41 protein-coding genes (1 of these 41 running past the window's edge) are annotated in these 57,671 nt (G+C 69.8%); 20 read left to right on the forward strand and 21 right to left on the reverse strand.

The window, feature by feature from the left end:
* Positions 1-111 precede the first annotated feature (111 nt).
* The 12 genes from ACFDS6_RS05920 to ACFDS6_RS05975 form a co-directional block, all read right to left on the reverse strand.
* Positions 112-1,254 (reverse strand): c-type cytochrome, encoded by a 1,143-nt coding sequence (locus ACFDS6_RS05920; RefSeq protein WP_375271194.1) that lies wholly within the window; start codon positions 1,252-1,254, stop codon positions 112-114.
* A complete protein-coding gene (locus ACFDS6_RS05925; protein WP_375271195.1) occupies positions 1,251-1,835 on the reverse strand; it encodes a cytochrome c oxidase assembly protein in 585 nt (194 codons plus the stop codon). Before ACFDS6_RS05925 ends, ACFDS6_RS05920 begins: the two co-directional genes overlap by 4 nt.
* On the reverse strand, positions 1,832-2,224 hold the full coding sequence (locus ACFDS6_RS05930; protein WP_375271196.1) for a hypothetical protein: 393 nt from the start codon (positions 2,222-2,224) through the stop codon (positions 1,832-1,834). Before ACFDS6_RS05930 ends, ACFDS6_RS05925 begins: the two co-directional genes overlap by 4 nt.
* The gene (ctaD, locus tag ACFDS6_RS05935; RefSeq protein WP_375271197.1) at positions 2,221-4,743 is read right to left on the reverse strand and encodes a cytochrome c oxidase subunit I; all 2,523 of its coding nucleotides are present in this window, start codon (positions 4,741-4,743) and stop codon (positions 2,221-2,223) included. Before ctaD ends, ACFDS6_RS05930 begins: the two co-directional genes overlap by 4 nt.
* A 22-nt stretch (positions 4,744-4,765) precedes the next feature.
* Entirely contained in the window at positions 4,766-5,641 is an 876-nt protein-coding gene (gene coxB / locus ACFDS6_RS05940; RefSeq protein ID WP_375271198.1) for a cytochrome c oxidase subunit II, read from the reverse strand.
* 285 nt (positions 5,642-5,926) lie between these two features.
* Positions 5,927-7,321, reverse strand: coding sequence for a sugar porter family MFS transporter (locus ACFDS6_RS05945; RefSeq protein ID WP_375271199.1), 1,395 nt, complete (start codon positions 7,319-7,321; stop codon positions 5,927-5,929).
* On the reverse strand, positions 7,318-10,743 hold the full coding sequence (locus ACFDS6_RS05950; RefSeq protein WP_375271200.1) for a LamG-like jellyroll fold domain-containing protein: 3,426 nt from the start codon (positions 10,741-10,743) through the stop codon (positions 7,318-7,320). The genes ACFDS6_RS05945 and ACFDS6_RS05950 overlap by 4 nt, the downstream gene beginning before the upstream one ends.
* A 60-nt stretch (positions 10,744-10,803) precedes the next feature.
* The gene (locus ACFDS6_RS05955) at positions 10,804-11,748 is read right to left on the reverse strand and encodes an ROK family protein (protein ID WP_375271201.1); all 945 of its coding nucleotides are present in this window, start codon (positions 11,746-11,748) and stop codon (positions 10,804-10,806) included.
* Positions 11,749-11,788: 40 nt separating this feature from the next.
* Positions 11,789-13,006, reverse strand: coding sequence for an ROK family protein (locus tag ACFDS6_RS05960; RefSeq protein ID WP_375271202.1), 1,218 nt, complete (start codon positions 13,004-13,006; stop codon positions 11,789-11,791).
* A 108-nt stretch (positions 13,007-13,114) separates the two neighbouring features.
* A complete protein-coding gene (locus ACFDS6_RS05965; RefSeq protein ID WP_375271203.1) occupies positions 13,115-14,620 on the reverse strand; it encodes a tryptophan halogenase family protein in 1,506 nt (501 codons plus the stop codon).
* A 109-nt stretch (positions 14,621-14,729) separates the two neighbouring features.
* Positions 14,730-17,813 (reverse strand): TonB-dependent receptor, encoded by a 3,084-nt coding sequence (locus tag ACFDS6_RS05970; protein WP_375271204.1) that lies wholly within the window; start codon positions 17,811-17,813, stop codon positions 14,730-14,732.
* Positions 17,814-18,110: 297 nt separating this feature from the next.
* The gene (locus ACFDS6_RS05975) at positions 18,111-20,570 is read right to left on the reverse strand and encodes a glycoside hydrolase family 3 N-terminal domain-containing protein (RefSeq protein WP_375271205.1); all 2,460 of its coding nucleotides are present in this window, start codon (positions 20,568-20,570) and stop codon (positions 18,111-18,113) included.
* A gap of 113 nt (positions 20,571-20,683) precedes the next feature.
* On the opposite strand from ACFDS6_RS05975, the gene ACFDS6_RS05980 reads away from it, so the two are divergent.
* The 6 genes from ACFDS6_RS05980 to ACFDS6_RS06005 all read left to right on the forward strand — a co-directional run bounded on the left by ACFDS6_RS05980 (position 20,684) and on the right by ACFDS6_RS06005 (position 28,296).
* Entirely contained in the window at positions 20,684-21,457 is a 774-nt protein-coding gene (locus ACFDS6_RS05980) for an SGNH/GDSL hydrolase family protein (RefSeq protein WP_375271206.1), read from the forward strand.
* A complete protein-coding gene (locus tag ACFDS6_RS05985; RefSeq protein ID WP_375271207.1) occupies positions 21,454-22,914 on the forward strand; it encodes a carboxylesterase/lipase family protein in 1,461 nt (486 codons plus the stop codon). The genes ACFDS6_RS05980 and ACFDS6_RS05985 overlap by 4 nt, the downstream gene beginning before the upstream one ends.
* Positions 22,915-22,970: 56 nt before the next feature.
* Positions 22,971-24,200, forward strand: coding sequence for a glycoside hydrolase family 27 protein (locus ACFDS6_RS05990; RefSeq protein WP_375271208.1), 1,230 nt, complete (start codon positions 22,971-22,973; stop codon positions 24,198-24,200).
* 111 nt (positions 24,201-24,311) lie between these two features.
* On the forward strand, positions 24,312-25,601 hold the full coding sequence (locus tag ACFDS6_RS05995; RefSeq protein ID WP_375271209.1) for a c-type cytochrome: 1,290 nt from the start codon (positions 24,312-24,314) through the stop codon (positions 25,599-25,601).
* The gene (locus ACFDS6_RS06000; protein ID WP_375271210.1) at positions 25,598-26,089 is read left to right on the forward strand and encodes a (2Fe-2S)-binding protein; all 492 of its coding nucleotides are present in this window, start codon (positions 25,598-25,600) and stop codon (positions 26,087-26,089) included. The genes ACFDS6_RS05995 and ACFDS6_RS06000 overlap by 4 nt, the downstream gene beginning before the upstream one ends.
* Positions 26,086-28,296, forward strand: a complete 2,211-nt coding sequence (locus ACFDS6_RS06005) for a molybdopterin cofactor-binding domain-containing protein (protein WP_375271211.1) — start codon at positions 26,086-26,088, stop codon at positions 28,294-28,296. Before ACFDS6_RS06000 ends, ACFDS6_RS06005 begins: the two co-directional genes overlap by 4 nt.
* Positions 28,297-28,320: 24 nt before the next feature.
* Here ACFDS6_RS06005 and ACFDS6_RS06010 read toward each other — a convergent pair whose 3' ends face one another.
* From ACFDS6_RS06010 to ACFDS6_RS06025, 4 genes are all read right to left on the reverse strand, one after another.
* Complete coding sequence (locus ACFDS6_RS06010) at positions 28,321-28,575, reverse strand: hypothetical protein (protein ID WP_375271262.1); 255 nt, start codon at positions 28,573-28,575, stop codon at positions 28,321-28,323.
* Positions 28,576-28,631: 56 nt separating this feature from the next.
* Entirely contained in the window at positions 28,632-31,658 is a 3,027-nt protein-coding gene (locus ACFDS6_RS06015; protein ID WP_375271212.1) for a glycosyl hydrolase family 28-related protein, read from the reverse strand.
* Positions 31,659-31,758: 100 nt separating this feature from the next.
* Positions 31,759-34,806 carry a TonB-dependent receptor plug domain-containing protein gene (locus ACFDS6_RS06020; RefSeq protein WP_375271213.1) on the reverse strand — a complete coding sequence of 1,016 codons (3,048 nt, stop codon included), beginning with the start codon at positions 34,804-34,806 and terminating at the stop codon, positions 31,759-31,761.
* A 40-nt stretch (positions 34,807-34,846) separates the two neighbouring features.
* Complete coding sequence (locus ACFDS6_RS06025; protein WP_375271214.1) at positions 34,847-37,903, reverse strand: glycosyl hydrolase family 28-related protein; 3,057 nt, start codon at positions 37,901-37,903, stop codon at positions 34,847-34,849.
* A 223-nt stretch (positions 37,904-38,126) separates the two neighbouring features.
* On the opposite strand from ACFDS6_RS06025, the gene ACFDS6_RS06030 reads away from it, so the two are divergent.
* Positions 38,127-38,612: a gluconokinase gene (locus ACFDS6_RS06030; protein ID WP_375271263.1), complete on the forward strand. Its 486-nt coding sequence runs from the start codon at positions 38,127-38,129 to the stop codon at positions 38,610-38,612.
* A gap of 41 nt (positions 38,613-38,653) precedes the next feature.
* Here the strand turns inward: ACFDS6_RS06030 and ACFDS6_RS06035 are convergent, their stop codons facing one another.
* Both ACFDS6_RS06035 and ACFDS6_RS06040 read right to left on the reverse strand, forming a co-directional pair.
* Complete coding sequence (locus tag ACFDS6_RS06035) at positions 38,654-39,331, reverse strand: FadR/GntR family transcriptional regulator (RefSeq protein ID WP_375271215.1); 678 nt, start codon at positions 39,329-39,331, stop codon at positions 38,654-38,656.
* A 21-nt stretch (positions 39,332-39,352) separates the two neighbouring features.
* Positions 39,353-40,693 (reverse strand): GntP family permease, encoded by a 1,341-nt coding sequence (locus ACFDS6_RS06040; RefSeq protein WP_375271216.1) that lies wholly within the window; start codon positions 40,691-40,693, stop codon positions 39,353-39,355.
* Positions 40,694-40,961: 268 nt separating this feature from the next.
* Between ACFDS6_RS06040 and ACFDS6_RS06045 the strand changes: the two genes are divergently transcribed.
* Entirely contained in the window at positions 40,962-41,228 is a 267-nt protein-coding gene (locus tag ACFDS6_RS06045) for a response regulator transcription factor (protein WP_375271217.1), read from the forward strand.
* A 15-nt stretch (positions 41,229-41,243) separates the two neighbouring features.
* Here ACFDS6_RS06045 and ACFDS6_RS06050 read toward each other — a convergent pair whose 3' ends face one another.
* Together ACFDS6_RS06050 and ACFDS6_RS06055 are read right to left on the reverse strand one after the other, a co-directional pair.
* Entirely contained in the window at positions 41,244-42,788 is a 1,545-nt protein-coding gene (locus ACFDS6_RS06050; RefSeq protein ID WP_375271218.1) for an alginate export family protein, read from the reverse strand.
* A 63-nt stretch (positions 42,789-42,851) separates the two neighbouring features.
* Complete coding sequence (locus ACFDS6_RS06055) at positions 42,852-44,192, reverse strand: dicarboxylate/amino acid:cation symporter (RefSeq protein ID WP_375271219.1); 1,341 nt, start codon at positions 44,190-44,192, stop codon at positions 42,852-42,854.
* 277 nt (positions 44,193-44,469) lie between these two features.
* On the opposite strand from ACFDS6_RS06055, the gene ACFDS6_RS06060 reads away from it, so the two are divergent.
* The 9 genes from ACFDS6_RS06060 to ACFDS6_RS06100 all read left to right on the forward strand — a co-directional run bounded on the left by ACFDS6_RS06060 (position 44,470) and on the right by ACFDS6_RS06100 (position 54,429).
* The gene (locus ACFDS6_RS06060; protein WP_375271220.1) at positions 44,470-46,107 is read left to right on the forward strand and encodes an ATP-binding protein; all 1,638 of its coding nucleotides are present in this window, start codon (positions 44,470-44,472) and stop codon (positions 46,105-46,107) included.
* Complete coding sequence (locus ACFDS6_RS06065) at positions 46,104-47,363, forward strand: sigma-54-dependent transcriptional regulator (RefSeq protein ID WP_375271221.1); 1,260 nt, start codon at positions 46,104-46,106, stop codon at positions 47,361-47,363. Before ACFDS6_RS06060 ends, ACFDS6_RS06065 begins: the two co-directional genes overlap by 4 nt.
* A gap of 285 nt (positions 47,364-47,648) precedes the next feature.
* Positions 47,649-50,447 carry a monovalent cation/H+ antiporter subunit A gene (locus tag ACFDS6_RS06070; protein WP_375271222.1) on the forward strand — a complete coding sequence of 933 codons (2,799 nt, stop codon included), beginning with the start codon at positions 47,649-47,651 and terminating at the stop codon, positions 50,445-50,447.
* Positions 50,448-50,449: 2 nt separating this feature from the next.
* Complete coding sequence (locus ACFDS6_RS06075) at positions 50,450-50,803, forward strand: Na+/H+ antiporter subunit C (RefSeq protein WP_375271264.1); 354 nt, start codon at positions 50,450-50,452, stop codon at positions 50,801-50,803.
* A gap of 2 nt (positions 50,804-50,805) precedes the next feature.
* Positions 50,806-52,317: a monovalent cation/H+ antiporter subunit D gene (locus tag ACFDS6_RS06080; protein ID WP_375271265.1), complete on the forward strand. Its 1,512-nt coding sequence runs from the start codon at positions 50,806-50,808 to the stop codon at positions 52,315-52,317.
* Positions 52,314-52,802, forward strand: coding sequence for a Na+/H+ antiporter subunit E (locus ACFDS6_RS06085; RefSeq protein ID WP_375271223.1), 489 nt, complete (start codon positions 52,314-52,316; stop codon positions 52,800-52,802). Before ACFDS6_RS06080 ends, ACFDS6_RS06085 begins: the two co-directional genes overlap by 4 nt.
* Entirely contained in the window at positions 52,799-53,068 is a 270-nt protein-coding gene (locus ACFDS6_RS06090; protein WP_375271224.1) for a K+/H+ antiporter subunit F, read from the forward strand. Before ACFDS6_RS06085 ends, ACFDS6_RS06090 begins: the two co-directional genes overlap by 4 nt.
* Positions 53,065-53,478, forward strand: coding sequence for a Na+/H+ antiporter subunit G (locus tag ACFDS6_RS06095; protein ID WP_375271225.1), 414 nt, complete (start codon positions 53,065-53,067; stop codon positions 53,476-53,478). The genes ACFDS6_RS06090 and ACFDS6_RS06095 overlap by 4 nt, the downstream gene beginning before the upstream one ends.
* 174 nt (positions 53,479-53,652) lie before the next feature.
* Positions 53,653-54,429: an SDR family oxidoreductase gene (locus tag ACFDS6_RS06100; RefSeq protein ID WP_375271226.1), complete on the forward strand. Its 777-nt coding sequence runs from the start codon at positions 53,653-53,655 to the stop codon at positions 54,427-54,429.
* 105 nt (positions 54,430-54,534) lie between these two features.
* Here the strand turns inward: ACFDS6_RS06100 and ACFDS6_RS06105 are convergent, their stop codons facing one another.
* Positions 54,535-55,797 (reverse strand): NAD(P)/FAD-dependent oxidoreductase, encoded by a 1,263-nt coding sequence (locus ACFDS6_RS06105; protein WP_375271227.1) that lies wholly within the window; start codon positions 55,795-55,797, stop codon positions 54,535-54,537.
* A gap of 965 nt (positions 55,798-56,762) precedes the next feature.
* Between ACFDS6_RS06105 and ACFDS6_RS06110 the strand changes: the two genes are divergently transcribed.
* The 3 genes in view from ACFDS6_RS06110 to ACFDS6_RS06120 are tightly spaced (at most 43 nt apart) and all read left to right on the forward strand, a layout consistent with a single transcriptional unit that may run on beyond the window.
* Complete coding sequence (locus tag ACFDS6_RS06110; protein WP_375271228.1) at positions 56,763-56,936, forward strand: hypothetical protein; 174 nt, start codon at positions 56,763-56,765, stop codon at positions 56,934-56,936.
* Between the two features lie 43 nt (positions 56,937-56,979).
* Positions 56,980-57,285: a helix-turn-helix domain-containing protein gene (locus tag ACFDS6_RS06115; RefSeq protein ID WP_375271229.1), complete on the forward strand. Its 306-nt coding sequence runs from the start codon at positions 56,980-56,982 to the stop codon at positions 57,283-57,285.
* A protein-coding gene (locus ACFDS6_RS06120; protein ID WP_375271230.1) for a reverse transcriptase family protein crosses the window boundary here: on the forward strand, positions 57,275-57,671 show its beginning. The gene runs 473 nt beyond the window's last position; the window shows 397 of its 870 coding nt (coding positions 1-397); it begins with the start codon at positions 57,275-57,277; its stop codon lies off the right edge, out of view. Before ACFDS6_RS06115 ends, ACFDS6_RS06120 begins: the two co-directional genes overlap by 11 nt.

A 57,671-nucleotide genomic window follows, 5' to 3' on the forward strand; every position in this document is an offset into this window, starting at 1 on the left:
TGTTCGCGCGCAATCATCGCAACGACCGCGTCGTCTGCGCCTTCAACCTGTCGGCAGAGCCGCAGGTCTGGGCGGACGCGGCCGACCTCACTCCCCTGCTCTCGATCGGCGTCAGCGGCGCCGACTTCGCTCCATACGGCGCGCTGATTGCGCGAAAGGACTAACCCAATGAAGACCATGCTGCTGGCGCTCGCCGGCCAGATAGGAAGCGAGCGGGTCGATCATTTCCTCCGGAATGCGCCGCGCGATCACCGGCATGATCGCCTGCGACTGGCGCGCGTCGATCTCCTTGCCGTCGCCCTTCCAGTGGCGCAGCCGCGACGCGATGTAGCTGGCGCGCTGTCCGGTCAGGATCGGTTGCGGCTTGCCGGGGCCGTGGCAAGCCGCGCACGCGGGCAGTTGCAGGCGGGGCACGCCGTGCTCGACGATCTGCCGCGCGCGCGCGCGCGTTGCGCCCGTCACTGAAGTAGCCGCCGGACGATCGCCCAGCCCCGGCATGGCGGCGAAGTGCCGCGCGAGCATCCGGATTTGCGCGTTGTCGAGCGTGGCGGCGGCCTGCTGCATCACCGCGCTGTGCCGCACGCCCGCGCGGTAGTGGCGCAGCGCCGCCTCCAGCACCGCGACGCGCTGCCCGGCGAGGATCGGGATGTCGGGCTGGCCGCGCCCCCGCCCGTTCGCGCCGTGGCACCCGGTGCAGCGCGCGGCGATCACCGCGTCCGCGGCCGGCAGCGTCGCCGGCGGTACCGGCGTCGCGACGAGCGCGCGATATTGCGCCGGCGTCATCGTCGGCAGTGCGCGGACGAACGCGACCATGCGCCTGATCTCGTCGTCGCGCCCGTCGGTGCCCCAGGCGGGCATGCCGGAAAACTTCACGCCGTGGCGCAGTATCCAGAACAGCTGGCGGTCGGTCCACTCGCGCGCGTTGACCGACAAGTCGGGCGCGTGCGGGGTCGCGCGCTGCATGACGGGCAGCGGGCGCGCGCCGGGCGCGCCGTGGCACGAGGCGCAGGACTGCGCGAAATGCCCCGCCGCGCTGACCATGCCGCCGCGATCGATGATCGTCTCCGGCGTCGACACCGCCGCGTGGGTCTGGACCGAGTTGCGCATCACCCAGTGGAGGAACCAGTTGGTGATCGCCCAATGGCCGCTCGACGCCGCGACGTTGAAAATGCCCGACCAGGCGAAAGCCATGCCGAACGCGAACACGCCTAGCAGCGAGACGATCACCCGCTTCCACGTCAATCGGACCGTCACGCGCGTACCTCCCTCTCTCGCGACGTTCCCTGCCGCAGCAAACCGGCGAGCATCCACAGCCCGCCCAGGCAGTAGCTCGCGCCGCCGACGACCAGCATGACGACGCCGCCGAGTTGCTGATCGGCGAGCGCGTCGAGCCCGGCCGCCGGGTGCATCGCCATGGTGGCGTAGAGCGGGCGCGGCGCGAGGCCGATCAGCACGCCCAGCAGCGTCATATGCATCGAGGTGAGCAGCAGCGCGGCGACGCCGCTCGCCGGCCGAGCGAGCGCCGCGCGCCACAGGGCGTAGCCGACGCCCAGGAACATCGCCTGCTCGACCAGCGCGACCGACACCGATCCATCTGCCAGGTCGCGCGCGCCGGGCAGGTGCCAGCCCCACACCACCACCAGTTCGACCGCGGCGATCAGCATCGGCAGGCCGTGTCCGCGCTGCCGCGCTGCCGCAGCGCCGCGCCAGGCGAGCAGCGGCGCGGCGAGCGCGACCGCGAGCATGTGGCCGAGCATGTGCCCGGTCATGCCGAGGTGGATGAGCGACAGCGTGACGGACAGCCCCGCGACGACCAGGCCAGCCGCGCGCGTCACCGGCAATCGGTCAGCATCAGCGCGGGCGCGGCGGTGAACAGCACGCCGACGACGCTCAACCCCGCGAGCAGCAGCGTCGCGGTGGCGAGGAAGCGCGTGCGGTCGACGCCCGTGCTCTCGTCGTGCGGCGGCGGATCGCCGGGCGTGCGGCTCTGCAGGAAGGCGACCACCCCCGAGGCGACGATGATTGCGAGCGCGACCAGCGTACCCGCAGCGAAGGCGACCGGGAAACGCGCGAACGACGCCAGCTTCGCGCACGACACCGCCACCCACAGGTAGCAGAACATGAAATGCACCGCCCAGACCGTCGGCGGCACGATCAGCGTCCACAAGGTGACGCGCCGCTCGCGCACCCGGCCGGCGAGGCCCTTCTCGCGCTCGTCGCTCATGACGCCAGCGGAAACAACCCGATCGTCGCGTAGGTGACGATCGCGGTCAGCGCGAGGAAGTGGAAGAAGACGGTGATGTTGCGAAGGTCCGCGTCATGGTCGGGCGTCATGCGGCCGGCGAAGCTCCTGGCGAGCGTGTAGGATTGGCAGATCACGCCCACCCCGGCGTGGGTCGCGGTCCAGATCGCAAGCGTCCACACGATCGCGCCGTAGACGTGCAGCTTGGGCGCGAGCCCGGTCAGCCACGGTCCCGCGATCCCTGCGAGCAGGCTGGCGAGCGTCACAACGATGCCGAGCGCCAGCAACCCGCGCGCGACCGTCACTTGGCCCTGCCCGTGCAGCTCGCGCGCGGCGACCGTCATCGCCCAGGACGCGAGCGTCAGCGCCAGCGCGACCATCGGCCAGAACGTGCCCGGCCCGTCCATGCCGGGGCCGGTCGGCGGGAAGTCGGGATGAACCGTCCAGTAGAAGTAGTAACCGAACACCAGCCCGGAGAAGGCGGTCGCGTCCGCCATCATGGTGATGAACATCGCCCACCAGCCGGGCGCCGCGGGGCCGGAGCGGTAGAGCGGCAGCACGATGCCGTGCCCGATCGACTTCTCCGGCTTCTCCGGGATCTCGGCGGTCGACCACAGCCACCACAGCACCGCAGCCAGCGTCGCCATCCCGCCCGCGAGCGCTGCCCAGTAGAGGTGATAGGTGGTCAGGATGAACACGCTGCCCAGCGCCACCGCGGTGATCATCGGCACGACGCTGGGCGTGCCGAGCCGGATCACCTGCGCGGGACGCGCGTCGACCGCGGTGGTGATGATCGTCTCGCGCCGGCCTTCTTCCGCGTCGGGCAGGAAGAACCGGCCCTCGTCGACGTTGGCGACGAAGTTCGGCTGGTCCCAGATCGGATAGCGGCTCTCGATCAGCGGAACCGAGCGGATGCCCCAATCCTCGTCGTCGGGGTGCGCCAGCCATTCGAGCGTGCCCGCGTTCCACGGGTTGCGCGGCGCCTTCGCGCGCCTGGGGCTTAGCGCCAGATCGACCACGATCACCAGAACGCCGCCGGCGAACAGGTAGCTGCCGATCGTCGACAGGAGGTTCAGCCCGTCGACGCCCAACTCGGCCGGGTAGGTGAACACGCGCCGCGGCATGCCGAGCAGCCCGGTGATGTGCATCGGGAAGAAAGTGAGGTTCGCGCCGACGAACAGGATCCAGAAGGCGGTGCGCCCCAGCCGGTCGGACAGCTTCTTCCCCGTGATCAGCGGCCAATAGTAATAGAGCCCGCCGAACAGCGGCAGTAGTGTGCCCCCGATCAGCACGTAATGGAGGTGCGCGACGATGAAATAGGTGTCGTGCGCCTGCCAGTCGAACGGCGCCACCGCGACCATCACGCCGGTCAGCCCACCGACCACGAAGATCGCGATCGCGCCCAGCGCGTAGAGCAGCGGGGTCGAGAACACGACGCGCCCGGCCCACAACGTCGCGATAAAGACGAAGATCTGCACGCCCGTCGGGATCGCCACCGCCTCCGACGCCGCGGAGAAGAAGGCGAGGCTGATCTTGGGCAGACCGGTCGCGAACATGTGGTGGACCCACAGGCCGAAACTCAGGAACGCGGTGCCGACCGCCGCCAGCACGATCCACGGATAGCCCAGGATATGCCGCTGCGCGAAGGTCGGAATGATCATCGCGAACAAGGCGATCGACGGCAGGAAGACGATGTAGACCTCGGGGTGGCCGAAGATCCAGAACAGGTGCTGCCACAGCAAGGGGTCGCCGCCCTTGGCCGGATCGAAGAACGGCCAGCCGAGCAGCCGTTCCATCTCGAACAGCACGTCCCCCGCGATCAATGGCGGAAAGGCGAACAGGATCATCACCGCGACGACCAGGATGTACCAGGCATAGAGCGGCATGAGGTTGAGCCGCATGCCGGGCGGCCGGCATTTCAGCACGCCAACGATCAGCTCGACCGCGGCGGCGACCGACGACACCTCGATGAAACTCAGCCCCAGCATCCAGATGTCGGCGCCCAGCCCCGACAGATCGGTGCGCGTCGTGAACGGCGGGTACATGAACCAGCCGCCGTCGGGCGCGACGTTGAAGAAGATCGAACCCGACACGAACACGCCGCCGATCAGGAAGCTCCAGTAACCGAACGCCGACAAGCGCGGGAACGGCAGGTCGCGCGCGCCGAGCAGCTGCGGCAGCAGGATGATCGACACCGCCTCGAACATCGGCACCGCAAATAGGAACATCATCATCGACCCGTGCAGCGTGAACAGCTGATTGAAGGTCGAGGCGGTGACGAGGTCGTTCGACGGCACGGCGAGCTGCGCGCGCATGATGAGGGCGAGGACGCCCGCGAACAGCATGAACGCGAACGCCGTCAGCGTGTACCACACACCGACGCGATCGTTGTTGACGTCGGTCCAGCGGAAGAACCAGCCGGTCGGCGACTTCCACACCGCGCGCAACCGCTCCTCCTGCGCGGCGCGTAAGGCGGGGTCGTCCTGCGCGTGGAGGCTCATGCGGTCGCTCCGCCGGGGCGTGTCATTGCAACGTTTCCAGATAGCGCGCGATCGCCAGCGTGTCGGCGGGCGCGAGGTGCGTGTAGGCGGGCATCCGGGCGCCGGGCTTCACCGCGGGCGCGTTGCGGATGAAGCGGATCAGATTGGCCTCGTTCATCGGCATGATCCCGGCGCCGAGCGAGGTACGCGCGGCGATGTGCGAGAAATCGGGACCGATCCTGCCGGCCGCCGCGGTTCCCGCGACCGCGTGACAGCCGCCGCAGCCGTTGTCGGTGAATAGCGCCCTGCCGCGCCGCGCGACCGCGTCGGTCGGCGCGGCCGCGGGGCGAGCCTGATCGGCGAGCCAGCGGTCGAATGCGACGGGCTCCATCGCGACGACGTCGAACGCCATCAGCGCGTGGCTCAACCCGCAGAACTCGGCGCACTGCCCGCGGTAGCGCCCTGCCCTGGTGGCGCGCGCGACCAGGCGGTTGGTGCGCCCGGGGATCATGTCGACCTTGCCCGCGAGCCCGGGAATCCAGAAGCTGTGGATCACGTCGGCCGCGCTCAACCGGAAGTCAACGGTGCGCCCTACGGGCACGCGTACCTCGTTCGCCGCCGCGATCGGCTGACCATTTGGCGTGCGATAACCGACCCGCCACCAGAATTGCTCGCCGGCCACGTCGACCAGCAGCGCGTCTTGCCCCGCGACGATCGGGCGCATCGCGGGCAGCGTGCCGATCAGCAGCGCGGCGAGCACGATCGTCGGTATGACCGCCCCCGCCCACAGCACGAGCCGCATGCCACCACGGTGACCGATCGCGTCGCGCTTCGATCGGATCGCGACCACGAACAATGCGGCCACCACCGCGAAGATCAGCGCGCCGCTCGCCACCATAAGGATCGTGAGGTCGCGCATGTTCGCGGCTTCGACGCCGAAGGTGGATAGGGCGGACTGTCGCGACATGAATCCGTTCGGACCCGCAAATTTCCCGAGACGCAAGCCGCCTTCCCGGCAGAAATGCAATGTTACATTCCTGTCGGCAGGAGTAAGAATTTCGTACCGGCGGCTCTAGTATTTTCCTCGGGTAGATCACCGGGGCGGCGCGGCAGGACGGCTTCAGGTCACCAGCGACACAGGTCAGCGACACAGGTCAGCGACACGACAGCATCGCTACACGTCCCCGTCCTTCTACGGGGTCGATTACTTGCCGCGGCTCTTGCCTACAGCTTCACCGGCCGGATCGAAGCGCATCTCCTCCAGAACCACGCCGTTCGTCTCGGGCATGAAGCGCGCGACCCAGACGAATTGCAGCAGCATCATCGCGCCGAAAAACAGGAACACGTACCCGCCGAGCGCGCCCGCGACGATTGGGAACGTCCAAGTGATCGCCGCCGCCATGACCCAGTGCGTGGTCGAACCGAGTGCCTGTCCCTTGCCGCGTACCTCGCTGGGGAACACTTCGGAGATGAACACCCAGATCACCGCGCCCTGGCTGACCGCGAATGCCGCGATGAAGCCGAGCAGTCCGACGAGGATCAGCGTCCCGTCGGGCGCGGCGCGCTCGAGCTGGACGCCGACGAGGATCAGCGCGGCGGCGCAGGCGACCGATCCAACGAACAGCAGCGGACGCCGCCCGAACCGATCGATGAGCGTCAGCGCCAGAAGCGTGAAGACGAGGTTGGTGCCGCCGACCGCGATCGACTGCAGCAAGGCGCTGTCCGCCCCTGCCCCGCCCAGCGCGAAGATGCGCGGCGCGTAGTAGAGCAGTGCGTTGATGCCCGATAGCTGGTTGAACAGCGCGATCGCGATCGCGCAGGTGACCGGCACCGCGTAGCGCCGCTGGAACAGCCGGGGCGAGCCGCTGTCGTCCTGCGCCGCCCGCATCCGCGCGAGCGCACCGGCCGCGTCGTCGAAGCCGAGGCGTCGCAGCACGGCCAGCGCCTCGCGCTCGCGTCCCTTGGTCGCGTACCAGCGCGGGCTGTCGGGCAGCAGCAGGGTGACGAGCAGGAACACCGCGGACGGGCCTGCGACGATCCCGAGCATCCAGCGCCACGCGGTCTCCGCCGGGGCGAGCTGCGCCATCAGGTAGTTGGACATAAAGGCGAGCAGGATGCCGAGCACGATGTTGAGCTGGTTGAGCGCGACTAGCCGGCCGCGGAAGCGCGCGGGCGACACTTCCGCGATATAGACCGGCGTCACGACCGAGGCGGCGCCGATCGCGAGGCCGCCGAGCAGCCGGAACAGCAGCAGCGCGGCCCAGCTATCCGCGAGGCCTGCGCCGAGCGACGACACGACATAGGCGACCGCGATCACGAGCAGCATCGGCTTGCGCCCGAACCGGTCGGCGGGCGCGCCGGCGACGAGCGAGCCGATCACCGTGCCGATCAGCGCCGCGGCGACGGTGAACCCCAGGCTCGCCTCGGAGAGCGCGAAATGCGCCTGCAGGGCGGTCGTCGTGCCCGAGATCACCGCGGTGTCGAACCCGAACAACAATCCGCCGAGCGCCGCGCCGAGCGCGCTGAGCACGATCGCTGCGGTGACCCGTCCTTCCGATCCCGCCGCGTCCCCGGTATCGGCGATGCTGGCGGCGCTCATCGCGCGGCGATCGTCGCAGCGGTGACGTTCCACCCGGCGAGCGTCACGCTCGGCTGCACGGCCACGTGTGCGGGGTAGCGGATCGCGATGTCGCGGCGCTCGCCCGGCAGCAGCAAGACGTAATTGTCGTCGTAGAAGGCGGGCAGGATGCGCTTGCCCGCGGCATCCACCAGCGTCAGCTTGGCGTTGAGCGCGGGCACGGCCGTGTCGTTGGAGAGCGTCACCCGCACCACGCGGTCGGCGCCCTCGACCTGAGCCGCCGTGGCGCGCGCAGTCAGCGCGACGGGCGCGAGCGTATTGAGCGCGCGGTACGCCGCCTCGTCGCGACCACGCCAGTAGAAGTTCTCCGATACCGAGCGGCCGTCACTGCCGAGCAGCGACAGTTTGACCAGCACCATCGGCGTCTGTGCGAAGAGCTCCGTGAGCGGGACCGCGGCGAGCGGGGTCGCGCGATTGGCGAGCGCGTCGAGCTTCGTGTCGCGCGCGAACAGCTCGCGATTGTCGAGCCCGACGACGCGGACCCGCGCGGTCAGCCCGCGCGCGTCGTCGCGCGTGGTGTTGAGCACCACCAGCTCGTTGCAGGGCAGGTTGAGCTGGACGTGGAGCGGCTCCACCGCCTTCTTCGCGCCGTAGTAGGCGGCGTGGGTGTCGTAATCCCACGAGTAGATCTGCCACGCATTCGACGGCCAGGCCGGGTGCGTCATCCACAGCAACCGGCCCGAGTTCTTGGTCCACAGATGTCCCTGATATCCCTCGTACATCGCCTTGTGCGTTTCTAGGTTCATCATCTGCGCCTTGCGCTCGAAATCGGCGAAGCTGGTGCCCGCGCCGTACATGCGCTCGAGCGTGGCCATGAACGTCTTGGTGTCGCCGTTCCCGGCGAAATGCCAATCGTGATAGGCGAGCACGTCGCCGAGCGGCCAGCGGTCGCCCGCGGGCACGTAGCTCGCGATCGACTCCGCGGTCGACAGCGACGGCGTGCCGGTCTCGACCGAGAAGCCGGTGGCGAGATCGGTAAAGTAACCGACCGGCGGGCGGTAATTGTACGGCCCCGACCCCTGCAGGTTGACGACGTTCGAGCTGCCGGTGAACCAGCGCGTGCCGTCGAGCTCGAACACCGCCTTCGCCAACCCCTCGTTGAGCGTGGGATAGGGCACGCCCTCGTTGCGCCCGAACCACAGGATAATGGACGGATGGTTGCGATAGCGCGCGATCGTGTCGCGCGCGTTGGCGAGGAACAGCGACGCGTCGTCGGGCTCGACCTGGAAGTTCTGCGTCGACTGCCAGAAATCGTTCAGAACCATCATGCCGTTCTCATCGGCGAGATCGAAGAACTCCTCCTCGTTGTTGTTGCCCATCCAGTTGCGGATGATGTTCATGTGCGCTTCGCGCTGGAGCCGGAAATAGGGCGCGAGCCGGTCGTAGCTGACCCGCTTCATCGCGTCGTCCATGCCCCAGTTACCGCCGCGCGCGGCGATGCGCACGCCATTGACGCGGATCGTCAGGTGCGGCTCGGGCAAGGTCTCGGTGATCGCGGTAACGGCGGGCGAGCGCTCACCCGCAGGGGTGAGCGACTCCGCCCAGCCGGTCGGCGACTGCTTGATCGCGGCATGGCGCACGTCGATCAGCGGCGTGCGCGCGAGCCCGCCGTCGGTGGTCTGCACGTTGACGCGGCGAAGGCGGCCGGCGGCGTCGAACAGCGACAGGTCGTAGCTGACCTCGCGGATGCCGAAGCGGTCGCGGCGCGTGTCGGAGACGCCGCTCGCCCCCGCCACCTGGTAGGTCACGTCGTACAGGTGCGGCTCGCCGTAGCCGTTCGGCCACCAGAGCTTAGGATTGGCGACCCTCAACTCCCGGAACTCGGCCGGGGTGAAGGCGACCTCGCTGTGCCCGGCGGGCGCGGTCACCTGCTTCTCGATCGTGACGCCCTCGAACGCGACGCGCACCGTGACCGGCGTCGCCGCACCGGCATTGTCGATCGGCACGGTGACGTGGACGTCGGCGCTGTCGGTGCGCGGCAGCGGCAGGTCGGTGACGACGTGCGGGTCGCCGATCTTGATGGGGCCGGTCGCGACCAGCTCCACCGGGCGCCACAATCCGGTGTTGCGGTCGCGGATGCCGGGTATCCAGTCCCACCCTTCTGTCGCGACGAAGGTGGGGCCGTCGATCGCCAGCTGCCCGCCGTTCTCGCCCACGCCTGCCTTGACCGATTGCTCGTGCGGGATGCCGGGATGCGGCGGCGGCGACACCTTGACCGCGACGACGTTCTCGCCCGCGACCGGCGTGTAGGCGAACTGCCCGCGCACGAACGCGCCGCGCGTCTCGCCCAGCTGCGCGCCATTGGCCCAGATCTCCGCGGCATAATTGATGCCGCCGAACACCAACGTCAGCCGCTTCCCCGCCGCCTCAGCCGGTACGGTGAAGCTGGTGCGGTACCAGTAATCCTGCCGCGCCAGGCTCTCGGGTATCTTGAGGTTGTTGAGCCCGTAATAAGGGTCGGGATAGACGCCGCGATCGACCAAGGTCTGGAGCACGGTGCCCGGCACGTTGGCGGCACGCCAGATGCCGCGGGTGGCACCTGGACGCGAGAGCGTCGCGCCGTCGCCCGCCACGTCGGGTGCGGCGGCGAGTGTCCAGCCGTTGACCTGCCAATGACCGGGCGCAGTCGGCTGCATCACCGGCGCGGTCGACACCGGCTTGGCGACCGGCGCGGTATAAGCGTTGTCGCGCGACTGCGGCAGCGTCCAGGCGTCCTGCTGCGCGGTCAGGCCGATGTTGGCCTGCTTCTGCAGCGGCCAGCCGACGCCGACATCGGTCATCTGCACCAGCGCGAACTCCGGCCGCGCGCGCGCGATCCCGGCGACGGCGGCGGCACCCAGCGCGTGAGCCTCGACGCGCGCATCCACCAGATCGCCGCCGAAATGCGGCGTGTCGGCGACGGCCGGCGCGACCCCGATCCGCGGCGCCACCGCGGCCGATCGCGCGCTGCCGCGTGCCACCGCGCGGCCGTCGACGTACAGCGTGACCCGCGATCCATCAGACGTTGCGGCGACGTGGTGCCAGCTACCCGCCGGCACCGCACCGCCGCGGATCAGCGTCGCACCATCGCGCAGTCCGATCCGACCATCCGCGAGCACCAGCGCGCGGCGCGCGGCAGCATCTCCCAACTGCACCAGCACCACCTCGCCGCGCAGCCCCGCGTCGGGGCGCACCCAGGTCGAAAGCGTATAGGGCGCGCCCACGGCGACCAGCGCGTCGGCCTGCTCGAGCGGCCGCTCGATGCCGATGCCGCCTTGCAGCACGTGCGCGTTGTACGGCCCGCCATTCACCGGCACCGGCGACGACACCTGGGCCGCGGCCGACAGGCTGGCGAAGACGGCACCCGACAGCAGGGTAATCGCAAACTTGCTCCGCGCGTGCATCTCTTCTCTCCCCGTTTCTCGTTCGTCGCCGTCCTTGTCGCCGGCGACGTTGGTGTGCGTTCAGTGACAGCTGGCGGTTGTCCGGACCGGAAGCGCGGCGGGCGGCGGCGCGACCGTCAGCGCGAGCGCGATCGGGCCGAGCGGGCCCGCCGCCGCGCCCAGACCGGGCAGCGACACGTAGGGTGCGGTCGCGTCGATCGGCGGCAGCGGCAGGTAATCGCCCACCAGCGCGCGCACCCGCGCGTCGACGCGCGCGACCAGCTCCGGCCGCTTGCCCAGCACGCCGCCGCCGACCAGGATACGGCGCGGCCCCGTCGCCGCGGCGAGCGCCTGGAGCATCTGCGCCACCGCCTCGACCACGGTGTCCCACACCGGATGATCGTGGGACAGCGTTTCGGCGGGCGCACCCGTCCGCGCCGCGATCGCCGGTCCCGCCGCCAACCCCTCGACGCAAGCACCGTGATAGGGGCAGGCGCCGGGCCAGTCGTCACCGGCGAGCCGGGCGACCCGCATGTGACCCGCCTCGCAATGCCCGATCCCGCGCGTCGGGGCGCCGTTGACGATCAATCCGACGCCGACGCCCGTTCCGACCGTGACATAGGCGAAGTCGCGCATACCCTTTGCCGCGCCCCAACGACCTTCCGCCAAGGCCGCACCGTTCACGTCGGTGTCGAACGCGACCGGCACGTCGAAGCGATCGGCCAGCGTCGCCAGCACGGGTGCGTCGCGCCACCCCGGCTTCGCCGTGGTCGTGACCGTGCCGTAGCCGGACGAGCGTCGATCGAGGTCGAGCGGCCCGAACGAGGCGACGCCCAGCGCGTCGAAGCCACCCTCACTCCACCATTCGTCCAGCCGCGCGGCGATCGCCGCCAGCGTCCGCGCCGGCGCCTCGGTGGGAAGCGCGTGCTGCGCGACGATGCGGCCGTGCTCGTCGGACAAGACGATGATGCACTTGGTGCCGCCGAGCTCCACACCCGCGATGCGCTGCGATCCTGCCTGCCGCATGGCTCACGCTTTCCCTGGGATCATGGCTGGTGTCGTGGCGTCACGCGGCCGCGTCCACGCGCGTGCCGCCCGCGACGCTGTCGGCGGGCAGCAGCAGGTGCCCGAAGCTCAGCAGCGCGGCACCGATCGCGGGTGAATCCTCCGCCATCGCCGCCGCCTTGATCGGCGCCAGCGTCGGCGCGTGCGCGCCCAGCCGTCGCACCAGGACGTTGGTGCGCTGCGCGAGTTGTTCGACCAAGGCGAACGGCAATCGCCCCCCGATCAGCACGGCGCCCGGATTGAGCAGGCAATTGACCGCGATCACCGGCTGCACCAGCGCCTGCGCGGCGCGTCCGACCCACTCGTGCGCGATCTGTGCGACGCGCGCATCGCGCAGGTCGAGGTCACGCACGCTGCCGTGCTCCAGCCCCGCATCCGACAGCGCGCGCTTGAAGCCGGCGAGCGAGACGATGCTCTGCAACTGTACCCGCTGCCCTTCGCGATCCTCCACCATCATGAAGCCGATCTCGCCGCTGCGCCCGTCAGCCCCGCGATTGTAGAGCGAGTTGACCACCACGCCGCCGCCCAGACCGAAGGTGACGAGCAGATAGAAGAAGCTGGAATAATGCTGCCCCAGCCCGAACTGCATCTCACCGATCGCCGCCGCCGCCGCGTCGTTCTCGACCAGCACGGGCAAGGCGAAGGGTTCGTCGAACAATCCCGCCACGTCGATCGACGACCATTGCTCGTAGTCGCTCGGCCGCCCGAGCAGATCGACCCGCCCGAGATCGTCGGGCAAGGCTACCCCAATGCCGGTCAGCGACGAGGCGGCGATGCCGCCCTGCTGCAGCAACTCGTGGACGTTCTCGCGGTAGAACCGCCGCACCTGCTCGGGCGTCGCGAACGCGGTCTCGTGGCTGATCCGCGCACGAACCGCGCCTTCGAAGTCGACTGCCACCAGCGTCAGGTGATCGCGGTCGATGTTGATGCCAATCGAGAAGGCACCGCCCGCCGCAATCACCAGCCGGGTCGCGGGCTGGCCGCGCCCGCCGCGCCGCTGCCCCGCGCGCTCCAGCAGCCCTTCGTCGAGCAGGCGGTTGGTAATGTTGTTGATCGTGGCCGGCGTCAGTCCGGTGACGTCCGCGATCTCGGCGCGCGTCGCGGTGCCGGCGACGCGGATCGCGTGCAGCACCACGCGCTGGTTGTGCAGACCGGCATGTCCGATATTCGCGCCGACCAGCCGTGGCTGCGCGCGTACGTTGGCGGGATCAGAGGACATCGACGATGAAACCTAGAGACGCATGTGAATTAATCAGACAATTTTCAGTAATAGGAACAGCTGGGAGAGCGGATTCGCTCTCGTGTCCGTTTCTGGGTTCTACGCGGCTCACCCCCAAGCTCCCGTCACGCGAGCAAGGAACGTGGCGTGCGGCTCGGCGTGTGCGAGTGTCGCGGTGATCGCGTCGCGCATTCGCGCCATGCTGTCGCGCAGCTCGGCATCAGTGAACTGGTCGGCCATCGGCGAGTGACCCGCTGGGAGGTCATCGAACCCGGCGTACATGCTCAACCAACTCGCGTCCTGGAACGTGTCCCACTCGTTGCGGACGAACTCGCCGGCCGCGCGCCACGCGTCGAGCTTGATCTGCAGTCCCGGTGGCGGCTGAATGGCGCGAACATGATCCCAGAACGGCTCGCCGTGCCGCGCGTTGCCCTGGTAGTGGAGCATAAGGAAGTCGCGGATACGCTCGAATTCGAGCACCGACTGCCGGTTGTAAACGGCGGCGAGCCGCGGATCGAAGTTCCGATCGGGAAACAACGGCAGCAATCGTTCCAGGCCCGATTGGATCAGCGTAATACTGGTCGATTCGAGCGGTTCGAGGAACCCGCTCGACAGGCCGAGCCCGACGACGTTGCGCGTCCAGAACTCGTCGCGGTGCCCGGGCGTGAAGCGGATGCGGTTGGCACTGGCGAGCGCTTCGCTCTCCAGTGTTTCGCGCAATCGCGCCTCGGCCGCGTCGTCGTCGATGAAGTCGGAGCAGTAGACGTAGCCGTTACCGACGCGGTGGCGCAGCGGGATGTGCCATCGCCAGCCCGCCTCCATCGCGGTCGCGGTCGTCATCGGGTGGTGCACCCGGTCACTCGAACACGGCAGTGCAACCGCGCGGTCGCACGGCAGCCAGTGGCGCCAGTCCCGAAAACCAACCTCCATCGCCTCGCCGAGCAACAGGCTGCGAAAGCCGGAACAATCGATCCACAGGTCGCCTGGCAGATGCTCTCCGCTATCCAGGTCGACACCGGTGACGTGGCCGCGTTCCGGGTCGAGCGCGACACGCGTAACCTGCGCGTCGCGGTGCCCAACCGCGTTCGCCAGCGCCAGCCGGCGCAGCAGCGCCGCGAACTTCGACGCGTCGAAATGCACCGCGAAGTTGAACACGCCCAGATCGTTGGCGGGCCGGTCGCTCGGCGGCAGGAACAATCCGCGCTCGGCCAGTTGCGTCGCTAGGCAGTAATCGCCGATCGGCGTCGCGTCGCCCGCAGCGCGGCGTTTCAGCCAGTAATGGTGAAAGGCGACGCCGCGCGCCGGGACGCCGTACAGGCCGAACGGGTGAAAGAAGCTGTGTCCCGGCGCTTTCCAGTCGGCGAAGCGGATGCCGTACTTTATCGTCGCCTCGGTCTCGCGCAGCAGGTCGGTTTCGCCGAGCTCGACCGCGGCGAAGAAGTCGCGGATCGCGGGCACGGTCGCCTCGCCGACGCCGACGGTGCCGATGGCGGAGCTCTCCACCACCGTGATCGACACGCCGAGGTGCGCGAGCCGCCGCGCGAGAAAGGTCGCCGCCATCCAGCCGGCGGTGCCGCCGCCGACGATGACGATCGAGCGTATGGGGTCACGCATCACACCTTCTCCTCGTCCGCGATGATTGCGCGATCCGCGATCCGCGGGAAAGTGCCGCCGTGCACGGGATCACCGACACGGCGGCAGGCGGGGGAGATCGGGACCGGGATCAGAAGCGCGCGCGCACGCCCGCGATGAACCGCCGCTCATAGATGTTCTCGTTGAACACCTGATCCTGGAAGGTGAGGTAGTAGCGCTCGGTCTCGGCGGTCAGGTTCGACGCCTGACCGTAGATCGTCAGGTACGGCAGGATGTCGTAGCTGATCGAGGCGTCGAGGTAGTTGGTCGGCTGCTGATACTGCGCCAGCCCACTGATGCCGCCATAGTCCGACGCCGCCAGCCGCTTGGACCGGTAATTGTAGGCGACGCGCGTCTGGATGCCGTACTGCTCGTACCACAGAGCGGCGTTGACCTGGTGCTTGGAATTGTCCTGGAACGGCTGCTTGTTGCCGGCGAGATCGACGCGGCCGGTTTCGCCCAGCGACAGCGTGTAATTGGCGTCGACGCCGAAGCCGCCGAAGAAGCCGGTGACGCCGTAGTCGCGCAGCGACTGGCGCGCCGACGCCTCGATCCCCTTCAGCGTGCCGCCCTCGCCCTGCACCACCGTGTTGGTCGGGATCGGCCGCCGGATCACGCCGTCATTGTCCGGAATGTCGTTGCGGATCACCGTCGCATTGGCGATGAACTTGTCTACCGCGATGTGGAACGCACCCAGCGCGATCAGGCTCGATCGGCCGGTGTAATATTCGACACTCGCCTCGACGTTGGTGGCGCGCCACGGATCGAGATTGGGGTTGCCACGCGCGTCGGCGCTGCTCGCCTCGAAACGGGCCGGCTGAATCGTGGTGTTGATCGCGTAATTAACGTTCAACCCGCCGCCCCATTGCAGAAAATCGAGCAGAGTCATCGTCTTGGAGAAGGACGCGCGTGCGCGCAACTTGCTCGTCAGGTCGAACGCGACGTTGAACGCGGGCAGGAAGTCGGTGAAGTCGCGCTTGGTCACGACATCGCCGTTATCGAGCCCCGACAGGCCGTAGGGCTGCGGTGCACCGACCAGGTTCTGGCGAACCTGGAAGCGCGTGTTGACGACCTGCAACCCGCCGTTGGCGCGGAACGGCAGGCCGAGCACCTCGCCCTCGCCCGACACCTGCGCGTAACCGGAGATCTGCTGCAGATCGATGCCGAACGAGTCGGCCGGGTTCACGTTGTTGATGCTGCCGGGATAGAATTTGTTCTGCCATGCCTGGCTGTCGTCCATCGCCTTGGGATCGAGCACGAACAGGTTGGGCGTGCCCGCTGCGGGGGTCGAGAATTGCTTCACCAGCCCGGCGAAGATCGGATCGTTCGCCTGGCGCGTGTAGCCCGCGGTATAGGCGTTACCCTGCGCGTCGAGCACCGAGCATTTCGGATCGTTCAGATTGACGTCGAACGCCTTCCACTTGACGAGGCAGCCCGCCGCCGGGTTGGCCGCATTGTCGCGATTGCCGGCGTAGAAGGGCGAGACGCGCTCGAAGGTGAACTGATCCACGCTGCGCTCGCCGTATCGCCCGCCGAACTTGACGTTCAACTGATCGCTCGGCGCCCACTCGGCATCGCCGCGCAGCGCCCACAAATCGCCCTTCTGATACTGGTTGCCCTCGGACGAGATCGTCTTCAGGCCGTAGCGCGAGATGTCGCCCGCCTGCGCCAGGAACGCGGGCGAGAAACCGAACACCGGCTTGCCGCTCGAGTAATCAACCGTCGCGTCCTGGCTGTAGATCGCATAGCCGGTCGGATTGAAGCGCACGTCGCCGCCCAGCGAAGCCGGATAGTTGCCGACGCCGTTGTAACCCCATTGCGCGCCGTTGGTCAGGCTGAACTGCGTGTACGCTTGGTCGCGCTCGCGCGATGCCTTGCCGTAGATGCCGCGCACGGTCGCCTTGAACGTGTCGCTCGGCTTCCAATCGAGTTGCAGATTGTAGTTCTGCGACTCGCTCTTGGTCCGGAACGTCTCGGAATAACTGTCGAAATTGGGCAGGTCGTAGGCGTATGTCTGCACCGTGTTGAGGTTGTAGCCGCCGACCACCGCACCGGTGTCGCGCGACTTGGTCGGCAGATAGGGCGCGGACTGCCAGTCCACCGCCTGGAACTGGAAGCCGGCGGTGCGGTCATACTGTGTCTGGCGCGTGTAGAACCCGTCCGCGGTCAGCCGCAGCGCGTCGTTGATCTCGAACTGCAGCGACGCGTTCGCGCCGAAGCGGTCGCGGCTGGTGATGCGGTTCCACGCGGTGTGCGCCTGCGGAGTGATGAACGCGTCGTTCGCGTCGCCATCGCCGTTCACGTCGTAGCCGATGATCGTGCCACCCGCGTTGCGGACCGGCCTGCCGCGACTGACGCCATTGTTGCCTACGGCGAAATCACCGGGGCTGGTGGCGCTGCCGCCTTCGTTGCGCAGCGCGATGCCGTAATCCTGGATACCGCGGAAACTGTTCGCCAGGTCGAGGTCGGCGTAGGACGCGGACGCGAGGATACCGAAGCGGCCCGAGTTGTACGAGATCAGGCCGTTCGCCGCCGGATTCCACTTGTCCGTGCGGTCGCCGTACTGCCCTTCCGCCGCCGCGGCGATCGTCAGCCCACTCTTCAGGTCGAACGGGCGACGCGTGAGCAGGTCGACGGTACCCGACAGGCCCGCCTGCTGCAGCGACGCGGTCGGCGATTTGAACACGGTCGCGCCGGAGAACAGCTGCGACGGTATGTCGGTGAAGTTCGGCTGCACCGTGGTGACCGAGTTGGCGCCCAGGAACTGCTCGCCGTTCAGCAAAGTCGTGACCTGCGGGAGACCGCGGATGTTGATCGCGCCGCCCTCGCCCGCCTCGCGGCGGATTTGCACGCCGGGGATGCGCTGTAGCGAATCGGCGATCGTGACGTCGGGCAGCTTGCCGATGTCCTGCGCGCTGATCGCCTCGACGACGCTGTCGGCGTTGCGCTTTACCTCGATGGCGCGCGCCTGCGAGGCGCGGATGCCGGTGACGACGATGTCATCACCCGCATTGTCGGCCTGCGTCGGCGCGGCGACCGGATCGGCGGAGGTGGTCGTCGCTTCCGGCCCGGCATTCCCGGCGGCTTGCGCGTGCGCTGCACCGTTCATCATCACGAGCGCGAGCGGCGATACGGCCGTGAGCATGGCACGGCGCGAGGCAATCGAAACCAGCATTGATCCTCCCCTGTATTTCTCGGCAACTGTTTTCTTAAATCACTCGTTTTTATTTATTGCCGAGCGCGTGCGCGTGTCAATGCGTGGTCAAGCTGGCCGAAAAGAAGTGTGCGGGCGTGTCGGCGCTGCAACACGTTGCTGAACTAGGCGGGATCAAAGCGCGAATGGTGGGTACAAGTTTCAACGATGAGCGCGCACGCGTCGCCTCCTCGTGCACGAGAAACCCGCACAAGAGGTGGCGATGGTGGCTAGCGCGGCACGCTCAGGGTGAGCGCACCCGCGATCAGGTGATCCGGGTCAGCGCGACCCGCAGCTGATCGGTCCGGGCGGCGCACTGGCGACGCGCACGCCCGAGATGTCCAGCCCGACCTTGCCGGTGGCGGCGATCGTCGCGGGGCGGGTCACCTTCATCATGTCGACGCCCCCGTCGGCGAAGCAGCGCAGCGGCACCGCCAGTTGCGCCCAATCGCGGCCGCTCGCGCGCAGCGCCCCGGTGATCGGCACGCTGGCGGCACGCCCGCCCGCCATGCCGAGCGTCACCGTGCCGGTCGGCGCCTGCGTGACACGGTAGTCGAGGATCAGGCTCAGCTGCCCGTTCGACTCGCGCGACAGATCCATCGGCTGCGCCTTCTGCAAAGCGAGTTCACCCGTGCCGCCGAAGACGAGCCGTACGCTGTCCTCCTGCGCCAGGCGGTCGACACGCGACTGCGTCACCGCGCCCGTGGTCGTCAGCAGCACGCCGCTCGCTAGGCGCCCGCGCACGAACAGCGCGTTCTGGTCGCCGCTCGCGTTCGCCGGCCGCGCCTCGTCGAGCTGCGGCACCTGTCCGCCCTTGGCATAGGACAGCCCGTACCCGAACGGGAACAGCGGGTCATAGCCGACGTCGCGTCGGTTGAGCACATATTGGTCGAGCCGCTTGGGCCAGGAAAAGGACAGGGTGCCGCGGAAATCGGCCTTGGGCTCACCATCGCGCCCCGCCACCAGCACATCCGCCACGCCGCCACCCTCGGTACCCGGCAGCCACGCCGCGACGAACGCGTCGGACGCGTTCAGTTCGGGGTTCACCCACAAAGGGCGCCCGGACAGGAACACCGACACGGTCGGTACCCCCGCCTTCTTCAGCCGGCGCAGCAGCGCGAGGCTGGACTTGTCGTCGGGGCTGTATTCCAGCGTCGAGCGGTCGCCGGAGAATTCGGCGTACGGCGTTTCGCCGAACACGACGATCGCGACGTCGGGCTTGGCAGTGAACTCGCCGGTGGCGGACAGGGTCGCCTTGCCCCCGCTCGCGCGCACCGCCTCCGACAACCCGCTCCAGATCGACTGGCCATTCGGGAAGTTGGCGTTGGTGACGCCCGTCCCCTGCCAGGTGAGCGACCAGCCGCCCGACTGCATCCCGATGTCGTCGGCGCCCGCCCCGGCGACCAGCACGTCGGCGCCCGCCTTGATCGGCAGCACGCCGTTGTTCTTCAGCAGCACCAAGGATTCCCGCACCGCCTGTCGCGCGATGGCGCGATGCTCTGGTGCGCCCAGCAGGTCGAACTTGCCCGCGAACGGCCGCGACGACGGGCGCCCGGCGTCGAACGTTCCCGCCAGCACCTTGACGCGCAGAATGCGCCGCACCGCGTCGTCGAGCCGCGCTGCCGGGATCGTCCCCGCCTTCGCCTCGCGTAGCGTGTTGGCGTAGAGCTCCTTCCACTTCGGGCCGGAATACATGAACATGTCGAGCCCGGCGTTGATCGCCGCCGCACAATCCTCGTTCGAGCAGCCCGGCACCTGCCCGTGCGCATTCCAGTCGCCGATGGTAAAGCCGTCGAAGCCCCAGCGCTCCTTCAGCACGCCGGTCAGCAGCGACTTGTTGCCGGTCAGCTTGGCGCCGTTCCAGCTCGAGAAGCTGGGCATCACGGTCAGCGCGCCTGCGGGCAGCGCGGTCATGTAGCCCGCGGCGTGGACGTCGCGCAGCGTTTCCTCGCTGACGCGCGTGTCGCCCTGATCGCGCCCGCCGGTGCCGCCGTCGCCGAGGAAGTGCTTGACCGAGGAGATGACGTGCCCCGGCTTCATGAAGTCCGCGCCGACGCGGCCCTGGATGCCCTCCACCATCGCGCCGGCGTAGGACGCCACGACGCTCGGCTCCTCCGAGTAGCTCTCGTAGGTGCGGCCCCAGCGGTCGTCCTGCACCACCGCCACGGTGGGCGCGAAGCTCCAGTCGATGCCGGTCGCCGCCGTCTCGGCCGCGGTCGCCGCGCCGATGCGGCGGACGAGCTCGGGGTCGCGCGCCGCGCCCAGGCCGATGTTGTGCGGGAACAGCGTCGCGCCGACGATGTTGTTGGCGCCGTGCACCGCGTCGGTGCCCCAGATCACCGGGACGACCGGGCGCCCGTCGCTGCGCTTCACCGACGCGTCGTAGAAGGCGTCGAACAGCTTCAGCCACTCGGCCGCGGGGGCGAACTCGTCGTTGTTGGGTGCCGAATTGCCGCCATTCAGGATCGAGCCGAACTTGTAGGTTTCGAGGTCCTTCGGCGTGATCGAGGCGATGTCGACCTGGATCAGCTGCCCGACTTTGTCCTCCACGCTCATACGGCGCAGCATCGCGTCGACCCGCGCCTCCACCTTCGGGTCGCGCTGGCGCTTCATCGCCAGCTTCGGCCATTCGGCCGGATGCGCCACCGCGGCGGCGCTGGTGTCGGCGGCTTGCGCCGAGAGCGTGGCGCCGCTGGTGAGCAGCGAGGCCAGCAATGCTATCCTGGTCGTCTTCGTCATGTCCCCTCCACCTAGCGTCCGGCGACGCCTCCCGACAATTATTCTTTCAATTTTTATTAATGTCGTTCTATGCTGCTTCAAGACCACCTTCAAGGTCGCAGAGAGGATCGACGATGTCGAGGTACGTCGTAGTCGCAATGCTCGCGGCGACCGCCGCCGCGCACGCCCGGACGCCCGCACCCGCCATCGCGTCGCCCGTGCCTGCCCAATCCGCGCAGACATCCGCCGAGCGGGAGGCCGAGGAGCGGTTGCGCTCTGACTGGGCGTGGCTGGCGCGCTACCAATCGGCGAACGCCGCGCTGCGATCCACCCGCGCGCCGCGCATCGTCTTCATGGGTGACTCGATCACGCAGGGCTGGATCGACAAGGTGCCCGCCTTCTTCACCGAAGGCCGCATCGATCGCGGCATCGGCGGGCAGACCACGCCGCAGATGCTGCTGCGCTTTCGGCAGGACGTGGTCGACCTGCACCCGGCGGCGGTGCAGATCATGGGCGGCACCAACGACATCGCCGGCAACACCGGCCCGATGACGCCCGAGCAGACCAAGGCGAACATCATGTCGATGGCCGAACTGGCGCGCGCTAACGGTATCCGCGTCATCCTCGCCTCGGTCCCGCCCGCCGCCAGCTTCCCGTGGCGATTGGGGCTCGCCACCGCGCCCAGGATCGCGGCGATGAACGCGTGGTTGCAGGATTACGCCGCGCGCACCGGCGCGACCTACGCCGATTACTGGAGTGCGCTGCACGACGGCGACGCGCTGCGCCCGGCGCTGACCTACGACGGGGTCCACCCCAACGAGGCCGGCTACGCGGCGATGGCGCCCGTCGCCGAGCGCGCGATCCGCGACGCATTGTCGCACCCCGCGCCACGCGCGGCGCCGCGATGATCGCGCTGACGCTCGCGCTCGCCGCCGCTGCACCGGTGGTCGCGACGAAGAGCGGCCCGGTTCGCGGCGCGGCATTGGCGGGCGGCGGTGCGGTGTTTCGCGGCATACGCTTCGCCGCTCCTCCAACGGGCACGCTGCGCTGGCGGGCACCGGTCGCGCCCGCGCCGTGGCGAACGCCCGCCCCGGCTAACGCCGCGCACGCCGCCTGCCCGCAACCCAGCTATGGCGCGTGGAACAGCCGTGCCGCGGCGTCCTCCAGCGAGGATTGCCTGTTCCTGGACGTGCGCTCGCCGCGCCTCGACCCGCGCGCGCAGCTGCCGGTGATGGTGTGGATACACGGCGGCGGCAACCGCGGCGGTGCGGGCGGCGGCACCGTTGAATCGCGCATCACCGATAAGGGCGTCGTGCTGGTCAGCGTGCAGTACCGCCTTGGCGCGCTGGGGTTCATGTCGCATCCGGCGCTGAGTGCCGAGCAGGGCGGCGCGTCGGGCAACTACGGGTTGATGGACCAGCGGGCGGCGTTGCGGTGGGTGCGCGAGAATATCGTCAACTTCGGCGGCGATCCCGCGCGGGTCACGATCGCGGGAGAGTCGGCGGGCGCGCAGGACGTCGGGCTGCAGATGCTGTCGCCCGCCGCGCGCGGGTTGTTCGCGGGCGCGATCGCGCAGAGCGGCACACCCGGCTTCGGCGTCGCGCCGCGCACGCTGGCGCAGAACGAGCAACTGGGCATCGCGATCGTCGCGCGCGCGGGCGCGAAGGGAGCGGTCGCCGCGGCGGCGCTGCGCGACCTTCCCGTCGCCAGCGTCCTCGCCGCGCAGGAGGCGGTGGACGTGCCCGGCCTGGACGACGACAGCTTCATCTGGTTGCAAGCGGTGGTCGACGGTCGCGTGCTGCGCGAGACGCCCGCAGCTGCGCTCGCGGCCGGACGGGTCGCGCGCGTGCCGCTGCTGATCGGCGCCAACGCGCAGGAGTTCACCAACTACACCGGGCGAGATCCCGGCCCAGTGGTCGCGCGCGAGTTTCCGCGCAACGCGCGAGCGGTGCGACGCGCCTACGGGCTCGACGGCACGCCCGCGCCCGACCCGCGGCGGGGCGACGTCGCGATGCGGCTCGGCACCGATCTGGTGTTCACCTGCCCGACCGTCGCCGTCTCGCGGCAGGTCGCCGCGACGGGCGCGCCGGTGTGGCAGTACCAGTTCGACTACGCCCCCGCCGGCAAGGTCGTCAGCCACGGCAGCGAGATGGGTCTCGTCTTCGACACGCCATCCGCGGGCGCGCCGCGGTTGCGGGATTACTGGGTCGCATTCGTCAAGCGCGGCGACCCGAACGGGTCCGGTCTATCGACCTGGCCGCGCTACGATGCCGGCGAGCGCCGCTACCTGGCGTTCGAGCAAGGCGGCACCGTCTCGCGCGCGCGGCTGCGCGACGACGTCTGCCTGCAGCGACCGACGCCGTGACCGCGCCCCGCGCGACGGTGACCTGCGTCCAACCCTCCGCTCGGAAAGGCTCAAGAATGAAGCGTCGCTCAGGGATCGCGTCGACCGCGCTCGCCATCATGCTGACGATCGCGGGCGGCGCGGCGGCGCAGGACCAGTTGCTCGATCCCAACACGCTGCGGCCATCGCTCGACCCCGCGCGCACCGCCAACGGGCTCGCGCAGACGCCGCCAATGGGTTGGAACAGCTGGAACAAGCACGGGTGCGACATCAACGAGCGGATCGTCCGCGACGCCGCCGACGCGATGGTCGCGAGCGGCATGAAGCAGGCCGGCTATCGATACGTGGTGATCGACGATTGCTGGCACGGTTCGCGCGACCCGAACGGCGTCATCGCCGAGGACAAGGCCAAGTTCCCGTCGGGGATGAAGGCGCTGGCCGATTACGTCCACGCGCGCGGGCTGAAGTTCGGCATCTACTCCGATGCCGGGCGCAAGACCTGCGGCGGGCGGCCGGGCAGCCAGGGCCACGAGTATCAGGACGCGCTCACCTACGCGCGTTGGGGCGTCGATTACCTGAAGTACGACTGGTGCTCGACCGGCGTGCGCAACGCGGAAGAAGCTTATGCGCTGATGGCGGACGCGCTGCGCGCGACGGGACGCCCGATCCTGCTATCCATCTGCGAGTGGGGCAACAACCGTCCGTGGGAATGGGCGGGGAAGATCGGCAACATGTGGCGCACCACCGGGGACATCCGCGATGCCTGGGCCGGGCGCGTCACCTACTCGCTGGGCGTGATGGACATCGTCGATCGCAACGAACCGCTCTACCCCTACGCCGGGCCGGGTCACTGGAACGACCCCGACATGTTGGAGGTCGGCAACGGCGGGCTGAGCGACACCGAAGCCCGCGCGCACTTCAGCTTATGGGCGATCATGGCGGCACCGCTAATCGCGGGCAACGACGTGACGCGGATGAGCGAGGCGACCAGGCGCATCCTGCTCAACGAGGAGGTGATCGCGGTCGATCAGGACGCGCTCGGCCGGCAGGGCCGGCGCGTGCGCGACGACGGCGACCAGGAGGTCTGGTCCAAGCCGCTCGCCGATGGCAGCCGCGCCGTGCTGCTGCTCAATCGCGGCGCGGCACCGGCGCAGATCGCCGTCAACTGGCCCGAGATCGGCTACCCGGCCGGCGTGTCGGCCGCGGTCCGCGACCTGTGGGCGCATCGAAGCCTCGGCCGACCGAAGCGGCGCTATGCCGCTGAGGTGCCGGCACACGGAACCGTCATGCTCCGCATCACGCCCTGAGGCTCGCGCCCGCGCGGTGATGCCGCACGGCCGCGCGATCGTCGGCGTGTGCCGAACCTCTTGCCCGCTCGCGTGTTCTGCCAGCATGACCGTCCGGGAAGCATCTCCGTCGTGAGCCGATCGCTGCGGGCGAGACCGGCCGCGTTGCTGCTCGGCGCAGCCTTGCTCGGGTGCGCGCTCTTCTTCCTGCTCGCCTATCGACCCGCGATCGCCGAGGTCGCGCGGCCCGACCCTCGCTCGTTCGACCCCGCGCTGGTCGCGCGCGGCGCCGATCTGGCGCGGGTAGGCAATTGCGTCAGCTGCCACCAGTCGAGCGGCGGGCGACCCTATGCGGGCGGTTACCGCGTCAAGACGCCCTTCGGCGCGATCTACGGCAGCAACATCACGCCCGATCCGGACACCGGCATCGGAAGCTGGTCGCGCGCCGCGTTCGACCGCGCGCTCCGCCGCGGCGTCGGGCGCGACGGCAGCCACCTCTACCCCGCCTTCCCGTACACGCACTACGCCGGGGTCACCGACGCCGACGTGACGGCCCTCTATGCCTTCCTGATGACCCGGCCGGCGGTGCGCGCGGTGCCGCCCGCCAACGAGCTGATCCCGCCGCTCGGCTTTCGCCCGCTGCTCGCGGGGTGGAAGCTGCTGTTCTTCCGGCCCGAGCCGCTTCGCGCCGATCCGGCGCGATCCGCCGCGTGGAACCGGGGCCGCTATCTCGGCGAAACGCTGGCGCATTGCAGCGCCTGCCACAGCCCGCGCGGCCTGCTCCAGCAGGAGAAAGGCGGCGACCGTGCCTATGACGGCGGCTGGTCGGGCGGCTGGTACGCGCCCCCGATCAATGCGCGCTCGCCCGCGGTCCGCGCGTGGACGCCCGAGCGGCTGGAAGCGTATCTGCGTACCGGGCTGAGCGTCCATCACGCCGCCGCCGCGGGACCGATGGGGCCGGTGACCTACAATCTCGCGCGCGCCGACGCGGCGGACGTGCGTGCGCTCGCGACCTATTACGCGTGGTGGATGCGCGACGCGCCCGCCGCGCGGACCGAGCCGGCGTTGCCCGACCGGCGCGCCGCGGCGACGCGCGCGCACCCGGCCGGCGCGCGATTGTACGCGGGCGCGTGCGCGGTGTGCCACGAACCCGGCGCGCCGATGGTTCAGGCCGGCCGCCCGGTCCTGCCGCTCGGCACCCCGCTGCACGAGGACAATCCGCGCGACACGATCCAGATCATCCTGCAGGGGCTGCGGCCGCCTGTGTCGGCGAGCAGGCCGTACATGCCCGCCTATTCCGACGCGCTGAGCGACGCGCAGGTGGCCGAGATCGTCGGCTATCTTCAGGCGCGACATGGCACCGGCCCGGCGTGGAAGGACCTGACGGCCGCGGTCGCGAAGGCGCGAGAGGAGGGCGAGTGATCGAGCTGAAGGTGAACGGCCGCGCGGCGCGCGTCGAGGTCGATCCGGCCACCCCCCTGCTCTACGTCCTGCGCGACGACCTGCACCTGCACGCCGCCAAGTTCGGTTGCGGGCTGGGACAGTGCGGTGCGTGCACGGTGCTCCTCGACGATCGCCCGGTCTTCGCGTGCCTGCTGCCGGTGGGAGCGATCGGTCACCGCGCGGTCACCACGGTCGAGGGCTTAGGCAGCGCGGACGCACCCGGCGACGTGCAGCAGGCGTTCCTGCACGAACAGGCCGGGCAGTGCGGCTACTGCATCCCCGGCATGATCGCGCGTGCCGAGGCGCTGCTGCGGCGGACGACCACGCCGAGCGAGGACGACATGCGCGCCGCCATGGCGCCGTCGCTGTGCCGTTGCGGCACGCACATGCGTATCCTGCGCGCGGTGCGCCGCGCCGCCGCCGCGCGCGGTGGCGGGGTGGTCGACCCCGCGGAGCCGGTCGCGTGACGCCGACGCGCCGCGAGATGCTGGGCGGGCTGGTCGTCGCCTTCGCCATCGCGCCCGCCGCGGCGCAGACCGGCGGTGGCGAGGGCAGCGGCGGTCCGCCGACGGTCGCGCCCGACCTGCCCGGCACGCTGTCGAAGTTTCCCGACCTCGACGCCTGGATCCGCATCGCGCCCGACGGCCGCGTCACCGTGTTCACCGGCAAGGCCGAGCTCGGCACCGGCATCAAGACCGCGATCGCGCAGCTCGCCGCCGACGAGCTCGACGTCGCGCTCACCGACGTGAACCTCATCACCGCCGACACGGCGCTGACCCCCAACGAGGGCGTGACCGCGGGCAGCCAGACGATGGAGCAGAGCGGCACTGCCGTCGCCAACGCCGCCGCCAACGTGCGGCTCCTCCTGGCCGAGGCCGCGGCCGCGCGCTGGGGCGTCGCCGCCACCGACCTGTTCACGCGCGACGGCGCGGTGCTCGACGGGCGCGGGCGACGATTGTCCTACGCCGAGCTTGCCGCCGCCACCTCGCTCGCGGTGCGCGCGCGCAACGACGTGCCGCGCAAGCGGGTGGCAGCGCGCCGGCTGATCGGGCATTCGCTGCCCCGCGTCGATCTGCCCGCCAAGCTGACCGGGCAAGCCGCCTATGTCCACGATATGCGCCTGCCCGGCATGGTGCACGCGCGCGTGCTGCGCGGCCCGGCGTCGGGCACGCGCGCGCGGCTCGACCTCGCCGCGATCGCGCGCGAGCCCGGCGTCTCGCGCGTCGTTCAGCTCGGCAATTTCGCCGCGATCGTCGGCCCGCGCGAGTGGCCGCTCGAACGCGCGCTCCACGCCGCGGCGCGCGGCGGGTCGACGCCCAGCCCGCCCGCCGAACTACCCGGCGCGTTACCCGAAGCGCTGCTCGCGATGCGACGCGAGAGCCGGACGATCGCCGATCGCCGCGACGATCCCGCCGCCCAGCCGGTCCGCCAACTGTCGGCGCGCTACGACCGGCCGTACCTGATGCACGGCGCGATCGGTCCGTCGTGCGCGGTGGCGCTGTTCCGCGACGGGCAGCTGACCGTGTGGACGCATAGCCAGGGTGTCGAGCCGCTGCGCCGCTCGCTCGCCGAACTGCTGTCGATGTCGCTCGATCGGATCCGCTGCGTCCACCGCGAGGGCGCGGGCTGCTACGGCCACAACGGCGCCGACGACGTGGCGGGCGACGCCGCGCTGGTCGCGCGCGCGGTGCCGGGCGTGCCGGTGCGGCTGCAATGGAGCCGCGAGCAGGAGCACGGCTGGGAACCGCTCGGCCCCGCGATGCTGGCGCAGCTCAACGCCGCGCTCGACGCCTCGGGTCGGATCGTCGACTGGCGGCACCAGGTGTGGAGCAACACACACAGCACGCGCCCGAGCGCGGCGGGCGACCTGCTCGCCGGGCAGGAGATGGTGCCGCCCTTCCCCGCCACCCCGCCCAAGCCGATCCCGCAGCCCAACGGCGGCGGCGACCGCAACGCGATCCCGCTATACCGCTTCCCAAACCAGCAGGTCGTCAGCCACTTCCTCCCCGACATGCCGATCCGCGTGTCGGCGCTGCGGGGGCTCGGCGCGCACTTGAACATCTTCGCGCTCGAGAGCTTCATGGACGAACTCGCTGCGGCCGCGCGGCAGGACCCGGTCGCGTTCCGCCTCGCGCACCTCGACGATCCGCGCGCCGCCGCGGTGATCCGGCGCGCGGCCGAGCGGTTCGGCTGGTCGCGCTACCGCGCCGCGCCCAACCGCGGGCGCGGGTTCGCGTTCGCGCGCTACAAGAACCACGGCGCCTATCTGGCGGTCGCGCTCGACGTCGAGCGCGTGCCAGACGAGGGACCCGTGATCGTCCACCGCGCGGTTGCCGCGGTCGACAGCGGGGAAGCGGTCAACCCCGATGGCATCCGCAATCAGGTGGAGGGCGGGATCGTCCAGTCGCTGAGCTGGACCGCGTTCGAGCAAGCGAGCCACGACGGCGCGCGGCGCACCGATTATGACTGGAGCACCTATCCGATCCTGCGGTTCGGCGACGCGCCGCTCAGCGTCGCGGTCGAGGTCGTCGATCGACCGGGCACGCCGTTCCTGGGCACGGGCGAGTGCGCGCAGGGGCCGACCGCGGCGGCGCTCGCCAACGCGCTGGCGATGGCGACGGGCGAGCGGCTCCGCTCGCTCCCGCTCGCGCGCGCGGGGTTGCGGCCGGGCTGACGCCCGTCGCCGGCGCCGGCTCGCTCACGCCTCGGTCAGTTCGACCACGTCGAACGCATAGTCGGTCCAGCCGCGTTGCCGCGCCGCGTCGGGGATCGCCGCCTTCTTGCCCTGCGCCTTGGCGAGCGACTTGGCGTGGCCCCAGAACAACTCGGTCCGCCCGTCACCCAGCGTCGCGACGATCCGCCAGTAGTGCGTGAAGGGCAGCGCGGTCGGACCGATCGTCTTGACGTAGCCGTCGGGCAGGGTCGCGACCAGCACGCGCTTCTTTCTCGCCATCGCGCGCAGATAGCGGGTGCGCGCCAACCCTTCCAGCACCACGCGTGCCGCCGCCGTCACGGTCGGACGCGGTATAGCGCCCGGTGACCGAGCACGAACAGCGTGCGGCCGTCCTCGCCACCGAAGACGAGCTGGATCGGGCGCTCGGGCACGTCGATCCGACCCGCGGGGGTGCCGTCGCGGTCGTAGATCCACACCTGCCCGTTGGCAACGAACACGCGCCCGTCCGGTCCCACCGCCACGCTCTCGCCGCCCCGCGCGGCGAACGGCCGCAGGTCGGTGAGCGCGCCCGTCGCGCCGACGAGCGCGCTGTAGGTCCGCGCTTCCGAGGCGTTGGTGACGTAGACGCGCGTCCCCGGCCGCGCGGTGACGAAGCCGTAGCTGTCGAGCGCGTGTGAGAAGCGGCGCGCGCGGAAATCGGCCGGTCCCTGCTGGAACACGCGGTACGCCGGCAACGTCACGCTGCCGTCGGGCGAGACGTACCCAAGCGTCGCGGGCGTGGCGGCATCGCGCGCGAACAGGTCGGCCAGCGTCGCGAAGCGCAGCGTCTCGCTGTTCAGCTGGTCCCTGAACTCGCCGTTGGTCCACCAGTTGCCGGGCAGCGCGAGCGTCGTGGCATCGCTCCGCCCGATCGGCGTCGGCGCGATCACCGTCACCTCGCCGTCGGGGCTGCCGGGGCGGAAGCTGTACACCGTGCCGTTCCGCCCCGCCGACGAGAGCACCATCAGATTGCCCGAGCGGTCGGCCGCGAGGTTCACGGCGTCGGCCGTCGCGTCGCGCTCGATCCCCAGCCCGCGCCGCGCATCCCAGCGATAGATGCGCTGCTGGGTACGGTCAACGAAGTAGAGCGTGCCGTCGGGCGTCGTGGTCGCCCCGCCGATCGCGTCGAAGCCGTCGCCGATCCGGTCGACCCGCGCCGCGGCAGCAGGAGTCGCGCGTTCCGGCACCGCGGCCACGTCCAGGCTGGCGAACTCGCGCTCGCGCACCTCCAGCCCGCTCGGCACGTCGCGGATCGCATTCTCGTACGGGAACTTGTTGGCGCGCAGGAACGTCGCGCAGCCGTTCTCGTCGCACGTGCCCAGCCCGCTCTCGGCGTTGACGTGGACGTTGCGGAACCGGACGTTGCGGCTGTTGTACAGCGTCACCGCCGCGGGCTTCGCCTTCTGGGTGCGGGTGACGCGGTAGGCGTGGAGGTTGGCGATCAGCAGGTCGCGCGAGTCGCGTATCTCCATCGCCACCGCGTCGCGGCTCTCGCCGCCCTCCTCCTCCGTCTGCGGGGCGAGGAGCTCCCAGTTGGCGACGCGGTTGAGCCCGATCTCGACCCGACCGTGGTGCTCGGCCGACATCTGGTACACGTGCCCCGGCGTGTCGGTGTCGGAGACGTAGAAACCCGCCTGCGCGTAGGTGTTGGGCGTCCAGATATTGTTGAACGTGCCGCCCCCGCCGCGCGTCACCCACAGGCTGGGATATTGCGCGTCCCAGCGCCTGGCCGGGTCGGCGTCGCTCGTCGCGTTGGCGTTATACGGCACGAACCGCTTGCCCCCCGCCAGGTCGGTCCCGTGCCCGCCCTGGAACTTGACGTCGTCGACCAGCGAGTCCGCACCCGCGGTCCACAGCAAGGCGGTGGCGCGCGGGTTGATCCCGCCGGTGAACAGCCCCAGTCCCGACACGATCGCGTCGCCGCCGTCGGCGCTCTGGATCAGCGCCTTGGGCGCGCCCACGCCTTGGTAGGCGGGCGTGCCGTCGGGCAGGATAATCTGCGTCAGATTGGGGTGCAGCGCCACCAGCACGCTGTCGGGGCGCAGCCGCAGCGTGTCGCGCACGACGTAGCGGCCGGCGGGGAAATAGACGACGCGGTGTTCGTCGATCGCGCGCTGGATCGCGGCGGTGTCGTCGCTGCGATCGTCGCCCTTCGCGCCCACGTCGCGCACGTTGAACCAGTCGCTCGTCACGGGCAGCGCGCGGATCGCGTCCGCCCGCCGCGCCGGCAGCGCGCCCAGCGCTTCGGCGTCCGCACGCGTTCGATAACTGCCCATCGCCCCGAGCGCGGGCACCGACAGGCCGTAGCTGAACGCCCGCATGCGGTAAGCCGCGCCCCGACCCGCAACCGTCCGGCCGCTGTCGCGAAAGCGCGCAAAGGTCGGCGTGCGCGCGGCCAGCGCATCGTCGAAGCCGATCTGGGTGTACGGACTGTTCTCGTTCGAGATGATTACCGCCGCGCGCGAGACGTTCTCGAACCGCACGTCCTTGCCCCACAGCCAGTCGCCGTAGCCTTCGTCGATGTCGATGCCGACCGGCGTGTCGCGGATCGAAACGTTCACCATCGTCAGCCCCGCCTCGTGCTCGCGGATCGCGGCGTCGCGCTGACCCTCGAACGTCGCGTCGATCAGCGCGAACGGCCAGGCGGGCGAGGGCTTCTCGGTCAGGATGCCGTAGCGCCCGCCGCTGAAATGCAGGTCCTGCCCGATGTTGCCGACCTGGTACAGCCCGGCGAGCGCCGACCCGAGATCGAAGCGCATGTGGCTGACGTAGGCGTGCTGCGCCGCGTGGAACCGGATCGCCGCCGCGGCCGGGTTGCCGCGCCCGACGCGGATGTCGACGTTGCTGATCGCGGAGTAGAAGGTGCCGGGGTTCGCGTCGGCGATGGCGGGATCGAAGGGGACGCTGCCGGACGGCGGGAACGGCACGCGACGCCCGCCCGCGCTCGCGCGCCGGGCGCCGGCGAAGATGATCATGTTGGCGATCCCGCGGCTGAACCCCGGCGTGTTGTCGCCCAGCACGATGCGCGGCCGCGTCGCGCCGACGCCGAACAGGCGCACGCCCGGCCACAGATAGATGGTGCGCGTGATGCGGTAATCGCCCGCGGGCAGGAACACGATGCCGCCGCCGCCCTGATCGGCCGCGGCGTCGATCGCGCGCTGGATCGCGAGGCTGTCGTCGGCGCGCCCATCCCCGGCGCCGCGCACCGTTGTCGCGCGCGCGTCTACCGGCGCGGTGGCGAAGACGGATCGCTGCGCCGCCACCGGCATCGCGCCGACGATCGCGACCGGGAGGACGAGTGCCGCTGCGGAAAGGCGATGCATGCTAGGAACCTCGCGTGGAAAAAAAGTGCCCCGACGCGAGCGCCGGGGCAAGGGGGGAGCGGAGACGGGAACAGCGATCCTCTCGGAAAGCGCGTTCGCGTCAAAACTTGAAGCGGACACCCGCGCGGAACACGCGCCCGATGATGTCGTAGAGCTGCGGATTGATGTCGACGCCGGTGTTCGTCTGCGGCGACGGCGTGGGGTCGCGGTTGAACAGATTGTCGATCTTGAAATAAGCGCTCAGCCCTTCGGAGACATTGTACGTGCCGCCGATGTCGAAGTAGAACGCACCGTCCATCTTGTTGAAGTCGATCGTCGGCGCGTTCGCGGTCGACACCGGGCAGTTGGTGTCGCACACCACGTACTGGCTGCCGAACACGCCGTCGGAGAACCAGCGCTGCTGCAGGAACAGCGAGAACTGGTCCTGCGCGTAGGTCTGCGTCACCAGCCACTTCCAAGACGGCGTCGCGCCCGTGTTCACGCCCGCGGTGTCGATCGGCACCGTGCCCGGCAGGCCTAGGTCGGTGACGAAGTTGATGACGTGGGTGGCGAGCCCGCGCAGCGTGAACGAGCCCGGCAGGCCGAGCGGTTGCTTCATTTGGTAGCTCGCCTCGATGTCGAACCCTTCGGTTTTGATCGACGCCAGATTGAACGGCTGCACGTTGACGAAATTGCCGACGCCGCCCGGTCCATTGAGGAAGAACGAGCCGCACAATTGCGTCACGCCCTGCTGGCAGTAATTCACCAGCTGCTGCGCGCCGAGCGCGGAGATCACGTCCTTGATCTTGATGTGGTAGTAATCGAACGAAAGGCTCAGCCCGGGCAGCCACTCGGGACGCGACAGCACCGCGCCCAGCTCGGTGTTGCGCGCGGTCTCGGGCACCAGGTTGGCGTTGCCGATCGTGTTCTGCGAGATCGCGACCGCGGTGTTGTTGAACGGGTTGGTGAAGTTGGGCACGTTGACCGAGATCGGCGCGGCGAACAGCTCGGACAGGTTGGGCGCGCGCACGTCGCGCGACGTGACCGCGCGCAGGCGGAAGCCGTCGAGCGGCGTGTCCCACGTACCGCCGACCTTCCACGTGTAAACGGTGCCCGACGTGCTGTAGTTGGTCGCGCGCCCGGCGAGGTTCACGTTGGCGGTGCCCGCGCCGTCGGGATCGTTCAACACCGGCACGTTGAGCTCTAGGTAGCTTTCCAGCACCGAATAATCGCCGCGGCCCGCACGGTAATTGCCCGCGTACCAGTTGCCGCCGCCGTCGGCGAGCAGCGGATCGGCCGGGTAGTCGGCATTGTACGGGGTTGCGCCGGTCAGGATACCGTTGCCGTACGGGTCCGCGGTGACGCGGTAGAATTCGTGCCGCCACTCGGCGCCTAGCGCGACTGCGATCGGCCCCGCCCAGGTCGAGAATGCGTTGCCCGAGATGTTGGCGCTCGCCACGTCCTGCGTCTGGCGCGTGTGCTGGAACGGACCGTTGGCGGGTTGTAGGTACGCCAGCGCCTCCGCCGACAAAGGCGTGCCCCCGAAGATGTTGATCGGGACGCAGCCGGTGGCGCGCGCCACGGGATCGCGGCAGACGATCGCACCGCTAGCATTGCGCGTCGCGTCGATCGCGCGCAGGTAGCGGCGCGGGATCAACATGTTGCTGACGGTGATGTCGGTGATGTTCTCGCCGTGCTCGTAGTAAGCGTCGTAGCGCCAATCCTGCCCCAGCGCCTCGACCTTGCCGTTGGCGCCCGCGACGAAGCGATATTGCTTGCGCGACGGCTCGACCTTGATGTTCGGCAGGATCGCGTTGCTGACGCCGTAGCCGAAGGTGCCCGACGCCGGGCAGAGCGCGGCGACCGAGCCGGGCAGGAACGGATTGTCGCACCGCATCGTCAGGCTCGACTGCGCCGCGCCGGGATTTGGCTGGTTGGAGCTGTCGACCTGCGAGATGTTGACGGTGGCGTAGATCTCGTTGTCGGCATTGACGTCGAAGCCGAGCCGGCCGTAGCCGTTGTAGCGATCTAGCCCCGATTTCAGCGTGGTGCCGATCCCGACGTTGCCCGACAGGTCGCCGCCGATGCAGAAGCCGACGTAGCAGCCCGCGACGTTGCCGGTGTTGTTGCGCGTCGGCACGCCGTTGGAGCCGTATTGGAAGGCGAACGGTCGACCGTCGCGGTCGAACGCGGTGCCTTGCAGCGGACCGTTGTTGATCAACCCGTACAGCGCGTACTGATACGCCTGCGCGTGCTCGCGGTAGTTGAACTGCGGTCGGCCGTCGTTGGTGATGCCGCGGTTGACGATGGTGGCGGTGGTGTACCAGTCGCGACCCGCCGGTGCGTCCTCGCCGTACCCGCCCGGCCCGATGCCTTCCTCGTGCGCGTACTCGCCGCTGACGATCAGATGCAGGCGATCGTTGGCGAACGACTTGCCCGCCGCCAATTGCACCAGCACCGATTCGTCGTCGCCGTAGGTGCTGATGCCGCCCTGGACGTTGCCCTTCAGCCCGGTGAACCGCTTGTTGGTGATGAAGTTGACGACGCCGCCGACCGCGTCCGACCCGTAGGAGGCCGACGCGCCGCCCGTCACCACGTCGACGCGCTCGATCAGCAATTGCGGGAACTGGCTGATGTCGGGCACGCCCGTCACGTTCGCGCCGACCACGCGCTGCCCGTCGAGCAGCGTCAGCGTGCGGATGGTGCCAAGGCCGCGCAGCGAGAAGGAACTGAGCCCCTGCGTGCCGCTCGACGTGCTGTTGGTGCCGGTCGTGACGCCGGTCGATCCCTGCAGCGAGGGCAATTGCGCGATCGTGTTGAAGATGTTGGGCTGCGCGTTGGCCTGGATCTGCTCTGCGCCGATCACGGTGGTGGGCGTCGGCGCGGTGAACCCGCTCGACTGGATGCGCGAGCCGGTGACCACGATGTCGGACGAGGCGGCGGGCGGCTGATCGTCGTTGGCGTCGATCGAGGTGCCGGGCGCGGCGGGGGCCTGCTGGGCCTGGTCGAGGGGCGGGCCTACCACGACGGGCGCGGGCTGATCGGCCGGCGGCGCGGTGGTGTTCTGCGCCGCGGCGGGCATCGCCAGCGCGCAGGCGAGGATCGGGGCCAGGCTGGCGCGCAGCAGCGCGACGCGGCGGCGGGCAATCCTCGGATCGGCGGTCTTCATCGTGTCTCTCCCCCTTGTTCGTTATCTGGTTTCGTCGCGGTCACGGGCGCGCGGCGTAGAGTGCGTGGTGCGTCAGGATGAACAGCGTGCGCCCGTCCGCGCCGCCGAACAGCAGCTGGAGCGGGCGGTCGGGCACGTCGATCCGGCCGATCTCGCGGCCGTCCGCGGCGTAGGCGAACACCTGTCCGTTGGCGACGAACACGCGCCCGTCCGGTCCCTTGACCACGCTCTCGCCACCGCGCTGCGCGAACGACTTTAGGTCGCTCAGCGTACCGCCCGCGCCGACCACGCCGCTGTAGGTCATGTTCTCCGAAGAATTGGTCACGAACACGCGCTCGCCGGGCTTCCCCGACACGAAACCGTGCGCGTTGAGCGCGTCCGACCAGCGCCAGCCGATGTGATCGGGCGTGCCCTGCTGAAAGGTGCGGAACGCGGGCAGCACCACGCTGCCGTCAGCCGACGCATATTGGCGCGACTTATGCGCCGCGACATCGCGCGCGAACATCTCGCCGAGTGTCGTGAAATGGTCACGTGCGGGATCGTACTGGTCGCGGAACTCGCCGTTGTTCCACCAATTGACCGGCAGCAGCACGCGTGCCTGATCGTTCGCCGCGCCGCCAGGCATCGTCGCGGTCGCTGCCAGCACGCTCACCTGCGGATCGTAGCGGCGCGGATCGACTTGATAGACGGTGCCTTCCGGGCCGTAGCTCGACAGCACCAGCAGCTTGCCCGACGCGTCCACCGCCAAATTGACCGGGTCGAGCGCGTGGTCGCGCACGATCTCCAGCCCCTTGGCTTGCGTCCAGCGATAGATGCGCTGGAACCGCCGCTCGACGAAGTAGAGCGCGCCCGATGCGTCGGTTGCACCGCCCGAGATCGAGAAGAAACCGTCTTCCAGCTTCTTCACGCCCGTGCCCAGCCGCGACACGGCGGGTGCGACGGGTCGCGCCGGCACGTCGAGCCGCGCGAACTCGCGCTCGCGCACGTCGAGCTTGTGCGTCATGTCGCGGATCGCGTTCTCGAACGGGAACTTGCTCGCGCGCAGGAAGGTGCCGCAGCCGTTCGCGTCGCAGGTCGCGAACCCGCTCTCCGCGTTGACGTAGACGTTCCGGAACCGGATGTCGGACGCGTTGAACAGCTTCACCGCCATCGGCGCGGGATGGTAATTCCGCGTCACCCGGTACGCGTGGTAATTGGCGAACAGCAGATTGCGCGAGTTGCGGATCTCCAGCGAGACCGCGTCCATCCCCTCGCCCACTTCCTGCTCGGTCTGCGGCGCGAGCAACTCCCAGTTCTCGACATTGTCGAACACGAATTCGTTGCGGACGTGGTGCTCGACCGACATCTCGTACACGTGGCCGGGCACGCGCGTATTGGAAACGTAGAAGCCCGCCTGCGCGAAGGTGTTGGGGCTCCAGATGTCGGCGAACGTGCCGCCGCCGCCGTCGACCCAGATGCTGGGAAATTGCGCGTCCCAGCGATTGGCCGCGATCGGGTCGCCACCGTCTCCGCGCCGCTCGCCAAGCCCCTTGCCGTCGACGGTCGGGGTACCGCCGCCGCCCATGATCTTGACGTCGTTGAGCAAGCTGTCCGCGCCCGAGCGCCACACGATGTTCGCCGCGCGCGGGTTGATCCGGCCGGTGAACAGCCCGAGCCCTTGCACGATGTTGCGCCCGCCCAGCGGCGTCTCGACGATCGGCACCACGCTGCCGATGCCGGCGTGGCGCGGGTTCTCGTCGGGAATGACGAACTGCGTCATCGCCGGGTGCATGCCGATCAGCACCGTGTCGGGCCTCAGCCGCAGCGTGTCGGTGACGATGTAGAAGCCGGTCGGGAAATACAGCACGCGCTGCGTGTCGATCGCGCGCTGGATCGCGGCGGTGTCGTCGGTGCGCCCGTCGCCGCGCACGCCCAGCGTCCTGACGTTGGTCCACTGCGTCATCGCGGGCAGCGCGCGGATCGCCGGCGCGCCCGCCGCCGGCAGCGCGCGCAGCGGCGCGATCCGCACGTCGGTGGCGGTCTTGCCGACCGTCTCCAGCCCGTCCACCGCGACGCCGTGGCTGAACGAGGAAACGCGGTACGCGCCCGCGCGGCCGGGGATCACCCGCTCGGCGTCGGCGAAGCGCACCAGCGTCGGCACGTTGGACGCGACCGCGTTGTCGAGCCCGACTTGCGTGAACACGCTCTTCTCCGCGCCGATCATCAGCCCCGCGCGCGACACGTTCTCCAGCCGCAGGTTCTTGGCCCAGAGGCTGTCGCCGTAGCCTTCGTCGATTTGCACGCCGACCGGCGTGTCGCGGATCGACACGTTAACCATCGTCAGCCCGACCTCGTGCTCGCGGATCGCGGCGTCGCGCTGCCCGTCGAAGGTGGAGTCGAGCAGGGTGAACTGCCACGCGGGCGAGGTCTTCTCGGTCACGATGCCGTAGCGGCCGCCGTGGAAGTGGACGTCCTCCATGACGTTCCCGGCCTGGTAGACGCCGGCGAAGCCGGAGCCCAGGCGGAAGTCCATGTGACTGAGGAAGCCGTGCTGCGCTACGCGGAAGCGGACACCCGCGGCGGCCGGGTTGCCGTCGCCGATCTCGACGTCGACGTTGCTCATCGAGGAGTAGAAGGTGGCGGAATTGGCGTCGCGCACTACCTTGCCCGCCGGCACGACGCCGGGCACCGGGACCGGCACGTCGCCGACGTTGTACTGGTCGCCGCCCGAGAAGACGATCATGGTCGACACGCCCTGCTGGAACCCGGGCGTGTCGGGGGCGAGCACGATCACCGGACGCGTCGGACCGGTGCCGAACACGCGCACCCCGATCGGCACTACCAGCGTTCGGGTGATGCGGTAGCGGCCCGAGGGCAGGAAGACGAGGCCGTGCCCGTTCTTGTCGCGCGCGGTGTCGAGCGCCTGCTGGATCGCCGCGGTGTCGTCGGCGCGTCCGTCGCCCTTCCCCTTGACGATCCTGGCGGCGGGATCGTCGGGCCGCGTCGGCAGCGCGGAGATGCTCACGCCAGTGCGTGCGGCGGTGCGCGCGGGCGCGGCCAGCGCGATCGGCGACACCGTGGCGGTCAGCATTGACGCAAGAATGAAGCTGAAGCGCATGTTCTCTCCGACGCGGCGTCGCTCGCCGTCGACGCCTACCGACGACCCCTAGGCCGCGGCGCCGGAACGGGCATCCGCGACGATGGTCGTAGTTTCGCGGCCACGCGCTCGCGCGTAGCGAGTGGAGGAACCAAGCCGCCGCTTCCCGCGTCGGCGCGCGCATGGAGTTTCTCGCGTGAACCGTTCTGACGCGGACGCCGGCGTACCCTCCGCCATTGTCGTGATGGGGGTCAGCGGTTCCGGCAAGTCGACGCTCGGGGCATTGCTCGCGCACGCGCTGCACTGCCCCTTCCTCGAAGGCGACGACTTCCACGACGCGGCGGCGGTCGCGAAGATGCGCGCTGGCCACGCGCTCGTGGACGACGATCGCTGGCCGTGGCTCGATCGGCTGGGACAGGCGCTGGGGCAGACGGCCGCGGCGAGCGGGTGCGCGGTCGCGACCTGCTCGGCGCTGCGCCGCAGCTACCGCGAGCGGTTGATCGCCGCGGCGGGCGAAGGCACGCGCTTCGTGCTGTTAGATGCTGACCGCGACGAGCTGCTGCGGCGCGTGTCCGACCGACCGGGGCATTACATGCCGCCCAGCCTGCTCGACAGCCAGCTCGATACGCTGGAACGACCCGGCACCGGAGAGCGGGTGCTGGCGCTCTCCTCGTGCATGACGCCCCAGGAACTATGCGAGCGGACGGTTGCGTGGCTGCGGCAAGGCTGAACAGCTGATCGACTGAGCTTACGCGTCGCTCATAGCCCGCGTCACGGCATCAACCGCTTGCGCCCTTCCGACAGGTGCCAGCGCATCGCCAGCGCCGCGCCGTCCGCGTCCTGCGCGCGGATCGCGTCCACGATCATGTCGTGCTCGCGCATCATCGCGCCGATCACCTCGGGCGGGCGCGAGCGCGAGATGTCGACGCCCGCGCGCATGATCTTATCGATGTCGGCGAACAGCGCGTCGAACGCCGACAGGAACGCCGGGTTGGCGGTCGCCAGCACGATGCAGCGGTGCAGTTCCATGTCCTCGTCGTGCGCGGGCGCGCTCGACAGCAGCGTGTCGCGCAATCGCGCCAGCGCGTCCTCGATCGCGGTCAATTCCTCCTGCGAGCGCCGCGCCGCCGCCAGCCGCGCGGTCTCGGCCTCCAGCACGAAGCGAACCTCGTAGGTGCCGAGCGTGGTTGGCAGTTCCGCCATCGGCACGTAGGCGAGCATCCGGTCGGACGGCCGGCTCTTCACGAACGATCCCGCGCCGCGCCGCGGCTCCGTGATGCCGTCCGACGCCAGCCGGGCGAGCGCCTCGCGCACGATGGTGCGCGACATGCCGAACATTTCCGCCAGCCGTGCTTCCGACGGCAACCGGTCGCCGACGCACAGGTCCTCGCCGTTGATGATCTCCACGATGCCCGTATAGGCACGGTCCGTCAGCCGTTCCCCACCCATGCCGGCGCTCCTTTCTCCCGCTCAGAATAGCGCGCTGGCGCCCAGGACCAAGAGCAATCCGATCACCGATATGGCGGTTTCCAGCGCCGACCAGGTGCGGAACGTGCCTGGCGTGTCGGTGCCGAGATAGCTCTTCACCAGCCAGAAGCCCGGATCGTTGACGTGGCTGAAGAACACCGATCCCGCCCCGATCGCGAGCACGGTCCACTCAGGGGACGCGCCCGTTGCCGCGACCACGCCGGGCATCACCCCCGCGGTGGTGATCGTCGCCACGGTGGCGGATCCGGTGGCGAGCCGGATGCACACCGCGATGCCCCAGGCGAACAGCAGCGGCGACAGCGACGCGCCGGTCGATGCGCGCACCAGCAAGTCGGACAGGCCGGCGGTGACCAGCACCTGCTTCAACGCGCCGCCCGCACCGATCGCGAGCAGGATCGCGCCCGCCGGCGCCATGGTCTCGGCCCAGATCGCGGACTGGATCGGCGCGCGCAGCGCCGCGCGCCCGAACAGCAGCGGCAGCGCGGCGAGGCACGCGATCAGCAACGCGAGCACCGGATTGCTCGCCGCGCGCAGCCACTCGGCCGCGCCCGCCAGCCCCGCGGGCAGCAGCGCCGGCACCTGCCCCGCCGCGATCAGCACCACCGGCAGCAGCACCACCAGCAACGCGCGCCCGATCGGCGGCGCGGGCACCTCGACGCGCGCGGGCGCCAGCGTCGGCGCGCCCAGTGTCACGCCGCGCGCGGTGATCCGCGCCAGCATCGGTCCCGCCAGCACCGCCGTCGGCACCGCGACGACCAGGCCGTAGAGGATCGTGCGACCCAGGTCCGCCCCTAGCGCCTCCACCGCCAGCAGCGGTCCGGGGTGCGGCGGCACCAGCGCGTGGACCACCGATAATCCGGTCACCGCCGACAGCATCAGCCGCAGCTTCGCCGCGTCGTTCGCGCCCGGCAACGCCGCCGCCGCCGAGGCGACGATCGGCAGCAGCAGCACCAGCCCCGTCTCGAAGAACAACGGCAGCCCGATCACCAGCGCGGTGACGAGCGCGGCCCAGGGCGCACCCTTCGGCCCCGACCAGCGCAGCGCAGCCCGCGCGATCCCCGCCGCGCCGTCCGACAATTGCAGCATCGCGCCGAGCGCCAGGCCCAGCGCGACCACCAGGCCGGTACCCCCCAGGATGTCGCCCGCGCCCTTCTGCACCGCCTTGGCGGTGTCGGCGATCGGCAGCCCGGCGAGCAACCCAACCGCGAAGGCGCCGCACAGCAGCCCTATGAAGGGGTGAAGCCGCGCGCGAACGATCAGCACGATCGACAGCGCGATACCCGCCAGCGCGGCGAGCACCAGCTGCACGTCGGCCCCGGTCACAAGCGCGACCGATCGATTGGGTCCGCTCCACGCACGTCGCCGCCACCGCCTGCCATCGCTCGCCTCCCCTTGCGCGGTGCGCCAGCCGGCGCCTCCGTCGATGCGCAAACCTGTATGACAGAAATGACCGAAATCAAGCGAGAACCGCGGTTAAGCGTCGATTGGGGCTTGAACCTGTTGGACCGCTTCATCTAACACGCTGGAAACAACGAGTCCGAACGGATCGCGCAGGCGACCCGATCTCCGGACAAGCACAGGGAGGCAGCGCATGGGCGAACATCAGCGTCACGACACCTTCGGCACCGTGGTGGAGCTCGTGCCGGCCAGTGCAAGGCTGACCCCGACGCAGCTCAAGGTCATGCAGGGTGTCCGCTCCGGGCTGCTCAACAAGCAGATCGCCTACGACCTCGGCATCGCCGAGGCGACGGTGAAGGCGCATATGACGGCGTTGATGCGGAAGTTGAACGTGCACAACCGCACGCAGGTGGCGGTGGCGGCGCAGGCGATGGGGTATGAGCAGCGCCTGGCCGGCTGAGCCGTCACGCCCGCGTCACAGCCGCAGGCTGAGCCACCCTGCGACGAAGTCCGAGCTGCGATACCCCGCATCGCTCAGCGCCGACTTGGCCTGCAGATGCTCGTAGCGTCCCGTAAACGACAGCCGCGGCGAGATCGACCATACGAGCTGCACGCGCGCGGTATCGGCGATCCGGCGACAATCGACGTTCTGCGTGCCGGCGAACGCTTGCCCGTTGGCGCGGTAGACCGCGTCGGTGACGCTGTCGCGCCACGACCATTGGTATCCCAGCGCCAGCCGTACCTGGGGCAGCGGCTGTAAGCTGACGTTGGGCGCCAGCGCGATCAGGTTGGTGGGCGTGGTGAAGAGCTGGTAGCTGTAGTAGACGTTGTTGCCGAACGGCGCGAGCGCGTTGCGCAGCGTGCCGCGACCGTAGGCGCCGCCCCCGCTCGCGTAATCGACGTGCATGCCGACGCGCGGCGCCTGGCGACCCTTGCCGAGCCGGTAGCTCTGCGCCAGCAGCAGCTGCCACGCCGAGATGTTGCGGCTGTCGAACGATCCGCCCTGATGGTTGATCGTCCAGTCGAGGTTGACCGGCCCCACGTCGCCCCAGACGTGCAGCCCGTAGAAGCGGCGCACCTCGCGCGCCCTGCGCCCACCCCAGGTCGCCGCGCGGTTGCGCAGCCGCCACACGAACGGGTCGACGTACAGTTTCGACCCGCCGAGCGCCTCGGTCGGCACGACGAACCCGGTCGACACGCCCGAGAAACGCCGCCCGTCCGCGTTGAGATCATCGCCCGTCCCCCCGTTGCCGAGCCGCGTCGGCGTGAAGTCGAACACGTCGACCCGCGCCTTGGCGACGCGGCCCCAGGCGCGCACGCCGTTGTAGGTGAAGAAGATGGTGTTGTTGTCGCGCGGCACGACCAGCAGGTTGGGACCGTCCGCGAACGTCTGGCGACCGACGCGGATGCCGAGGTCGACCGCGCCGAGCGTCGCCGTGGCGTCGGCGAAGGATTGCTGCACCACCAGCCGGTTGCGCAGGAAACCCGAGGGCGCACCAATGTTGCGACCGGAGATGCCGCCGTGCGCGAGTTCGCCGAAGACGCGGACAAGCTCGCCCAGGTGCAGGTCGGCGCCCGCGACCAGCCGGTCGATGTCCTGGCGCTGCGCCGCGCGCGCGCGCAGGTCGGGGTTGGTGGTCAGGTTGACGCGCAGCCGTGCCTCCCCCGACAGCGTCAGGTAGACGTCGTCGCCGCCCAGCGGAATGTACTTGAGCCGGTCGAACACGTCACGGCGTTTGGCCGGATCGCGCAGGCGACTCCAGTCCTCGGCCCAGCGCGACTGGTTGTAGCCCCCGGCGGTGACGCCGTGGCCGACCGCCTCGACCGGGTAGGATTCGGACAAGGGCGCGGCAAGCGTCTGGCGCGCGCGCTCGTCCTGGATCGTGGCGGGCAGGGTTGGTGCGGGCTGGGCCGGGGCAGGCTGAGACGGGCTGGCGGCGGTCTGCGCCAACGCCGGAACCGCGGTCAGCAGGGCGAGCGACGGGGTGGCGACCGCGAGGCGGCGCGAAAAGATCGACATGAAAACGGGTCCTTGCTGGCGGGCGGACGCGCGCGGATGGTGGCGCCGCGTCCGCCCGGGCGCTTACTCGGCGGGGATGGCGTCGGCGGGCAGCTGGCCGACGCGCACGTCGGCGCGGCCCGAGAGCGCGCGGTCCAGCTGTTCGTGGTCGAGTTGCCTTTCCCAGCGCGACACGATCACCGTCGCGACCGCATTACCGATGAAGTTGGTGAGGCTGCGGCACTCCGACATGAAGCGGTCGACGCCCAGGATCAGCGCCATGCCTGCGACCGGCACCGTCGGCACGATCGACAGCGTGGCGGCGAGCGTGATGAACCCCGCGCCCGTCACCCCCGCCGCGCCCTTCGACGACAGCATCGCGACGCCCAGCAGCAGCAGCTGCTGCCCGATCGTCAGGTCGACGTTGCACGCCTGCGCGATGAACAAGGCGGCGAGCGTCATGTAGATGTTGGTGCCGTCGAGGTTGAACGAGTAACCCGTCGGCACGACGAGTCCGACGATCGATTTCGGGCAGCCCGCGCGCTCCATCTTCTCGATCAGGCTCGGCAGCGCGCTCTCCGACGAGGAGGTGCCGAGCACCAGCAGCAGCTCGGCCTTCAGGTACGCGATCAGGCGGAAGATCGAGAAGCCGGCGATGCGGCTGACGAGGCCGAGCACCACCACCACGAACAACAGGCTGGTGAGGTAGAAGGTGCCGACCAAGGTGGCGAGGTTGAGAAGCGCACCGACGCCGTACTTGCCGATGGTGAAGGCCATCGCGCCGAACGCGCCGAGCGGTGCCGCGCGCATCAGGATCGCGACCACCTTGAACACCGCCAGCGACACGTCCTCCAGCGCGCCGAGCAGGCGGTCGCCGCGGTCGCCGAGCAAAGCGAGCCCGATGCCGAACAGGATCGCGACGAACAGCACCTGCAGGATGTTGCCCTCGGTCAGCGCGCCGACGAACGTGTCGGGGATGATCCCGGTCAGGAAGCCGGTGATCGTCGTCTCGTGCGCCTTGCTGGCGTAGTCGGCGACCTTGCTGGCATCGAGCGTGGCGGGATCGATGTTGAGCCCGGCGCCCGGTCGCACCACATTGGCGACGACCATGCCGATGACGAGCGCGAACGACGAGAAGAACAGGAAATAGGCGAACGCCTTGCCCGCGACGCGCCCGACCGAGCCGAGGTCGCGCATCCCGGCGATGCCGGTCACGATGGTCAGGAAGATGACGGGCGCGATGATCATCTTCACCAGCTTGATGAAGGCGTCGCCGATCGGCTTCATCGCCTCGCCGGTCTGCGGCGCGAAATGCCCCAGCAGCACGCCCAGGGTGATCGCGATCAGCACCTGGACGTAGAGCTGCGCGTACCACGGCTTCGCGGCCGGCAGCGCCGCGTCGGCGGGTTGGGTGGCCTGGATCATGCGCTCGAACCTCTCCTTTCCGCCGCTTCCGGGCGGGTCAGTAACGCCGTCATGGTGACGGATCGCGGCCGCGCACAATCATCTTTTCGCACGAATGATGATAACCATTGTTTTGCAATGGCTTGGCCGATCCGAAGCGACGTGCGAGCAATAACGGCGTGCAACAATCTACATCCTAGACCCTTGCAAAGTGCAAGAAGTTGCACGGATCGCGGCACCGCGTACAACACCGAACATGAGTCGCACGTCTGCCCGCGTTGTCCGGTGGTTGATCGCGGTGCTGGCCGCGGCCCTGATCGTCCTGGCCGCCGCCTATCTCGCGCGCGAGCGCGCGCGCGACACGCTGGCGCAGGGCGCGCTGACCGACGCGCGGTTGCGCGCGTCGCTGCTCGACAGCGAGATCGCGCGCTTTCGCCTGCTCCCGCTCGCGCTCGGCGACGACCGCGACGTCGCGGCGACGCTCGCCGGCACGCCCGGCGCGTCGGAGGCGCTCGACCGCAAACTGGAGGCGCTGGCGCGCACCACCGGCGCGGCGGTCATCTACCTGGTGGATCGCTCGGGCCGCGCGGTGGCGGCGAGCAACTGGCGCACCCCGGCGAGCTTCGTTGGCCAGGATTACGGCTTCCGCCGCTACGTCCGCGACGCGCGACGCGTCGGCGTCGCGGCGCAGTTCGCGCGCGGCACGGTCAGCCGGCAACCGGGCCTGTACCTCGCGCGGCGTACCGGCGCCGGCGGCGTGGTCGTCGTCAAGCTGGTGTTCGACCAGGTCGAGCGCGACTGGGCGCGCGCCGGCGGCGACACGTTCGTGCGCGACGCGAACGGCGTCGTGGTCGTGAGCAGCCGACCGGCGTGGCGCTTCGCGGCGACGCGCGCGCTGCCGCCCGCGCTGCTCGCCGCGATGCGCGCGGAGGCGAGCCTGCCTGCCGGCGCGCTGCGGAGGCTGCCACCCGCGCCCGACAATGTGGCGGCGACCGTCGCGACCGCGCAGCCCGGCTGGACGCTGACCTTGCGCCGCGCGACCGGCCCGGCGGCGTGGGCGGCGGCGCGCAACGCGGCGATCGGCGCGGGGTTGGCGCTGCTCGCGCTCGCGGCGCTGCTATGGGGCCTGCGCCAGCGGATCGATCTGACGCGCCGCCGAACCGCCGAGCTGGAGGACGCGGTGGCCGCGCGCACCGGCGAGCTGACCCGCGAAATGGACGAGCGCGCGGCGAGCGAGGCGCGCGCCGCCGACCTGCGCGAGGCGCTGCGCCAGGCCAACCGGCTCGCGACGCTGGGGCAGGTGACCGCCAGCGTCGCGCACGAGACCGCGCAACCGGTGGCGGCGATCCGCACCTTCGCGCAGACCAGCGCGGTGCTGCTCGACCGCGGCGACACGGGCGCGGTGCGCGACAACCTTGCCGCGATCGCGCGCCTGTCCGACCGGATCGGCGCGGTGACGCAGGAGCTGCGCGGGTTCGCGCGCCGCCGCGCGGGCACGCTGCGCCCGGTCGCGCTGGCGGAGGTGATCGACGGCGCCGTGCTGATCCTGAAGGAGCAGTTGCGCACGGTGACGCTGGTGCGCGATCCGGTCGAGCCGGCGCTGCTGGTGATGGGCGGGCGCGTGCGGTTGGAGCAGGTGCTGGTCAACGTGCTGCAGAACGCGATCGAGGCACTCGCCGACGCGCCCGGGCCGCGCATCGCGCTGCAACTGCGCGTCGAGGCGGCGCGCGTCGTGCTCGCGGTCGAGGACAACGGCCCCGGCATCGCCGAGGCGGTCGCCGCGCGGCTGTTCACCCCCTTCGTCACCAGCCGCAGCGACGGGCTCGGGCTCGGCCTCGTCATCGCGCACGACATCATGGTGGAACTGGGCGGCACGTTGCGCCACCTCCCCTTAGCGAGCGGCGCCAGGTTCGAAATCGAGATGGTGCCGGCATGAGCGCGGAGCGCCCGATCGTCGCGCTGGTCGACGACGACGACGACCTGCGCCTCGCCACCGGGCAGCTGCTGACGCTCGCCGGCTACGAGGTGCGCGGCTTCGCCGACGCGCCGGCCGCGCTCGCGGCGGTCGACCGGGCGTTCGCGGGCGTTGTCGTCACCGACGTGCGGATGCCGGGCGTGTCGGGGATCGAGCTGTTCCGCGCGCTGACCGCGCGCGACGCCGACCTGCCGGTCGTGCTGATGACCGGGCACGGCGACGTCGACATGGCGGTGTCGGTGCTGAAGGCGGGGGCGTGGGACTTCCTGTCCAAGCCGTTCGACCCCGACGCGCTGCTCGCCGCCGTCGCGCGCGCGACGACCGCGCGCGCGCTGACTATCGAGAACCGGCGGCTGCGCGCGCTCGCGGAAGACTCAGGGGTGGATGAACTGGTCGGCCACAGCGCCGCGATTCGCCGGCTCCGCGCGACGCTGCCGATGCTGGCGGACGCCGACCTCGACGTGGTGGTGGAGGGGGAGACCGGCACCGGCAAGCAGTTGCTCGCGCGGTTGATCCACCGCGGCGGCCGGCGCGGGCGGCACCGCTTCGTCACGGTCGATTGCGCGGCGCTGCCGCCCGGCGCCGAGAACGCGCTGTTCGACGCGTATGGGACGCTGTCGCAGGCGGATCGGGGCACGTTGTTTCTCGACAACCTCGACCGCGCCGACGAGCGCGTGCAGCACCGGCTGGCGCAGTTCGTTGAGCGGCGCGCGGTGGCGCTCGACGCGCGCGAGCCGGTCGCGGTCAACGCGCGGATCGTCGCGGCGATCGACGCGGGCGGGCAGGCGCGCGTGCTGCCCGCCTTGTTCCACCGCCTCGCCGCGGTGTCGCTGCGGCTGCCCCCGCTCGCCGAGCGGCTGGAGGACGTGCCGCTGCTCGCCATGCACTTCCTCGCCCGCCACGCGCGCGGCACGGGCACGACCGCCGCCGATGTCGCGCACCTCGCCGCGCGGCGCACCTGGCCCGGCAACGTCCGCGAGCTGGAGATGGCGGTGGAGCGCGCGGTGCTGGGGCTGGACACGGAAGCGCGCGCAAACGCCGAGCTGCCGCTGCCCGAGCGGGTGCGCGGTTTCGAGCGCGCGCTGATCACCGATGCGGTGACGCGCGCGGGCGGCGACGTCGCGCGCGCGACCCAGCTGCTGCAGATCCCGCGCGAAACCTTCTACTACCGGGTCAAGCGGCTGGGCATCGACCTCAGGGGGCTGCGCGCGCGCTGACGCGGGCCGTTGAAGGCGGTCGAACCGGTGCGCGGTGCGGCGCCGGGTTGCGGACGCGGCGCTCATCATGCATGGTTCGCGTGGGTGTTCGCGCGTTTGATGCGGGCAGGTTCTCACGCTGGTCGGGCCGCCAGCGGATCAGACACGTGCCGGGAACGGCGCGCCCGCGCGAACCCTTCTCGTTCTCCGCCGCGCGCGCCGTGCCACGGTCGCGTCGTGAACCGCGGCCGCGTCACGTCGTTCGGCGACGTGGCGCGGCGAAACGCGCGAAGGGGATAGGGACGAGTGTCGCTGCTGGCGCTGATATTGATGCCGTTGGTCGCGGTCGCGCTGTTGACCGCGACGCGCCGCGCGTCGCGCCGCGTCCACGTGCTGATCGCCGCGGTGGCCAGCGCGGGCGGGCTCGCCGTGCTGCTGTCGCTGGCGGGCGGCGCGTTCGCCGCGCGGGTGCCGACCGTGACGGTGGCGTGGCTGCCCGCGCTCGGCCTCGACCTCGCGCTGTGGCTCGATCCGCTCGCCCTGCTGTTCGCCGGGCTGATCCTCGGCATCGGGCTGCTGGTGGTCGTCTACGCGCACGGTTACCTGGCGGGCGACGAGCCGAGCGCGCGCTTCCTGTCGTTCCTGATGCTGTTCCAGGGCGCGATGATCGGCATCGCGCTGTCGCGCAACATCCTGCTGACCCTGGTTTTCTGGGAGCTGACCAGCCTTTCCTCGTTCCTGCTGATCGGGTTCTGGCGCGACCGGGCCGAGGCGCGGCAGGGTGCGCGCATGGCGCTGACGGTCACCGGTGGCGGCGGGCTCGCGCTGATCGCGGGCACAATTCTCCTGGGCAAGGCGGCGGGGAGCTACGACCTGGCGACGGTGCTCGCGCGCGCCGACCTGGTGCAGGCGTCGCCGCTCTACCCCGCGATCCTCCTTCTCATCCTCCTGGGCGCGTTCACCAAGTCGGCGCAATTTCCGTTCCACTTCTGGCTGCCGCACGCGATGGCGGCGCCGACCCCGGTCAGCGCGTACCTCCACTCCGCGACCATGGTGAAGGCGGGCGTGTTCCTGCTCGCGCGGCTGTGGCCGGTGCTCGCCGGGACCGACTGGTGGTTCAGCATCGTCGCACCGGTCGGGCTGGTGACGATGCTGTTCGGCGCGGGCGTCGCGTTGTTCCGCCACGATCTGAAGGCGATCCTCGCTTATTCCACGATCAGCCAGCTCGGGCTGATGGTGATGCTGCTCGGCTTCGGCACCGCCGCGGCGGCGACTGCGGCGGTGTTCCACGTCCTGAACCACGCCGCGTTCAAGGCCGCGTTGTTCATGCACGCGGGCATTGTCGACCACGAGACGGGCACGCGCGACGCGCGTCGACTGGGCGGGCTGGCGGCGCTCATGCCGCTCACCGCCACGCTGGGCGTGCTCGCCGCCGCCGCGATGGCGGGGCTGCCGCCGCTCGGCGGGTTCATCTCCAAGGAGATGATGCTGGAGGAGAGCGCGCACGTCGTGCTCGCCGGGCAGCCGCTGCTGGTGCCTGCGCTGGCGACGATCGCCGCGCTGCTGTCGGCGGCCTACGCGCTGCGTTACGCGGTGGCGCTCCACTTCGGTGAGCGACGCACGGGCGCGGTCGCGCAGCCGCACGACCCGGGCGCGCTGCTGCTCGCACCACCCGCGATCCTCGTAGCCGCCGCGCTGGCACTCGGCGTGCTGCCGATGACGCTCGCCGGCTCGCTGGTCGCGGCGACCAGCGCCGCGGTGACCGGACAGACGGTGCCCGAGCTCGACCTGGCGCTGTGGCACGGGATCAACCCCGCGCTGCTGATGAGCGTGGCGGCGGTGCTGCTCGCCGTGCTGCTGTTGTGGCGATACCGCGCGGTCGCCGCGCTGTGCGCGCGAATCACCCTGCCCGACGCGAAGCGGATGTTCGACGCGGGGATCGACGGCGCGGTCTCGGTGCTGCGCCGCGCGGTGGACGCGGTTCACGCCGCGTCGCTGCAGCGCAGCCTCCTCTTGCTGTTCACCGTCGTTGTCGCGCTCGGCGGCTGGGCGGTGCGCGACCATCCGATCACCGCGGGCACGCGCGCACCGAACCCGGCCTCCGTTCCCGCGGTGATCGCGTGGGCGGCGCTGGTCGCGGCCACCGTCGCGGTGGTCGCGGTCGATCGCCGGCGCTTCCTCGCGCTCATCTTCATCAGCGTCGTCGGGCTGGTGGTGGCGCTGGCCTTCGTTCACCTGTCCGCGCCCGACCTCGCGCTGACGCAGATCGCGGTGGAGGTGGTGACGATCCTTCTGATGCTGCTGGCGCTCCACCTGCTGCCGGGCAATCCGCCGCGGCTGTCGTCGCTCGGCCGCCGCGCGCGCGACGCGGCGGTCGCGATTGCGGCGGGCGCGGGCGCGGGCTGGCTCGCCTGGGCGGTGATGACCCGTCCCGAGCGCGTCGGCATCTCGCGCTTCCACTGGAACAACAGCTATTCGGGCGGTGGCGGCACCAACGTCGTCAACGTGACGCTGGTCGATTTCCGCGCCTTCGACACGCTGGGCGAGATCATCGTGCTGGGAATCGCAGGACTCGCCATCTTCGCGCTGCTCGAACCCGCCGCGCGCGGGGTCGCCGGGCGGCGGCTGCGCGGCTGGGAGTCGAGCGACCAGCACTCGCCCGAGCGGCACCCGATGATGTTCGTGATGGCGACGCGGCTGCTGCTGCCGCTGGCACTGCTGGTCGGCAGCTACATTTTCCTGCGCGGGCACAACCAGCCGGGGGGCGGCTTCATCGCCGCGCTTGTCTTCTCCATCGCGATCCTGCTGCAATATCTCGCCTCGGGCTTCGACTGGACCGACGAGCGTCGCAAGTTCGGCGAACACACGCTGATCGCGACGGGCGTCCTGATCGCCGCCGCGACGGGGCTGGGATCGCTGCTGTTCGGCGCGCCGTTCCTGACCAGCAGCTTCGGCTATTTCCACCTGCCGCTGATCGGCGAGTTCGAGCTCGCCACCGCGACCCTGTTCGACCTGGGCGTTTCATGCGTCGTGGTCGGCGCGGTGATGATGGCGCTGGCGCAGCTCGCGCACGTGACGCACCGCGCCGCGAGGGAGGGGGAATGAGCCTGGAGTTCCTGGTCGCCTCCGCGATCGCCGTGCTGGTGGCGGGCGGCATCTACCTCGCGCTGCGCGGTCGCACGTTCCAGGTCGTGCTGGGGCTGACCCTGCTGTCCTACGCGGTGAACCTCTTCCTGTTCGCGATCGGCCGGCTGGTCGTCGATCACCCGCCCTTGTACGCGAAAGGCGTGACCGATTATGCCGACCCGCTGCCGCAGGCGCTGGTCCTGACCGCGATCGTCATCACCTTCGGCATGACCGCGCTGACCGTGATCCTGTCGCTGCGCGCGTTCCTCGAAACCGGCTCGGACCAGGTCGACGGCCGCGCCGACCGCGACGCGACGGCGGAGGAGCGCGCGTGACGATGCTCGACCTGCTGATCGCGCCGATCGTCGTGCCCGCGCTGGTGGCGCCGCTCACCCTGCTGCTGATGCGGCGGCGGCGCGTGTTCAGCCTGTACCTCTCGCTCGGCGGGTGCGTCGCGCTCTTGGCGGTGGCGATCGCGCTGTTCGCGACCGCGCAGGACGACGCGGTCCGCAGCTACGCGCTCGGTGCCTGGCCCGCGCCGTTCGGGATCGTGCTGGTGCTCGACCGGCTGGCGGCGACGATGCTGGTGCTGACGGCGGTGCTGGCGCTGGTCGTGCTCGCGCACGCGGTGGTGACCGCCGCCGACCGCAAGGGCTGGCATTTCCACCCGATGTTCCATTTCCAGCTGCTCGGGCTTAACGGCGCGTTCCTGACCGGCGACCTGTTCAACCTGTTCGTCTTCTTCGAGGTGCTGCTGATCGCGTCCTACGGGCTGATGCTCCACAGCCAGGGCGCGCAGCGGCTGAAGGCGGGGGTCGCCTACGTGGTGATCAACATCACCGGATCGGCGCTGTTCCTGGTCGCGCTGGGGCTGCTCTACGGGCTCACCTCGACGCTCAACATGGCCGATCTGTCGCGCAAGGTCGCGCTGCTCGGCGCGGGCGATCAGGGGCTGCTGCGCGTCGCCGGGCTGCTGCTGGTCACCGTGTTCGCGCTCAAGGCGGCGGTGGTCCCGCTCCACCTGTGGCTGCCGCGCACCTACGGCGCGACCAGGCCGGTGGTGGCGGCGTTGTTCGCGATCATGACCAAGCTGGGCGTCTATGCGATGATCCGCACCGTGCCGCTGATCTTCGGCGCGCGCGCGGGCGCCGCCGCCTGGATCACCGCGCCGTTCCTGCTGCCCGCCGCGGCGGTCGGCGCGATCCTCGGCTTCGTCGGCGCGCTGACGGCGCGGGGACTGCGCGAACAGGCGGCGTTCGCGGTGCTCGCCTCGACCGGCACGCTGCTGATGGCGGTGTCGCGCTGGCAGCAGGCGACGCTCGCGGCATCGCTCTACTATCTCGTCCAGGCGACGCTCGCGGGGGCGGCGCTGTTCCTCGTCGCGGACGTGACGCTGCGCCGGCGCGGCCAGTACGCCGACGCGATCGTGCCCGGCCCGCGCTTCGCCGGGCAGGACGCGGCGGGGCTGCTCTACCTCGCCGCCGCGGTCGCGGTGGTCGGACTGCCGCCGCTCGCCGGCTTCGTCGGCAAGCTGCTGATCCTCGACGCCAGCTTCGGCGTTCCCGGCTGGCAGGTGATCTGGGCATCGCTGCTGATTGCCACCCTGATCGGCACGCTTGCCTTCTCTCGCGCGGGCTCGACATTGTTCTGGGCCGCGCCCGCGGACGCCGACGCGATCGCGGGGCATCGGCGATCCCCGCTCGAGTTCGCGGCCCCGCTCGCGCTGCTGGCGACCTCGGCGCTGCTGACGATCGCGGCGGGCTGGGCGACCGCGCAGGCCGAGGCCACCGCGCGGCAGATCATGGCGCCCGCGCGCTACGCCGCCGCCATCCTGGGTCCGGCGCGATGAGGTGGCTGCTGCCCCACCCCGCCCTGTCGGCGATGCTGCTGGCCGTATGGGTGCTGATGGCCAACGAGGTCACCGTCGGCGGCATCGTGGTCGGCACGGTGTTCGCGCTGGTGCTGCCGAAGTTCACCCAGCCGTTCTGGCCCGACCGTCCGCAGATGCGGTTCGGGCGCGCGTTCCTGGCCTATCTGGCGATCGTGCTGTTCGACATCATCGTCGCCAATTTCCAGGTTGCGGCGCTGCTGCTGTTCCGGCGCAACCGCGACCTGCGCGCGCGCTGGCTGATCGTCCCGATCGCGCTGACCACGCCCGAGGCGATCACGATGCTGGCTGGCACGATCAGCCTGACGCCCGGCACGATCTCGGCGGACGTATCGGCCGACGGGCGCTTCCTGCTGGTCCACGCGCTCGACGCCGCGGACGAGGCGGCGGAGGTGGCGCGCATCAAGGCGCGCTACGAGGCGCGGCTGCGGAGGATATTCGTATGATCGCGCTCGCGCTCCAGTTCGCGACCGGTTGCATCGCGCTCGCGCTCGTGCTCAACGGCTGGCGGCTGCTGCGCGGACCGGCGCTGGGCGATCGCATCGCCGCGCTCGACACCATGGTCATCAACGCGATCGCGCTGATCGTGCTGATCGGCATGATCGGCGGCAACGACACCTATTTCGAGGCCGCGCTGCTGCTCGCCATGGTCGGGTTCGTCAGCACCATCGCTTATTGCAAGTTCGTGCTGCGCGGGGACATCGTGGAATGAGCGCCGTCGCCGACATCGTGATCGTCGCCTTGCTGGTCCTGGGCGCGGGCTTCGCGTTGATCGGCAGCTGGGGGCTGGTGCGGCTGCCGACCACGATGGAGCGGCTGCACGGCCCGACCAAGACCACCACGCTGGGGCTCGGCGCGCTGCTCGTCGCCTCGGTGGTGTATTTCCAGGCGCGGCTCGGCATCTGGACCGCGCACGAATTGCTGATCTCGCTGTTCCTGTTCATCACCGCGCCGATCTCCGCCAACATGATCGCCAAGGTGCACCTGCACCGCGTCCGCACCGGCAAGCGTACCGAGCCCGAGAGCATCGCCGGCCCCCCGCCGCGCCCGTCCGCGCAGGGCGATTGGGCGACGTTTGAGGCGCCGAAACCCGACACGCGCGCGTCGACCGCGAACACCTGAGCGCGGCGGGTCACGACCCGGAACATGTAACGGGCATTGCTGTGCCGAACGACGCACCCGCACCCTGCGACGGATCGTTGGTGCCGTTCGACCAGTGGACAGCGGGGAAATGAACGATCGGAAGCGACGTTCATTTCACCGCACTGAACCTACCTGCACGCGGAGCTCTCCCTCATGAAGACCAGTGGCAACACGATATTGATGACCGGCGGCGGCTCCGGCATCGGCGAGGCGCTCGCGCACCGCTTCCACGATCGCGGCGACACCGTGATCATCGTCGGCCGCCGCCGCGAGGCGCTGGAGCAGGCCGCGGTCGGGCGCGAGCGCATCCACGTGATGACGCTCGACGTGGAGGACGCCGACGCGGTCGACCGCTTTGCCGCGCAGGTCGTGACCGACTTCCCGTCGCTGAACGTGCTGTTCAACAACGCCGGCATCATGAAGTTCGAGGACCTCACGACCAAGCGCGACCTGGCCGACGCCGACGCCACGATCACCACCAACATCCTCGGCCCGATCCGCCTCACCAACGCGCTTATCGATCACCTGAGCACGCAACCGAACGCCGCGGTCGTGATGGTCACGTCCGGCCTCGCGTTCGTGCCGCTGGTCGCGGCGCCGACCTACTCGGCGACCAAGGCCGCGATCCACTCGTACACCGTGTCGCTGCGGACTCAGCTAGCCGACAAGGTCGAAATCATCGAACTGGCCCCGCCGGGGGTGCAGACCGACCTGACGCCGGGACAGGCGAACCGGCCGGGCTATATGCCGCTCGACGCGTTCGCCGACGCGGTTGCCGCGCAGTTCGCGCAGCAGCCGACGCCGCGCGAGATCCTCGTCGACGAGGTCCAGTTCCTGCGCCAGGCCGAGCGCGAAGGCCGCTTCGACGACACGCTGAAGACGCTGACCGAGCGCGCGGCGCAGCAGCGCGAGGCAGGCGACAAGGGCTGAGGCAGCGCTGCCCGTCGACGATGGCGAGTGTCCCGGCGCTCGCTATCGCCGGCTCGTGGTCGTCGGAACGTCCGGCACTAGGCCGCTCACCCGCCGCGCAGCCGATCAGGGTTGGGTGCTCGCGGTCGAACGCCGATCGGTCAGCTCCTTCAACGCGACCGCCGGGTCGCTCAGCAGCGCCGGGTCGACGCGCGCGCCCTCGGCGACCAGCGCGCGTCCCTGGACGTAATCGCGCGCCCGGTTCACGCAGTCCAGTGCGACCACCCGGCCCGCCTTCAGGTAGATCAGCGAGAAGCTGTGCTCGGCCGGGTCGCCGCGCAGCACCGTCTCGTCGTGGCCGGCGGATAATCCCACGGTCTGCAGCTTCAGATCGTACTGGTTCGACCAGAACCACGGCACCGCGTCGTACGGCTCGACGCTGCCGGTCAGGTATTTGGCGACCGTGGTCGCCTGGTCGTTCGCATTCTGCACCGATTCGAGCCGGATTTCCGCACCATCGGCGAACCTGTTGGCGTGCGCCGCGCAGTCCCCGATCGCGAAGACGTCGGGCAGGCTCGTGCGGCAGCACGCATCGACCGTCACCCCGTTGCTCCCCACCGCACCGGCGCGCAGCAGCGGCTCGACCGCCGGAACGATCCCGATGCCGACGATTACCATCTGGCAGGCGAGCACCTCGCCGTCGGCCAGGCGGACACCCGTGGCGGCACCGTCATGCCCCTCGATGCACGACACCGCGACGCCCGTTCGCAGATCGACGCCGCGCGCCCGGTGCTCCGCCTCGTAGAAGCGTGACAAGGGCTCCCCCGCGACGCGCGCCAGCACGCGGTCCTGCGCCTCCAGCAATGTCACGTGCTTGCCGAGCCTGGTCAGCACCGCCGCCGCCTCCAGCCCGATATAGCCGCCGCCGATCACCACGATTCGCTGGGCGGCGGGCAGTTCGGCGATCAGGCGATCGACGTCCGCGCGGGTGCGCACGGCGTGAACGCCGAGCAGATCGTGACCCGCGCAGGTCAGCCGCCGCGGCGCGCCACCGGTCGCCCAGATCAACGTGCCGTAATCGACGCGGGCGCCATCGGCCGTGGTGACACGGTGTCCGGCTGGATCGACAGCGACGACCGAGCGGCCGAGCAGCACGTCGATCCCGCGCGCGTCCCAGAACGCGGCCGGGCGCAACAGCATGCGCTCGAACGGCTTGTCACCCGACAGATATTCCTTGGACAGCGGCGGACGCTCGTAGGGCAGCCACGGCTCGTCGCCCAGCAGCGCGACCGACCCGTCGAAGCCACGCTGGCGCAGCGCGATCGCCGCCTGCGCGCCGGCATGGCCCGCACCGACGATCAGGACATCGTGGAAGGCGGCAGCGGTCATAGCTTCGGGTCCTGAGTAAGAATGCTGGCGCGACGAGCGCAGCGAGTGCCACGCGAAGTCGTATCAGTCATCGGGCATCTTTCCCAATGGCAGCCTCCATCAGCAGTTCCTGCACTCGTCGCCCGTAAACCGTCCTGCGCCAGCACCGTCAGCGCAGACGTGGCGAACAAACGCCTTTTCCGCTCGAGTGAATGGGTGATCTCCAGCACGAGAACTTGCTGCGCGCGATCGGTCAGCCGCATCGCGTCAGGCGCGTCGAACAGGCTTCTTCCGACTTGCCTTCGCTCGGCAAGCAGTAGGAGAGCACGAGCAAGATGTGGCGCCTCACGTCACGCCGGCTGACCGGCGCGGCGACGTAGAACCGCCCGCGCAAACGTGCAGGCGGTTACCGTTGCAATCGTCGTTGGCCTGGGTCGATCAGAACTATGCCGGCAAGCGTGCCGATCATGTCGCTAGCAAATACGGTGTCGCTCGCGAGATCATCGAGGTGCGTGAGCCCGAACGCGGTCTCGTCGCATGGTCGCCGTTTTCCCGCAAAGCGTGGGCAAAGGAGCCGCTTACGCAGACTCAGTGGCGGAGCGGGAGGGAGCGGAACTCCCACGGTTTTCTGCGGGCTAGAGGGAGTAAGTCGGGTGATAGCCTCTCCGTATCACCCGAGTTGGCTCCGCCCTAGATCGCAAAAAACTACGCTGAGAGCGTAGAAAGTTCTGGACAGCGCCCCCCGACTCGGTGCATCAGAATGCCATCGCAGGTCAGGAAAGGGGATAGTCACCACACATCGAGGGTCAAACCTCGCGGAACATGAAAATGTTCTACTTCTGAGGCCGTTAGTGCGAGAGCGCGAGTGGCCCCGGCGCGGCCCCGATGGCGGGGACCGCGCCAGGTGATCAGGGTCAAGACGTTCCTTCCCCGCCTTCACGCCAAGGTGGCAGGCCATTCAAGGCCGGTGTGGAAGGAGGACTGCAATGTCAGATCAAGACCGCGAAAAGGAACGTCGGGCGACGAATACTGGGACTAGGCAGAATTGGGCGGGCCGTTTGGTAAACCCAAAGATGCTGAAAGCGGTGCTGGCGACGGGGAAACTGGCAGTGAAAATTGTTCAGGTGATCCTAGAGTTGGCAAAGTTGTTCAAGGACTAAATCCCCACCCTGCTTCACGCTCACATTCAAGTTGGGGTTTCAAATGTTAGGAGAAGCTCTCAGGCTCATTCGTGTTTATCACGACCTGAAGCAAAAGGAGGTCGCTGAGCGCCTCAAGATTTCTCCTCAGTATCTCTCTGAGATCGAGAAGGGGCATAAGGTCCCCACGCTGGACGTGATTCAGCGATATTCGGACACATTCGGCCTTCCCGTCTCCTCCATCATGTTTTTCGCTGAGACGGTGGAGGGCAAGACCACCCTAGATCGCGCCCGCGCATTCGTCGCTGGGAAGATGGTCGGGTTGCTACAGTTTCTGGAAGCGCGGGCGGAGAAGGTTCATGCCGATTAAGAAGCGGTACGCGCTGAACCAATCGCCGCTCTACAAGCTCGGAAGCCGTCCGAAGCTCGCGCGCCTGCTAGGCGTGACCCATGGGGAATTGAGGAGGCTTGCTGCGGGGGACGCGCTCTACAGCGAGTTCGACATCCCGAAGAAGTCAGGCACCGGCTTTCGTCACGTCGAAAACCCTGTTCGCCCCCTCAAGCTGCTCCAAGCAAAACTGGCGCGGCTGCTCGCGCGGATCGAACCGCCGGACTTCCTGTTCTGCCCGGTGAAGGGCCGCTGCTACATTACGAACGCGGCGGCGCACCGAGGCAACCGCATGGTTCAATGTCTCGACCTTGAGAAGTTCTTCCCAAGCACGACGCAGAAGCGCGTGTACTGGTTCTTCCACAAGA

This window comes from Sphingomonas sp., from assembly GCF_042095875.1.
Lineage (GTDB): Bacteria > Pseudomonadota > Alphaproteobacteria > Sphingomonadales > Sphingomonadaceae > Sphingomonas.

What these genes read in the sequence shown, in the direction of transcription:
- ACFDS6_RS05930 (WP_375271196.1), bottom strand. Translation starts at nt 2,224, where the DNA reads ATGAGCGACGAGCGCGAGAAGGGCCTCGCCGGCCGGGTGCGCGAGCGG.
- ctaD (WP_375271197.1), bottom strand. Translation starts at nt 4,743, where the DNA reads ATGAGCCTCCACGCGCAGGACGACCCCGCCTTACGCGCCGCGCAGGAG.
- coxB (WP_375271198.1), bottom strand. Translation starts at nt 5,641, where the DNA reads ATGCGCGACCTCACGATCCTTATGGTGGCGAGCGGCGCGCTGATCTTC.
- ACFDS6_RS05945 (WP_375271199.1), bottom strand. Translation starts at nt 7,321, where the DNA reads ATGAGCGCCGCCAGCATCGCCGATACCGGGGACGCGGCGGGATCGGAA.
- ACFDS6_RS05950 (WP_375271200.1), bottom strand. Translation starts at nt 10,743, where the DNA reads ATGCACGCGCGGAGCAAGTTTGCGATTACCCTGCTGTCGGGTGCCGTC.
- ACFDS6_RS05955 (WP_375271201.1), bottom strand. Translation starts at nt 11,748, where the DNA reads ATGCGGCAGGCAGGATCGCAGCGCATCGCGGGTGTGGAGCTCGGCGGC.
- ACFDS6_RS05960 (WP_375271202.1), bottom strand. Translation starts at nt 13,006, where the DNA reads ATGTCCTCTGATCCCGCCAACGTACGCGCGCAGCCACGGCTGGTCGGC.
- ACFDS6_RS05965 (WP_375271203.1), bottom strand. Translation starts at nt 14,620, where the DNA reads ATGCGTGACCCCATACGCTCGATCGTCATCGTCGGCGGCGGCACCGCC.
- ACFDS6_RS05970 (WP_375271204.1), bottom strand. Translation starts at nt 17,813, where the DNA reads ATGCTGGTTTCGATTGCCTCGCGCCGTGCCATGCTCACGGCCGTATCG.
- ACFDS6_RS05975 (WP_375271205.1), bottom strand. Translation starts at nt 20,570, where the DNA reads ATGACGAAGACGACCAGGATAGCATTGCTGGCCTCGCTGCTCACCAGC.
- ACFDS6_RS05980 (WP_375271206.1), top strand. Translation starts at nt 20,684, where the DNA reads ATGTCGAGGTACGTCGTAGTCGCAATGCTCGCGGCGACCGCCGCCGCG.
- ACFDS6_RS05985 (WP_375271207.1), top strand. Translation starts at nt 21,454, where the DNA reads ATGATCGCGCTGACGCTCGCGCTCGCCGCCGCTGCACCGGTGGTCGCG.
- ACFDS6_RS05990 (WP_375271208.1), top strand. Translation starts at nt 22,971, where the DNA reads ATGAAGCGTCGCTCAGGGATCGCGTCGACCGCGCTCGCCATCATGCTG.
- ACFDS6_RS06010 (WP_375271262.1), bottom strand. Translation starts at nt 28,575, where the DNA reads ATGGCGAGAAAGAAGCGCGTGCTGGTCGCGACCCTGCCCGACGGCTAC.
- ACFDS6_RS06015 (WP_375271212.1), bottom strand. Translation starts at nt 31,658, where the DNA reads ATGCATCGCCTTTCCGCAGCGGCACTCGTCCTCCCGGTCGCGATCGTC.
- ACFDS6_RS06020 (WP_375271213.1), bottom strand. Translation starts at nt 34,806, where the DNA reads ATGAAGACCGCCGATCCGAGGATTGCCCGCCGCCGCGTCGCGCTGCTG.
- ACFDS6_RS06025 (WP_375271214.1), bottom strand. Translation starts at nt 37,903, where the DNA reads ATGCGCTTCAGCTTCATTCTTGCGTCAATGCTGACCGCCACGGTGTCG.
- ACFDS6_RS06030 (WP_375271263.1), top strand. Translation starts at nt 38,127, where the DNA reads ATGGGGGTCAGCGGTTCCGGCAAGTCGACGCTCGGGGCATTGCTCGCG.
- ACFDS6_RS06035 (WP_375271215.1), bottom strand. Translation starts at nt 39,331, where the DNA reads ATGGGTGGGGAACGGCTGACGGACCGTGCCTATACGGGCATCGTGGAG.
- ACFDS6_RS06045 (WP_375271217.1), top strand. Translation starts at nt 40,962, where the DNA reads ATGGGCGAACATCAGCGTCACGACACCTTCGGCACCGTGGTGGAGCTC.
- ACFDS6_RS06050 (WP_375271218.1), bottom strand. Translation starts at nt 42,788, where the DNA reads ATGTCGATCTTTTCGCGCCGCCTCGCGGTCGCCACCCCGTCGCTCGCC.
- ACFDS6_RS06055 (WP_375271219.1), bottom strand. Translation starts at nt 44,192, where the DNA reads ATGATCCAGGCCACCCAACCCGCCGACGCGGCGCTGCCGGCCGCGAAG.
- ACFDS6_RS06065 (WP_375271221.1), top strand. Translation starts at nt 46,104, where the DNA reads ATGAGCGCGGAGCGCCCGATCGTCGCGCTGGTCGACGACGACGACGAC.
- ACFDS6_RS06080 (WP_375271265.1), top strand. Translation starts at nt 50,806, where the DNA reads ATGCTCGACCTGCTGATCGCGCCGATCGTCGTGCCCGCGCTGGTGGCG.
- ACFDS6_RS06085 (WP_375271223.1), top strand. Translation starts at nt 52,314, where the DNA reads ATGAGGTGGCTGCTGCCCCACCCCGCCCTGTCGGCGATGCTGCTGGCC.
- ACFDS6_RS06090 (WP_375271224.1), top strand. Translation starts at nt 52,799, where the DNA reads ATGATCGCGCTCGCGCTCCAGTTCGCGACCGGTTGCATCGCGCTCGCG.
- ACFDS6_RS06095 (WP_375271225.1), top strand. Translation starts at nt 53,065, where the DNA reads ATGAGCGCCGTCGCCGACATCGTGATCGTCGCCTTGCTGGTCCTGGGC.
- ACFDS6_RS06100 (WP_375271226.1), top strand. Translation starts at nt 53,653, where the DNA reads ATGAAGACCAGTGGCAACACGATATTGATGACCGGCGGCGGCTCCGGC.
- ACFDS6_RS06105 (WP_375271227.1), bottom strand. Translation starts at nt 55,797, where the DNA reads ATGACCGCTGCCGCCTTCCACGATGTCCTGATCGTCGGTGCGGGCCAT.
- ACFDS6_RS06110 (WP_375271228.1), top strand. Translation starts at nt 56,763, where the DNA reads ATGTCAGATCAAGACCGCGAAAAGGAACGTCGGGCGACGAATACTGGG.
- ACFDS6_RS06115 (WP_375271229.1), top strand. Translation starts at nt 56,980, where the DNA reads ATGTTAGGAGAAGCTCTCAGGCTCATTCGTGTTTATCACGACCTGAAG.